Annotated in this window: 39 protein-coding genes and 5 pseudogenes; 19 read left to right on the plus strand and 25 right to left on the minus strand. The window is 58.8% G+C overall.

The window, feature by feature from the left end; all coding sequences use genetic code 11:
• Positions 1 to 132 (plus strand): annotated as a pseudogene (locus CK226_RS32475) (IS481 family transposase); the annotation flags it as partial.
• A gap of 161 nt (positions 133 to 293) precedes the next feature.
• Here CK226_RS32475 and CK226_RS32480 read toward each other — a convergent pair.
• Positions 294 to 566, minus strand: a complete 273-nt coding sequence (locus CK226_RS32480) for a hypothetical protein (protein ID WP_199489650.1) — start codon at positions 564 to 566, stop codon at positions 294 to 296.
• A 1,173-nt stretch (positions 567 to 1,739) separates the two neighbouring features.
• On the opposite strand from CK226_RS32480, the gene CK226_RS32485 reads away from it, so the two are divergent.
• On the plus strand, positions 1,740 to 2,273 hold the full coding sequence (locus tag CK226_RS32485) for a peroxiredoxin (protein ID WP_063169380.1): 534 nt from the start codon (positions 1,740 to 1,742) through the stop codon (positions 2,271 to 2,273).
• A 68-nt stretch (positions 2,274 to 2,341) separates the two neighbouring features.
• Positions 2,342 to 3,775, plus strand: a complete 1,434-nt coding sequence (gene rpoN, locus CK226_RS32490; RefSeq protein WP_063169381.1) for an RNA polymerase factor sigma-54 — start codon at positions 2,342 to 2,344, stop codon at positions 3,773 to 3,775.
• Here the strand turns inward: rpoN and CK226_RS32495 are convergent.
• The 6 genes and pseudogenes from CK226_RS32495 to CK226_RS32515 form a co-directional block, all read right to left on the minus strand.
• Positions 3,772 to 4,398, minus strand: a complete 627-nt coding sequence (locus tag CK226_RS32495) for a nitrogen fixation protein NifQ (RefSeq protein WP_063169382.1) — start codon at positions 4,396 to 4,398, stop codon at positions 3,772 to 3,774. The two genes, rpoN and CK226_RS32495, sit on opposite strands and share 4 nt — an antisense overlap.
• Complete coding sequence (locus CK226_RS32500) at positions 4,385 to 5,437, minus strand: LLM class flavin-dependent oxidoreductase (RefSeq protein WP_063169383.1); 1,053 nt, start codon at positions 5,435 to 5,437, stop codon at positions 4,385 to 4,387. Before CK226_RS32500 ends, CK226_RS32495 begins: the two co-directional genes overlap by 14 nt.
• 138 nt (positions 5,438 to 5,575) lie before the next feature.
• Complete coding sequence (locus CK226_RS32505) at positions 5,576 to 7,177, minus strand: SDR family oxidoreductase (protein ID WP_063169384.1); 1,602 nt, start codon at positions 7,175 to 7,177, stop codon at positions 5,576 to 5,578.
• Positions 7,178 to 7,325: 148 nt separating this feature from the next.
• Positions 7,326 to 7,913 (minus strand): nuclear transport factor 2 family protein, encoded by a 588-nt coding sequence (locus CK226_RS32510; protein WP_050580531.1) that lies wholly within the window; start codon positions 7,911 to 7,913, stop codon positions 7,326 to 7,328.
• 138 nt (positions 7,914 to 8,051) lie between these two features.
• Positions 8,052 to 8,213: pseudogene (locus tag CK226_RS35860) on the minus strand (ferredoxin); the annotation flags it as partial.
• The gene (locus CK226_RS32515) at positions 8,204 to 9,382 is read right to left on the minus strand and encodes a cytochrome P450 (protein WP_063169385.1); all 1,179 of its coding nucleotides are present in this window, start codon (positions 9,380 to 9,382) and stop codon (positions 8,204 to 8,206) included. The gene CK226_RS32515 and the pseudogene CK226_RS35860, both read right to left, overlap by 10 nt.
• A 1,487-nt stretch (positions 9,383 to 10,869) precedes the next feature.
• On the opposite strand from CK226_RS32515, the gene CK226_RS32520 reads away from it, so the two are divergent.
• On the plus strand, positions 10,870 to 12,102 hold the full coding sequence (locus CK226_RS32520) for an MFS transporter (RefSeq protein WP_063169386.1): 1,233 nt from the start codon (positions 10,870 to 10,872) through the stop codon (positions 12,100 to 12,102).
• 156 nt (positions 12,103 to 12,258) lie between these two features.
• On the opposite strand, the gene CK226_RS32525 is transcribed toward CK226_RS32520, so the two are convergent.
• Together CK226_RS32525 and CK226_RS34635 are read right to left on the minus strand one after the other, a co-directional pair.
• Positions 12,259 to 13,395, minus strand: a complete 1,137-nt coding sequence (locus CK226_RS32525; RefSeq protein ID WP_082826587.1) for a ChuX/HutX family heme-like substrate-binding protein — start codon at positions 13,393 to 13,395, stop codon at positions 12,259 to 12,261.
• Between the two features lie 51 nt (positions 13,396 to 13,446).
• Entirely contained in the window at positions 13,447 to 13,770 is a 324-nt protein-coding gene (locus tag CK226_RS34635; protein WP_126066777.1) for a hypothetical protein, read from the minus strand.
• Positions 13,771 to 13,980: 210 nt separating this feature from the next.
• Here CK226_RS34635 and CK226_RS32530 point away from each other — a divergent pair, with 210 nt between their 5' ends.
• From CK226_RS32530 to CK226_RS32595, 14 genes and pseudogenes are all read left to right on the plus strand, one after another.
• A complete protein-coding gene (locus CK226_RS32530) occupies positions 13,981 to 14,301 on the plus strand; it encodes an iron-sulfur cluster assembly accessory protein (protein ID WP_029356570.1) in 321 nt (106 codons plus the stop codon).
• Between the two features lie 347 nt (positions 14,302 to 14,648).
• On the plus strand, positions 14,649 to 15,860 hold the full coding sequence (gene nifS / locus CK226_RS32535; protein ID WP_063169388.1) for a cysteine desulfurase NifS: 1,212 nt from the start codon (positions 14,649 to 14,651) through the stop codon (positions 15,858 to 15,860).
• A 179-nt stretch (positions 15,861 to 16,039) separates the two neighbouring features.
• Positions 16,040 to 16,417 carry a nitrogenase stabilizing/protective protein NifW gene (gene nifW, locus CK226_RS32540; protein ID WP_063169389.1) on the plus strand — a complete coding sequence of 126 codons (378 nt, stop codon included), beginning with the start codon at positions 16,040 to 16,042 and terminating at the stop codon, positions 16,415 to 16,417.
• A 188-nt stretch (positions 16,418 to 16,605) separates the two neighbouring features.
• Entirely contained in the window at positions 16,606 to 17,457 is an 852-nt protein-coding gene (locus CK226_RS32545; protein WP_063169390.1) for an electron transfer flavoprotein subunit beta/FixA family protein, read from the plus strand.
• A 16-nt stretch (positions 17,458 to 17,473) separates the two neighbouring features.
• Positions 17,474 to 18,583, plus strand: a complete 1,110-nt coding sequence (locus CK226_RS32550; protein ID WP_024505237.1) for an electron transfer flavoprotein subunit alpha/FixB family protein — start codon at positions 17,474 to 17,476, stop codon at positions 18,581 to 18,583.
• 10 nt (positions 18,584 to 18,593) lie between these two features.
• Positions 18,594 to 19,898, plus strand: coding sequence for an FAD-binding protein (locus tag CK226_RS32555; RefSeq protein WP_063169391.1), 1,305 nt, complete (start codon positions 18,594 to 18,596; stop codon positions 19,896 to 19,898).
• Positions 19,899 to 19,910: 12 nt separating this feature from the next.
• Positions 19,911 to 20,210: a ferredoxin family protein gene (locus CK226_RS32560; protein WP_024505235.1), complete on the plus strand. Its 300-nt coding sequence runs from the start codon at positions 19,911 to 19,913 to the stop codon at positions 20,208 to 20,210.
• Between the two features lie 255 nt (positions 20,211 to 20,465).
• Positions 20,466 to 21,182, plus strand: a complete 717-nt coding sequence (locus tag CK226_RS32565) for an alpha/beta fold hydrolase (protein WP_063169392.1) — start codon at positions 20,466 to 20,468, stop codon at positions 21,180 to 21,182.
• A gap of 691 nt (positions 21,183 to 21,873) precedes the next feature.
• Positions 21,874 to 21,960, plus strand: a pseudogene (locus CK226_RS34645) (helix-turn-helix domain-containing protein); the annotation flags it as partial.
• Positions 21,961 to 22,233: 273 nt separating this feature from the next.
• Positions 22,234 to 23,715: a nitrogenase cofactor biosynthesis protein NifB gene (nifB, locus tag CK226_RS32575; RefSeq protein WP_063169393.1), complete on the plus strand. Its 1,482-nt coding sequence runs from the start codon at positions 22,234 to 22,236 to the stop codon at positions 23,713 to 23,715.
• Positions 23,716 to 23,744: 29 nt separating this feature from the next.
• Entirely contained in the window at positions 23,745 to 23,939 is a 195-nt protein-coding gene (locus CK226_RS32580; RefSeq protein WP_024505232.1) for a 4Fe-4S binding protein, read from the plus strand.
• 85 nt (positions 23,940 to 24,024) lie between these two features.
• A complete protein-coding gene (locus CK226_RS32585; protein WP_024505231.1) occupies positions 24,025 to 24,345 on the plus strand; it encodes a nitrogen fixation protein NifZ in 321 nt (106 codons plus the stop codon).
• Positions 24,342 to 24,554 carry a putative nitrogen fixation protein NifT gene (nifT, locus tag CK226_RS32590; RefSeq protein WP_024505230.1) on the plus strand — a complete coding sequence of 71 codons (213 nt, stop codon included), beginning with the start codon at positions 24,342 to 24,344 and terminating at the stop codon, positions 24,552 to 24,554. Before CK226_RS32585 ends, nifT begins: the two co-directional genes overlap by 4 nt.
• Positions 24,555 to 24,588: 34 nt before the next feature.
• Positions 24,589 to 25,482, plus strand: a complete 894-nt coding sequence (locus tag CK226_RS32595) for an SIR2 family protein (protein ID WP_024505229.1) — start codon at positions 24,589 to 24,591, stop codon at positions 25,480 to 25,482.
• Positions 25,483 to 25,789: 307 nt separating this feature from the next.
• Here CK226_RS32595 and CK226_RS32600 read toward each other — a convergent pair whose 3' ends face one another.
• The 5 genes and pseudogenes from CK226_RS32600 to CK226_RS34650 all read right to left on the minus strand — a co-directional run bounded on the left by CK226_RS32600 (position 25,790) and on the right by CK226_RS34650 (position 32,569).
• Entirely contained in the window at positions 25,790 to 26,356 is a 567-nt protein-coding gene (locus CK226_RS32600; RefSeq protein ID WP_024505228.1) for a sugar O-acetyltransferase, read from the minus strand.
• 464 nt (positions 26,357 to 26,820) lie between these two features.
• Positions 26,821 to 27,864: pseudogene (gene nifA / locus CK226_RS32605) on the minus strand (nif-specific transcriptional activator NifA); the annotation flags it as partial.
• A gap of 772 nt (positions 27,865 to 28,636) precedes the next feature.
• On the minus strand, positions 28,637 to 29,845 hold the full coding sequence (locus CK226_RS32610; RefSeq protein WP_095794006.1) for a beta-ketoacyl-[acyl-carrier-protein] synthase family protein: 1,209 nt from the start codon (positions 29,843 to 29,845) through the stop codon (positions 28,637 to 28,639).
• Positions 29,846 to 30,127: an acyl carrier protein gene (locus CK226_RS32615; protein WP_029356603.1), complete on the minus strand. Its 282-nt coding sequence runs from the start codon at positions 30,125 to 30,127 to the stop codon at positions 29,846 to 29,848.
• A 1,218-nt stretch (positions 30,128 to 31,345) separates the two neighbouring features.
• Positions 31,346 to 32,569, minus strand: a pseudogene (locus tag CK226_RS34650) (IS110 family transposase).
• Positions 32,570 to 33,270: 701 nt separating this feature from the next.
• Between CK226_RS34650 and CK226_RS32630 the strand changes: the two are divergent.
• Complete coding sequence (locus CK226_RS32630) at positions 33,271 to 34,188, plus strand: LysR family transcriptional regulator (RefSeq protein ID WP_063170390.1); 918 nt, start codon at positions 33,271 to 33,273, stop codon at positions 34,186 to 34,188.
• Between the two features lie 48 nt (positions 34,189 to 34,236).
• Here the strand turns inward: CK226_RS32630 and CK226_RS32635 are convergent, their stop codons facing one another.
• The 11 genes from CK226_RS32635 to CK226_RS32685 all read right to left on the minus strand — a co-directional run bounded on the left by CK226_RS32635 (position 34,237) and on the right by CK226_RS32685 (position 46,162).
• Positions 34,237 to 35,040 carry a TIM barrel protein gene (locus tag CK226_RS32635; RefSeq protein WP_063169395.1) on the minus strand — a complete coding sequence of 268 codons (804 nt, stop codon included), beginning with the start codon at positions 35,038 to 35,040 and terminating at the stop codon, positions 34,237 to 34,239.
• A 164-nt stretch (positions 35,041 to 35,204) separates the two neighbouring features.
• Positions 35,205 to 36,266 (minus strand): LacI family DNA-binding transcriptional regulator, encoded by a 1,062-nt coding sequence (locus CK226_RS32640; RefSeq protein WP_051695606.1) that lies wholly within the window; start codon positions 36,264 to 36,266, stop codon positions 35,205 to 35,207.
• 275 nt (positions 36,267 to 36,541) lie between these two features.
• Positions 36,542 to 37,825 carry a dicarboxylate/amino acid:cation symporter gene (locus tag CK226_RS32645; RefSeq protein WP_210326678.1) on the minus strand — a complete coding sequence of 428 codons (1,284 nt, stop codon included), beginning with the start codon at positions 37,823 to 37,825 and terminating at the stop codon, positions 36,542 to 36,544.
• Positions 37,826 to 38,217: 392 nt separating this feature from the next.
• Positions 38,218 to 38,979: a sulfotransferase domain-containing protein gene (locus CK226_RS32650; RefSeq protein WP_063169397.1), complete on the minus strand. Its 762-nt coding sequence runs from the start codon at positions 38,977 to 38,979 to the stop codon at positions 38,218 to 38,220.
• Between the two features lie 283 nt (positions 38,980 to 39,262).
• Positions 39,263 to 40,051: an ABC transporter permease gene (locus CK226_RS32655; protein ID WP_063169398.1), complete on the minus strand. Its 789-nt coding sequence runs from the start codon at positions 40,049 to 40,051 to the stop codon at positions 39,263 to 39,265.
• A gap of 3 nt (positions 40,052 to 40,054) precedes the next feature.
• Complete coding sequence (gene nodI / locus CK226_RS32660; RefSeq protein ID WP_024505873.1) at positions 40,055 to 40,969, minus strand: nodulation factor ABC transporter ATP-binding protein NodI; 915 nt, start codon at positions 40,967 to 40,969, stop codon at positions 40,055 to 40,057.
• Positions 40,970 to 41,230: 261 nt separating this feature from the next.
• Complete coding sequence (gene nodC / locus CK226_RS32665; RefSeq protein WP_063169399.1) at positions 41,231 to 42,556, minus strand: chitooligosaccharide synthase NodC; 1,326 nt, start codon at positions 42,554 to 42,556, stop codon at positions 41,231 to 41,233.
• 15 nt (positions 42,557 to 42,571) lie between these two features.
• Positions 42,572 to 43,231: a chitooligosaccharide deacetylase NodB gene (gene nodB / locus CK226_RS32670; protein WP_063169400.1), complete on the minus strand. Its 660-nt coding sequence runs from the start codon at positions 43,229 to 43,231 to the stop codon at positions 42,572 to 42,574.
• On the minus strand, positions 43,228 to 43,818 hold the full coding sequence (locus CK226_RS32675; RefSeq protein ID WP_063169401.1) for a NodA family N-acyltransferase: 591 nt from the start codon (positions 43,816 to 43,818) through the stop codon (positions 43,228 to 43,230). Before CK226_RS32675 ends, nodB begins: the two co-directional genes overlap by 4 nt.
• Positions 43,819 to 44,671: 853 nt before the next feature.
• Complete coding sequence (locus tag CK226_RS32680) at positions 44,672 to 45,880, minus strand: beta-ketoacyl-[acyl-carrier-protein] synthase family protein (protein ID WP_063169402.1); 1,209 nt, start codon at positions 45,878 to 45,880, stop codon at positions 44,672 to 44,674.
• Positions 45,881 to 46,162: an acyl carrier protein gene (locus CK226_RS32685; protein ID WP_029356603.1), complete on the minus strand. Its 282-nt coding sequence runs from the start codon at positions 46,160 to 46,162 to the stop codon at positions 45,881 to 45,883. It abuts the gene before it with no gap.
• Positions 46,163 to 46,722 lie beyond the last annotated feature (560 nt).

The raw sequence follows: 46,722 nt of genomic DNA on the forward strand, positions 1-46,722 counted from the left end.
CATCGTGCCGCCGAACTGCCTGTCTGGCTGCACAGATACAATTGGCATCGTCCACATGGCAGCCTAAAGTCAAAAACGCCTATCAGTCGCCTCGCCCTGATCGAGGACAACCTGTTGAAGCTCCACAACTAGGTCGTCCAGCATCACAGTGAACCGCGTACGTAGTATTTTGTCGTAGGCGGCATTCTGGATAGCCGGATACGGGCTCTTCACCCGCTGCACCACCGATTGCGGGATGATGTCGCGAGAAACATTCACGGATTTCGTGAAAAAAGTGTACCCGCCGAAGAGCCCTACTCGCGGGGGCGGTGCAGCACCACCTCGGTGTCACTGCTCGTGTTCATGCGATGGACTAGGCCGGCCAGCTGTTGACGCAGCTCGCGGTAGTTGTAAGTCTCACCCGTGTAGACGAGCACCAAGTCAGGTCGGCCATCCCCCTGGAGCATCCTCGGCTGGCGGCCGCCCTGGATATCGATGATTGCCAGGCGGTGGTGTCCCAGCGCCGCAGGCCCGCCGATCCAAGTCCCCTCGTCGTCCGGACCGTGGTTCGCTATGGTGGCCGTCATATCGGCAAGCTCCCTTCGCGCATCGGGACCTCCGAGGTCTCGATTGAAGTCGATCCATTCACAGATGCCGCACAGGTTATGTCGCCGCATTTGGGCGAAGCAGATATAAGGCCAGTGGGAAACCATCGAGGCAAAGTGACGGATCTAGCCCAGCTACGATCCGCATCCGACATTGTCGGACATCGGACAGCACCGCGATTCGCTGCATAGGAAGCCTGGAGTCGCGATTTCCCCTGGGGGAATCAGCGCATGAAAGGAGAGCTGGGTCGTGTCTGCCGAAATGAGAAATTGCTCCCCCTTATTGCATCACCGAGGAATGTTACCCAGCGCGATAGACGGACATGCCCTATCTCCCCCCGTTGCAGCTGAGGGAGATAGGGGCCAGCTCTTCATTCAACCCTCATGGAGGATGATCAGCCCAGCCATTTCCATGCGCCGGCCTTCACAAGCCGTGCACCATTCAGGTTCTTTTCCTTGAAGCGCGACGATCCTTGTCAGACGTCGCAACACTTGCTGCCGAGAGCACGAGCTCTTCCTCGAGCATGCCTTGATCTGCGCCTCGAACGGCTCGCACATGCTGGGTTTCAACGACTTCGCAGAGGTTGATATTCTGCAGTGACTTCGTCTCGCTGCTGCACGGCATTGACGCTGGGAGCCATGCTCGCGTGGCGCAATTGTGCTGAAGCCGGTGCCCACGGCAACGTTTCTTAACCCGCCCCAGATCCTGGCGTTTGGCTATTTCCGACATTCGTGTCCGGCTTCGGACAAAGGCCGGGTTTGCCGAACGGAGTCGCACCCAATTTCCAGTGCTGCTTGAGCAATAATATCGACCGGCATTACTGCACAACACGAAAGTTGCTGCAAAAACCGAAGTGAACCCAAGGCATCGGGTCAATTGGCATGGCGCTTGCGACTCGGTCGATAGAACGCAGTCAAAATCACGGTTGCAGACCATGCCTACCTCTCAAAGCTCGATAAAGCACGCGAGCAAAATTCCCCGTCTCCGCGGAAGCTCGTCGCCGTTAAACGTGCCTGCTCGGGGGCGGTCTTGCACAAGACCGGTCCGAGGCAACCACGCCAAGGCGCGAGGCTGCCGGAACTGTCGACCGAAGTCGATGCCGCTTCAGTTTAACCGAAAAATGCACCGTACCACTTTGGCCTGGAAGCAAATCAATGACCTATAGAAAGAACGTTCCTCTCGTGACCTTTCGCACGCGTGTTCGCGATGAGTCGATCGGGGGGCCAAATCCTTATCAGTGGGAGAACAAGACCTCCGACGATTATTTCGGGGGCAAGCGCATCATCCTGTTCTCGCTGCCTGGCGCCTTCACCCCGACCTGCTCGACCTTCCAACTGCCCGATTTCGAAAAACTCTATGATCAATTTCTGGAACTGCGAATTGACGCGATCTACTGCGTCTCGGTCAACGATGCTTTCGTCATGAATGCGTGGGGAAAGTCCTTGGGGCTGCAGAAGATCGAGCTGATCCCAGACGGGTCGGGCGAGTTCACGCGCAAAATGGGCATGCTGGTCGCGAAGGACAATCTGGGCTTTGGCATGCGCTCCTGGCGATACGCCGCTCTGATCGACGATGGCGTGGTGGAGCAGTGGTTCGAGGAGGAAGGCTTCTGTGACAACTGCGAGACGGACCCCTATGGCGTTTCATCCCCGCAAAACGTTCTCGACAAATTGAAGGCGGCGGCATGACCCAGAAGTGGAAAGTCTCACACAACCCAAGCACACACTAGAGCCTCCTCGGCAGATCACGGTTCAACATGCATCTCTCAGCAAGCCTGCTTCAACGCCAGAAGCAACGTATGGTCTTATCGCCTCAAGCCATTGAAGCTATTCGCTTGCTGCGATTGACGCATACTGAACTCCATCAGCTCGTGCAGCAGGCACTCGAGAAGAACCCCGTTTTGAAGCCTGACCCGTTTGACGACGATTCGCCGCTGCCAGGGGTGGATCAGCGGAGCAGTCAAAGCAGAAGCGAAATCGGCGAATCGCCCATTGGCGGGCCGTCTGGCGGGCGCGGGCAATGGAAGTCGCAACGCAGTAGCGGCAACGATCGACCTGCCGTCGAGGAGTTTACCGCCCACACCGAAACATTGCACGACCATGTCGCCCGCCAGGTCGCCCTCAACCCGTTCACCCCCCAGGAGCGGCTGATTGCCGGACAGCTCGCCGCTCATCTGGAGGACACTGGCTATCTTCAGGTAAACCTTTTCGATCTGGCCAGGACGTTAAACGTTCGGCAAGCTGATGTGGAACGGGTCATCGGAATCTTGCAGCAATTTGATCCGCCGGGCATTTTTGCGCGAACTCTCAGCGAATGCCTGGAGATTCAGCTGCGCCAGCAAGACCGGTTCGACCCGGCTATGGCAGCTTTGGTCGCCAATCTCGAGATGCTTGCACGGGGGGATTTTCAGGGATTGAAGCAGCGTTGCGGAGTCGACGAGGAGGATCTCCTCGACATGAGGAACGAAATCCGCGCGCTCGATCCCAAGCCTGGAGACCGGTTCCAGTCCGGGACGCCGGAAACCATCGTACCGGACGTCTGGGTAATGCCCAAGTCCGAAGGTGGATGGCGGGTGGAGCTTGATCCGGCCACGCTGCCCAAAGTGTTGATCAACCACACCTATGTCGCCGAAATCTCGCAGCTGACCAAGCAAAATCCGGAAGGCAAAGCGTTTCTCGACAATTGCCAGGAAAAAGGGAACTGGCTGATCAGCAGTCTCAAGCAGCGCGCTAAGACGATCCTTAAGGTTGCGACCGAAATCGTGCGCCAGCAGGATGCCTTTTTTACACACGGCGCCGCCCATCTGCGGCCTCTCTGTCTCAAAAATGTCGCTGACGAGATCGGCATGCACGAGTCGACGGTAAGCCGGGTGACTTCGAACAGGTACATGTTGACTCCGCGCGGGGTGTTCGAGCTGAAGTATTTTTTCGCTGCGCCAATCGCATCCTGCGAGGGCGGCGATGCGCACTCCGCCAAAGCTGTCTGCCATCGGATCAAGGCAATCATAGCCGAAGAATCGCTCGACAAGGTACATTCCGACGAAGACATCGTTGCTCAACTCAAGGAGACCGGCATCGATGTCGCTCGCCGTACCGTCACCAAATATCGCGAGGCGATGAACATCCCTTCCTCCATACGACGGCGCCGCGATAAGCGTTTGTCCGCAGCTGCGATCAAGCGAAGTGACTAACCGACATTCGTGGTCGGCGAGAGGCGACTCTCAACTTCCTCCGGGCCGAAGCAGCTTTCGAAGTCATGGCATTCCCCGCAACTGGGTGCTGTGCATGACGAAAAGCCTTCGGCCTCACACAGCTTGCGGTAAAAGTACTTTTTCCATTTCATGTTTTCTGTGTTGCCTGCCGCCAGCGCGGGAAAATGTCTGGCAAGCAGGCGGCTGAGCTCAGCGCGATTTGAGAGGCCAAGATCCCGCCAAAGATGGTCCATGCGCATCGCACGCCGGGCGATGATCTTGGCCAAGCGGGCGCTCGCCGGGTCGGCCGGCGCAGCATGCGCTAGCAGCAGCCGGCGTAGCAGTTCCTCTTCCAGTTCCGGCTCGGGCTCGCTCAACTCCTCCAAAGCGAATACGCTGCTGGAGGTAGACGGGAAAGTTGCGGCCAAGACATCACGCAATTCGACAGACGAAAGGCCTGTCCCCTCCGTCGCCAACACCTCGCCCGCCTGGACCTCCTCAAGCGAACGTGAATGTACGCAGGGCAGCACATGCTGATCGAAGCTCCTCCCTAGCTCGGACCCACGCCATTGCGCGCTGGATAGGCAGCCATCATCGTAACGGCCGGCTTCAGCTTCCGGCATGACAAAGCGCCTTGTTGACCGCAGGGATGATCTTGTCGCCCCAGAGCTCGATCTGGCGCAGCATCGTCTTTTGGTCGAAGTCGCCCAATTGAGTCTGAACTGCGATCTGGTCCGGTTTCAAGATATCGATCTCTTCCAGCAGGCGATCAATCACGCGATTTACGCTGCCAATCGGCAAATTTTTGCGCATGGTCTCGAAGGACAGATCCTGCTGGGTCGGTGTCTCCTGCAGCAGGTAGCCATCGTGGCTCTGTTGGCGACGCTGATGCAGGGCTTCAGAAAGCCGGCGCTGGAAGCGGGCATTGTCGAGATAGCTGTTGATCTCCAACTCGTCGTGGCTGGCATAGCAGCAGCGCAGCAGCGATATCTTGACGTCGGTGACGTTCTTTTCCTCGGATGCCGCCGCCCTCTCGACTGATTCACGCAGTGTGGTCAAAGTCTCTAAGCCGTCGTGGAAGGCTGTGACAAAAAAATTGTGCCCCTCGCGGTAGGCCCGAGCCATCCGTGCGGCTCCGCCAGCGATCCAGATAGGCGGCGTCGGCTGCTGGACTGTGCGGACCGAAATCGCTGTTGGGGGGATCTTCTCATACTGGCCGTCGTGTTCGAAGACGTTTTGGTTGAGGCCCTTGAGAATGATGTCCAGGTATTCCGAAAAGACGGCCGGCGCCTCATCGATGTCCACGCCGAACCGTTCGAACTCGAACTGCTGGTATCCCAAGCCTACGCCGAGCTCGAGACGGCCGTTCGCAACGATGTCGGCGAAGCCGATCTCGGACAGCAGGCGCTGCGGTTGGTAAAGCGGCAGCACGCAGACGGCAGTGCCCAGGCGAATCGTGCTTGTCAAGCCGCCGCAGTGCGCCACCATCATCAGCGGGGATGGTATGAGGCTGTAATTGTTGAAGTGGTGCTCAGCAAACCACGCGGTGTTGAACCCAGCCTGCTCCGAAGCGACGGCCTGTTCGATGGAGTTGCGGATGACGCTTTCTGAGGATTGGTGATAGCCACGCTGGGCGGCCAGAATGAAAGTGGCAAATTCCATGATTTCTCCTCGTTATAGACACGTCAGCCGACCGGGAATGTGCTCGGCATGCGCATGCTTGGATCTCAAGCACCTCAGGTGCGTCGTGGAGCCGAGGCTTCATAATGCTCGGCCGGTCGCCCTGCGAAGGCCTGGCAATTAACCTGCGGCCTCCGCAAAACATTCGTCATAGAGCTCGCTGGCGTTTCCCGCATCACCGAACGAGGTCCAGCCGCCGTCCACGTAGAGGATCGAGCCGTTGATGTATGAGGCGTCAGACGAAGCAAGGAAGAACGATGCATCTGCGACGTCTTCTGGCCGTCCCATCCTGCCCATGGGGATGCGTCGTCCGATTGCTGTCAGGTCGATGCGGCCGGCTTTGGCCAACTGAGCAAGTGCGGGCGTGCGGATGTGGCCAGGAGCGACGGTGGCTGTCCGAATTCCGACCGGCCCGAGTTCGGCCGCCATGCAACGGGTCAGCATATCCATCCCCGCCTTGGAGGCGCCGTAGGCATGGCGCGGCGCGAACGGCAGAAAGCTGTCGATCGACCCGAGATTGAGGATCACGCCGCCCGGGCGCATAGCCTTGATCGCTTCGCGCGCGCAGGTGAAGGCGCCGGTAAGGTTGACATCCAGGACGTGTTCGAGCTGTTTCGACAGTTGCTCGATCGCAGGCACAATCCTGTCGGCGGTATCAGCACTATTGACCAGAACATCGATATACCCGAAGCGTCCCCTCAGTTCTTCGAACATCGACACCACATCGCTCTCGACGGCCACGTCCAGCGATTTCGCCAGATGCTTGCCGGGGAGCGATGTAGCCAGCTCTGCCGCTGCAGTGCCATCTTTATCAGCAATCACGACGGTGTCGCCGTTCGCGGCAAAGCGGCGAGCGACGGCCGCGCCAATGCTTTTTGCGCCACCGGTGACGAGCACGATTCGCGCATCTGTGCATTCGGCCGGACAGGAGAGCTCGGCTTGGAGCGCACCATCCACCGGCGGGTGAGCATCCCCCGGCTGGTTGAATGACATCCAGCCTCCGTCGACTGCCAGCACCGAGCCGGTGATGTAGCGCGCCTGCGTGCTGCTCAGAAAACGCACGACCCTGGCGATCTCGTCGGGGCGAGCCAAGCGCCCCATCGGCACGCGGCGGCGTATCGCCGCGAGGTCCATTTTGCCAGCGCGTGCCAGTTCTGTGACCATTGGGGTGCGGACGGAGCCCGGCGCCACCGCCGTGACGCGGATTCCTCGCATAGCCCACTCGCATGCAAGGGACTTTGTCAACGAGATCACGCCAGCTTTCGAGGCTGCGTAGGCGTTGCGCCTGGGATTGCCGACCACGCCCGCCATCGAAGCCACATTGACGATCGCACCGCCCGGCTTCATGCGCCGCGCCGCTTCCCGGGCCATAACGAATGGCCCAATAAGGTTCACTGTCACGCCGCGTCGGAAGGTATCGACAGCGGTGTCGATGATCCTATCCATCGTGGGTCCAACCGCCGCATTGTTGATGAGGACATCGATTTGCGCGAACCGTGCTTCGACCTGGCCGAAAAGTGAGAGCATGTCCTTCTCTCGCGACACATCGCACTCCAGACCGACGTGCGGCGACCCGAGATCCCGAGCCAGTTCAACCACACCACTGCCCGGAAGGTCCACCGCAACTACAGTGTCTCCGTCCGCGGCAAGGATATCGACCAGGGCACGGCCGATCCCGCCCGCAGCGCCTGTGATGATTACGGTGCGTGCTGCCAGTTTCACGAGAGCTTCTCCACGATGACCGCTTGTGATCTCAGCCCATCAACCTTGGGCGGAATGAAGGGCCGAGCCAAATCGTTGCAGTGACCGCCAGTCGCGGCCCCACACAGATGTCGTTCCCGTAGGGCGCTCATCCTCCATTCCTACCCACTTATGCAGCTCCCAGTTGGGGACCCTCGACGCCATCTTGGTCGGTGGGGATGTGACCCTTGAGCAACTGGTAGATGGGATCGTCTGGATGTGGTGCTCCAATCGGCTGTCGCCGGCCGAACCTATCTGCCTCAAGAATCGCTGGCGGGATTTGCTCCTCAACCCAATCGTAGACGACTGTCCGTTCCGCAATTCGCCACTCGTCCTGCCTCTTCTGAAACAGATCGCAGTAACGGCCGCAAAGCAGCGTCTGACGTATTTCTTGGTCTGTATCCGGTCCGCGTTGCAGCGCGGTGAAATAGCTCTCGACCGCGGCCTCTGCTGAACTGATGAAGTCGATCAGGCTGTTCGTGATTTGATGGATGTTACGGTGCCCCGGCAGACCGAGAGCAAATTGGATGAAGTCCTCTGCCGGTCCGCAATAGGGACCGTGCCTGTCATACGCTTCGGGCCAGTATGCGCTACGCAGCGCCGCCTCATCGGCGCGGTCTATCCCGCGGCAGTACCGATACAGGCAGTTGCGGATCGCCTCTCGGTCACGCAGTTCGGTAATTTTCGCGTGGTCGACAGGGTCTGTCGCGAATTGTATGATTGTTTTGTCCTTCCCGATGCCAGTCTGCACTTTGCGTGTGTCTCTCTCTACAACTGAGTTAGCGGGGGGCTCGTCAACTTCCAGAGCTTGTTCGGGGCAGGCTCGTACCCCTTTTGAGGCAAGCAGTTGCTCCCCATCGGCAACATCAATATCACCGGGCAAGATGTAGCCGGCGTCATCAAGCTTGAAGACTCTCGGCGCCCGCGCCCAGCAGCGCGCATGACCCTGGCATCTGGCTTTATGTACGACGACACGCATAGCGAACTCCAATGTCGTTGGCTGAAACTTCAGGACCATTCCAGGATCAGATTCTCGATCCCGAACACATGGCCGCCGAAGGTGATAGGTTCAGTCCCTGTCTTGATCCGAAAGGCTGGGATGCGCGCCAGCCACTCCTCCAGGCCAATGACAATCTCCCGCCGGGCAAGGTGTGAGCCAAGACAACGATGGGGACCATAGCCAAAGGCAGCGTGCCGGTTGTCCTCGCGCGCCAGATCGATCTCATTCGGGCATTCGAATTCCGCCGGGTCACGATTGGCAATCATCGTGGCACAGGAAACATAATCTCCCTTGCGGATCGGCGCGCCTTTGAAGTCGACATCCTTCGTTGCCACTCGGATCATCTGAATGGTCGAATAGGCGCGCAGCAATTCTTCCGCAGCGACGGCAATCCGGTCAGGTTCGCTTCGTAGCAATTCCTGATCTTTGGGGTTGCGCGCGAGATGGGCCAAGTCGAAGCATATGGCTGCTGAGACCGTGTCGAGTCCCGCGACGAACACAAGCACGCCGATGCCACGGACTTCTTCGTCACTGAGCAGACGACCCTCGACCTTTGCCTTCACGATGAAGGTCATGAAATCATCGACCGGCTCCTTGCGGCGCTCGGTGGCAAGTTCGTCGATGAAGGCCACGATCGTCCGGGCTGCGGGTGGTCGTTGCTCCTTATCGCCGTGGAGCAGATCTCTAGCCCAGCCGACAAATGTTTCTAGTCCGTTGTCCGAAAGCCCAATAAAGCGAAGGAAGATATTGACCGCGAACGGAACTGCAAAATCCTTCATGATGTCGCAGCTCGTGCCTGATGCGGCGATCCTGTCGATCAGCTTGATCGCTCGTTCCCGGACAGCCGGCTCCAATGCCATTACCCGCTTTGGCGAAAGCAGCGGATTGAGCAGTGAGCGAAAAACACCGTGGAATGGCGGATCGAGCTCAAGCGGGATCATCGGCCAGCTCTCGCCGAGCACAGAGGCGAAGATGCTGCGATGGCTGGAAAACGTTTCGGTGTCCTGCAGCACCCGGCGCTGGTCGCTCGCGCGAGTGATGACCCAGGTACCCCGACCGTCGCGCGTGTTGCTGGTTGAATAAAAGATCGGAGGCCCGGCATGAACGCAAGCAACCGCTGCATGCGGATCCCCGTTAGCCGTCGGCAACATGCCGGGCGACGTAAACAGGTTGAAGTCCCTCACCATTTCGGGCGGGACATGATCTGGAACCGGCCGCGATTTAACCGCGCCAGAATCGAGAGACCGTTCATGAGATGCTGTCGGCATTTGCATGCAATCGTCGGTGCAAGCTCCGTGCCGAATTCGTCTTTCGATAATCCTTGCCGTTTGCTGGGCAACAGGTGGCGCCTGCGCTGACTTGCTGGTCGGGATTGCAACATTCTTGTCCAGCGTCGGACACAGAATGTAGAATGCTAGACAGCGACTTGGAGCAACTCAACTGGTGGGATCGCTAGCCGATCATGTGCCCGGGGAGCATCCAGTTCGAAAGCTTGCGCTAAGCGGCTTGGTGACTTGGCCGAGGTCACCAGGTGGAAACGACCAACACTTGGGGTGAGCCTAGTGGCGCTCCCCTCGATGATGTCTGGCGGGGTGGTTAGCCGCCTCCGTAGGACAAGATCAGTCTACACGAATGGACTATAGCCTCTCCTCGCATGCCTCATTGGCCGTCCTTCAGAGCCGGCCACACGAGCTTTTGTCTTTCAGCAGGGCGTTTTTCTCGCCAGCTACAGAGCCACACCGACGCCATTAATGAGCGTCCAGTCGACGGGTTGGATGGCCCTGTCCATCTTGCCCAGCACCTTGGCTTAGCATTTGCCGGTGCGGCGGAAGCCTTCAAGACGCAGTTCTTGACCTTCTCCAGATCAGCCTCGGATGGATATCGGCAAGGGTTCAGCTCGTCCTTTTGAACTTGCGCATCTTCGTGTTGGCCAACCCCAGGCCGCCCGACATATTTGCGGTCTATCCGGCACCTCAACTTCGAACAACCTTGCGGCAAGCTCTTGGGATAGCCCACGCTCGTGCCTCCACCACCCGCTCAGCAGAGCCAGATTTGTCGTTGATGGCACGGAACTTGCGGAGTCATTCGCAGATGCGTCACGGACCGAGAGTGTCGTCCCATGAATTCGATCACCAAAAAGGCCGCCCGACGTTGCTGGGACCGCCTGCAATTACCTTATCCCAGAATTGGGAGCAACGGCTTCAAAAGGGATAACTCATCACCTCAATTTTGTCGATCGCGCGGCCATCGAACCGCAGCCATCGATCAGACTTCCGCCTCGTTGCACTCATTGCGACCGCCTTGGTGCTTGCGACAACCGCTCAATTCTGGCTGCCAGGATAACCACATATGGCGACGGAACTTCCTGCTTCAAAGCAATATAGAGATCGTCGATCATCCCCCCATCAAGGCCTCGATCGAGGACACCGCGTTCGGCTTGCTTGGTTCGCAGTGAACAGACCGCACTTCGACGAATGCGATCGATGCGACCGCGCCGAGAACTCTCCCGCATTGTCGACGGTTGGGTCCGTCGGCCCTCCGATGAGGCCTCGGATGCGTCGGGCTCCGAGGCCTCGACTGATGCCGACTGGCCGCCGCCGGAAGGTCTCGCGGCTTTGATCCCCGGCGATGTAGCCACCCCTGCTGCAACAGCTCCTAGCCGGAGAACTCATTCATGACCGAATCGGCGACAGATTTAGTGGACGCGGCTTTGTTCGACCGAGATCGGCTTGACCCAGAAAGTCCCTATCAACGTTCTGGCCCTGCATGGGGTGCCATCATTTCGCTTTCCTTCGGCACCTTCGGGCTTGTGACGGCAGAGTTTCTGCCCGCCAGCGTTCTGACACCGCTCGCGCATGATCTCCGTATCACCACGGGCACGGCTGGACAGGCGCTAACAGCGGCCGCAATCGTCGCGGCGATCTCGGCACCGATAATCGCCATCGTGACAAAGCGTCTGGACCGCAGGGTCGTCATCTGGGCGATGACGCTCCTGCTGATCCTGTCGAACGTTCTGGCGGAGGTTGCGGGGTCGCTGCCGGTTTTGCTGGCGGCACGCGTCGTCCTTGGCATATCGCTTGGTGGTTTTTGGTCAATTTCGGCAGCGTTGGCGATGCGGCTGGTTCCAAGTCACCTCATGCCGCGCGCCATGTCGGTCATCCTCACCGGCGTTTCTGTCGCCTCCGTCTGCGCGGCTCCAATCGGCGCTTATGTCGGTGACATTTGGGGATGGCGAGCCTCGTTCAAGGTCGCCGCAATCGTGAGTGCCGTTGCGCTGCTCGTGCAACTCGTAACCATTCCGCCACTGCCTCCGATCGAAGTGCGCAGATTCCGCAGTCCGCTGGATGTCGCGAAGAATCCGGCGATGAAGGTTGCGGTGCTAGTCGTGCTATTGGTCGCTTCCGGCCATTTTGCCAGCTTCGCCTACATCCGCGCCTTTCTCGAGAGCGTTCCTGCGCTCGACAAGAAGTCAATCCCGCTCGTGTTCCTTGCTTTTGGCACGGCCGGCGTCTTCGGCAATTTAGCCGGCGCATTCCTCACCAAACACAGTCTCAAGGCGGTCGCGGCCCTGCCGCCCCTGCTCATTGCCGTAGCCGCTGTCTCGCTCCTGACCATGAGAGCATCGGCCTTGACCTCGGCAATTGCAGTTGCCGTATGGGGCTTTGCTTTTGGCGCGGTCCCGGTCGGATTGCAGACATGGATGGTGCTACGCGCCGCTCCGAAACAGGCCGAGAGCGCTGGTGTACTGATGGTCATAACCTTCCAAGTGGCCATCGCAGCCGGCACAACTTGCGGTGGCCTATTGGTGGATCACACGGGTATTGCCAGTGTCTTTGTCTACAGCGCGGTTGCCACGTTCCTCGCTGTCTTGACAGTATTTTTGCTCGGCCCGAACCGCAAAACCTGACCGCCTGGTGGGGAGTGACGGTCGGCGGCGTTCACGCTATTGTCACCTCTGAGCTCGGCCCAAAGGCCGCGGCTTCGTCGTAACCATGCGGTCGATGGGGCAGCGCCAAATTGCTTCCTGCTCATCGCGTTGCGATAATACAGCGCGCTTATTGCGTCATCGTGTCCCCGGTCTCGGCTTCAATGCCCGGCTACTGGCTGCGGAGGCAGATGGGCGCCGGCGTCCCACCGACGACGATCGGTCTTTTCTCATGTAGCTGTCGGGGAAACGAGGCAGGTTTTCCGCCAGAACCCGCCAGTCGTCGCGCTCGCGTTCGCCTTCCTTGCGCGCACCGAACAACTGGATGATGATCTTGCCGTCGGACCCATATGCTTCGAGCGAGGTGACGTGACTGTCATTGGTCGGCTTGCGCACGGCCCAAACCTCACGGATTTGGTGGGTCCTGAGATGCAGCCGGAACGTTTCGTCCAGCACATGGATGCACGGCCCGATCTGCTTGACCGACTTGATTAAGCCGGAATGGGTCTGGATAGAACCTCGGTTGCCGACGAAGCACATGATCGGCAATTCGTCTTCGGCCGCACGCTGGAGCACGGCGCCAACTGCGGCATTGTCGAGCAGCCAAGCGTAATCCTGGCCGACCATGCGCAAAGCCTGGCAGCGGCTGAGCTTGAGCGTCTTTAGAAGGTTGACGTCAGTCAGCCGGCTCCAGTACTCGCGTAGGTCGTCCACCGTGCCGGCCCAGTCCGCAGTCCTCGCGCCCAGGTCGGCTACTCTCGCCTTAAGCGACATGGTCGGCTCCTGGTTGGCGGATACGAGCTCGGCCACCAGCTTTCGATAGGCATGAAGGTTGGAGACCGGCCTGAGATGCACCTTATGCACTGCTGCGCCGGCGGCGTCGAAGAATTGCAAACTGCGCTGGATTCCGCCGCGATGGCGCCTTTCAACAGCGAAACCATACCTCCAAGCCTGCGGGAAGACGCGAAGGTCGAATTCGTCACCAAGGACCATGGCGTGATTGTTGCCGGTTATCACTCTGTTGAAGACGCCAATCTTTTCGTGCACGGCACCTTGATTGCGGGTCAGCGCCGTCACTTCGCCCACGAATTCGAGGCCCGTCAGAAGGTGATTGACGCGCGGGTCGATGCGTGCCGCGCCGAAACCGCAATGGGCCGCGACCAGTTCCGCTTCCGAAATGGCCAATTGGGCGGCGAAATCACGCGCGGGAATGTTCGGACAGACTTCCCACGCACGCCGGATTTCGTTGGGCGACCGCTTCTTGCGCTGATCCATGTTTTTACCCCTGCCCCGTTCTTCTTTTGACGATCGATCGAAAAACGGGCCTCAGGGATGTGCACGGCGGACGCGATCGATCGTCAGGCACATGCCAGTCGAATCCTGTCTCCGGGCGGTCAGCGGCCAATCGCCGGTAGCGAGCGATTGTTGGGTGGTCGGCGCCAATCGGCCGATCGAGCATTCGGGTACCACCGGCGGTGCTGCTTTCCCACCAAGGCGGGTCTGATGGATCATATTGCTTTCCTTCGTTCTTCGATTGCGAGGGCAACCCAAAGGTGAATCGGCCGGCAATTTTGCCGCCGCAACGAAGGCTTCACAAAAATCGTGCCAGTTGCTCCGCGGCAAGCTCTGAACATCTTTGGCTCTGTTCATTGCTTTACGCGTGAGTGCATCGCGAACTCAGGCGCCCTTCCTGTGACGCGGACGCGACAAACCCGACAGTAAGTGTCGGTTGTCGGACGTCTCCCCAGCAATCGAGCATAAGAGACGTCGGGATGTCCTACGGTTTTTGACACGTCTTCCCTTTGGCACGGTCCATGCGAGATGATCCACGAAAACGCCGGACCGAGGAGAAATCGAGCCATGATTACGCTCACCGACAACGCTGTTGCCGCCATCAAGGCCGCTCTTTACCGCGCCAGCGAGCCGGCGGAAGGATTTCGCATCATGGTCCATGCCGGCGGCTGCGCCGGCTTCCAATACTCAATGGGCCTGGAGAGCGTCTCACGTGAGGGCGATGCGATCATCGAGCGAGATGGGCTCAAGGTGTTCATGGATAGAGGCTCCCAACCCCATGCCGCCGGCATGACCGTGGACTTCGTCACTGGGCTCGAAACATCCGGCTTTGTTTTCGATAACCCCAATGCGCGTGAGACGTGCGGCTGCGGCAAGTCCTGCAAATGATTGCGAGGGAACAGGCTATGTTCGACTATAGCGACGCCAAGGAATACTGCGTCGAACCGGTAACCGCCGGCGCTCTGGAACCGGCCGACACGCACTGTCGGCCCGGAACAATTGCGTTCGGTGATGCACCAAATCGCGATCATCGATCGTTGCCGTGGGCAAGCAAACAAAATTGCCCGAAACAGCTGAATTCCCGGCGGATGCCGCCACCAAAGGGCAATGTCGACAGCGACCGGTCAGCCAAGCCATCGCTCCCCCGGCCGCCCACCTTACCAGATACGATATGCGCCAGAGGTTCAATGGCCCGACTACCCTTGAATCATTTCAGCAGTTGAAGGATCACTCCCATGAACCCTGTCTATCTCGACAACAACGCAACGACGCGGGTTGATCCTGCAGTCGTTGGAGCGATGTTGCCTTTCTTTACGGAGCAATTTGGCAATCATTCGTCCATGCACGCCTATGGCGCATCGGTTGCTGAAGCCGTGAGAAAGGCGAGGCAACAGTTGCAAGCCCTCATCGGCGCGGGATTCGAGGACGAGATCATCTTCACCTCGGGCGGGACTGAAAGCGACAGTACAGCCATCCTTTCGGCGCTGGAGGTGATGCCCGACCGAACGGAAATAGTGACTTCCGCGGTTGAACATCCGGCCGTTCTGAAGTTGTGCGCGCACCTTGAGAAGACGCGCGGCGTCAAGGTGCACATTATCCCAGTCGATCACTACGGCCGGCTCGACCTGGACGCCTACAGAACCGCCCTCACCCCACAAGTGGCAATCGTCTCGATAATGTGGGCGAACAATGAGACCGGTACGATCTTTCCCGTGGTTAAGCTTGCCGATCTAGCCAGGGAAGTCGGCGCGCTTTTCCACACTGATGCAGTGCAGGCGGTCGGAAGGCTTCCGATTGAGCTGAAATCGACCGCGATCGACATGCTGTCGCTCTCCGCCCACAAGCTGCATGGTCCAAAGGGGATAGGCGCGCTTTATGTAAGACGTGGCGTGCGCTTCTCCTCCATGATCAAGGGTGGGCACCAAGAGCGCGACCGGCGTGCAGGCACTGAAAACACACCCGGCATAGTCGGACTGGGCATGGCGGCCGAACTCGCCTTGAAATTCATGGACGAGACAAAACGAATAAAATGGTTGCGCGACCGCCTTGAGAACGGGATCATCCAGCGCATCCCAAACACATCCATCAACGGCGATCCGCAAGAGCGATTGCCAAACACTGCAAACATTGGATTCGAAGGTATCGAAGGCGATGCAATTCCAATTGTCCTGAGCCGGCTGGGAATCGCCTGTTCCGCCGGGTCCGCCTGTGCCTCTGGCTCACTGGAACCGAGCCATGTTCTGATCGCTATGAACGCGGCATGTGGGGCAGTCCGCTTCTCCTTGTCGCGTGACAACGGCGAAGATGACGTAGACCGCGTGCTTGAGGTCCTGCCTGCGATCACCGAGAAGCTACGGGCCGTTCCCAGTGCTGGACTGTGCGGGCGAGGTGCAGAACAGCTTCATTCCGGCCCGGGTCCGAGCGGCACAATAGCCGACGAGCCGTGAGGTCTTCCTCAACGTGACGACCCTGCGCAAGGAGAGCAGTTAAACTCGGGGTCGCCTTCACCACTTCAGAAAAGCTTGAGATCGCCAAGTCTCTTGCCCAGCCGCCGTGCCAGAGGTCGGCACGCCGTCAGCAATGTCACCAATGCATCGACACCACAATTTCGCGCCGGGAGAATACAATGAACTGCTCCGCTGATAGCCGCCCGATCGATCGCACCGATATCCTAGCGCGACTGAAGGGCCTGTCGGCCGCGGAGGACTTCTTCGCCTGCCTTGACGTCTCCTACGACCCGAAAGTGATGAATGTCTCGCGGCTCCATATCATGAAGCGCGTGGGCCAATACCTTGCCGAAGAAGATTTCTCCGGTCTGCCTAACCAGGTAATCGCCGCGCGGGTGCGCGCCAAGCTGGAACGCGCCTACGAAGATTTCGCGACTTCCTCGCCGCTCACGCAACGTGTGTTCAAGGTGCTAAGGGACCACGATCCAAACATATGTCCCGCACCTGGCCGCGCCTTCGTCCCGCTCGACTCTGCACTGAAGCGGTTCGGAAAGTAATGAGCCCGACACGGCTGCGACGCGACAATGTCGAGAAGTCGACAAATCCAGTCCTCATGACGCCTCCTCGGAAGCAAACGAAGCCACCTTCTGGAATAGAGGCAGGAAGACGACTTGGCATGAACGATGCAGGCAATGAGGTGAACCGCCAAGCACGAATCCGGACTGGGAGCTTAGAGAAACCGCCAATGCATATCGTAGTCTGCATCAAGCAGGTGCCGGATTCGGCACAGATCCGCGTGCACCCGGTGACGAACACGATCATGCGTCAGGGTGTTCCGACCATCATCAATCCTTACGACCTGTTCGCCCTCGAAGAAGCGCTCAAACTGCGCGACGTTCATGGTGGCGAGGTTACTGTGCTCACAATGGGTCCGCCCATGGCGGAGGACTCGCTGCGAAAGGCGCTCGGTTACGGTGCTGACCGAGCAGTTCTCTTGACGGACCGCTATTTTGCCGGATCCGATACGCTGGCGACTTCCTTTGCTCTTTCGCAAGCAATCGCAAAAATTGGGGAGACTTTCGGCAGGCCGGACATCGTCTTCACCGGCAAGCAGACGATTGACGGCGATACCGCCCAGGTCGGACCGGGCATAGCCAAGCGCCTAGATTTATCGCAACTTACCTATGTCGCGAAGATTGCCTCCATCGATCTCGATACGCGAGAGATCGAAGTCGCTCGTCGCGCCGAAGGCGGCACCCAGTTGCTGAAGAGCAGACTCCCTTGCCTCATTACCATGCTGGAAGACACCAACGAAATCCGCCGGGGCTCGCTCCAGCAGGCTCTGTGCGCGGCGCGCAGCCAAGTCGTGAAGTGGACTGCAGCCGACGCCGGCATTGACGATCTCACCCGGTGCGGTCTGCGTGGCTCGCCTACAGTCGTCAAGCGTGTTTTCGCCCCCACCGCACGGGCAGAAAGGGCGGCGCAGATCGACACCGCGGAAAGGGGCTTGCAGGACATAGCCGATGAACTCATCGCCGATATCTTAACCCGCCGGCCGGCGCTGGAACATGAGCTGGCCTTCAACAGCGGCACGTGACGGCCAGGAGCAGAAAATGTCGACCGCAAGCCAAACTACCCCTCGCATTGCCCCCGGCCGTGCCGGTGTAAAGAAAGAACTTCCCGACCGTTTCAAAGACTACCGGCACGTGTGGGTCTTCCTCGAGCTCGAACGCGGCAATGTGCATCCTGTATCATTCGAACTGCTGGGCGAAGGCCGCAAATTAGCCGACAAGCTTGAAGTCCAGCTCGCGGGCGTCGTGCTGGGACCGCCGGGCGAGATGGTCGAGGACGCTGTTGCCGAGGCCTTCGCTTACGGGGCGGATCTTGTCTACATCGTCGATGCGCCGCCGCTCGCCGACTACCGGAACGAGCCGTTCGCCAAGGCGCTCACGGATCTGGTCAATACCCATAAACCCGAAATCCTCCTTCTCGGCGCGACCACACTGGGCAGGGATCTTGCAGGCTCGGTAGCGACGACCCTGCAGACGGGGCTCACGGCCGACTGCACCGAACTTGATGTAGATTCCGACGGTTCACTCGCCGCGACCCGTCCGACTTTTGGTGGCTCATTGTTGTGTACGATCTATACACTAAATTACCGGCCGCAAATGGCGACGGTGCGACCAAGGGTCATGCCTATGCCGCAACGGGTGGATAAGCCGGTCGGGCGTGTCATGCGGCACAAGCTGTCGCTCGTTGAGGACGATATCGTCACCAAAGTCCTCGGCTTCCTACCGGATAACCAGTCGGCAATGGCAAATCTTGCCTATGCGGATGTCGTGGTTGCGGGAGGCCTCGGTCTCGGAGCGGCGGAGAACCTTCAGCTTGTGAAGAATCTTGCCCGAGCGATCGGCGCCGAGCATGGCTGTTCGCGCCCCTTGGTCCAGAAGGGCTGGATGCCGGCTGATCGACAGATTGGACAAACTGGCAAGACCATTCGACCGAAGCTTTACATCGCGGCCGGAATTTCCGGCGCCATCCAGCACCGAGTTGGGGTCGAGGGGGCCGATCTCATCGTCGCGATCAACACCGATCCGAACGCGCCGATTTTCGAGTTCGCCCACCTCGGGATCGTCACGGATGCAATCCGCTTCCTGCCCGCACTGACGGAAGCCTTCACCCGGCGGCTGTCGCCGCACAGTCGAGACAAGCTTGCGAGTTGAGGGAGAGGACATGATTGAACAATTCGATGCCATTGTGGTCGGAGCCGGCATGTCTGGAAACGCAGCTGCTTACACTTTGGCAAGCCAGGGGCTGAAGGTCCTGCAGTTGGAGCGCGGGGAATATCCGGGCTCTAAGAACGTCCAGGGTGCCATAATGTACGCGAACATGCTGGAGAAGATCATCCCGGACTTCCGGGATGATGCGCCCCTCGAGCGGCACCTGGTCGAACAGCGACTTTGGGTGATGGACGACACGTCTCACACCGGAATTCATTACCGGTCGGACGACTTCAATGAGGCGAAACCCAACCGCTACACGATCATCCGCGCCCAGTTCGACAAATGGTTTTCCCGCAAGGTGCGCGAGGCTGGCGCGACGGTCCTGTGTGAGACGACCGCGACGGAACTCGTCCGTGATGGCAATGGCAAGGTGATCGGCGTCCGCACAGACCGGGCTGGCGGAGTGGTCTTCGCGAATGTGGTCGTTCTCGCAGAAGGGGTGTCGGGATTGCTTGGCACTCGCGCAGGCCTGCGCGAGATGCCGAAGCCGGAGACCGTGGCGATTGCCGTCAAGGAAATGCATTTCTTGCCCGAAGAGGTCATTGGCCAGCGGTTCGGGGTGAAGGGCGATGAAGGCTGCGTAATCGAGGCCGTGGGCACGATCTCTCGCAGCATGGCCGGGCTCGGCTTCCTTTACACCAATAAGGAGTCGATTTCACTCGGCATCGGCTGCCTGGTCTCGGATTTCGCCGCGACGATGGAGAGCCCGTCCGCCCTCCTGGATGCGATGAAAAACCATCCTTCGATCCGGCCGCTGATCGCTGGCTCGGAGGTGAAAGAATATGCCGCCCATCTTATCCCCGAAGGTGGTTACAGGGCCATTCCGCAGCTATTCGGCGACGGTTGGGTCATCGTCGGCGACGCAGCGCAACTGAACAATGCCATTCACCGTGAGGGTTCGAACCTTGCCATGACCTCGGGTCGTGTCGCGGCTGAGGCGATCATCAAAGTCAAAAGCCGCAACGGTCCTATGACCAAAGCGAACCTTGCGCTCTACAAGACGATGCTGGATGACTCCTTTGTGATCAAGGATCTTAAGAAATACAAGGACATGCCAGCCTTACTCCACACCAATTCCAGCAACTTTTTTGACAGCTATCCGCGGTTGATGTCGCATGCCGCTCAGACCTTCATGCGTGTCGACGGCACGCCGAAGATCGAGAAGGAAAAGAACACCACGGCCGCCTTCATCAACGCGCGCTCGCGCTGGGGGTTGGTCAGCGACGCGGTCCGCCTGGCATTGGCATGGCGCTGAAGAGGGTACAAGATGACGATCGCAGTGACGAAGGTTCGTGTCGAGGACAAACTTTACCAGAACCGCTATCTGGTCGATTCCGGCCGCCCCCATATCATAGTGCGACCGCACGACAAGCCAAGCGCGAACTTGCTTGCGTTGACCTACGTCTGTCCGGCGAAATGCTATGAGTTGAATGACAAGGGTCAAGTCGAGATCACCGCCGACGGCTGCATGGAATGCGGCACCTGCCGGATATTGTGCGAGAAAGGCGGCGACATCGAGTGGAACTATCCGCGCGGCGGCTTTGGTGTCCTGTTCAAGTTCGGATGATCAGCCGGTGCCAAGAGCATGCCGGCAGCGAGCAACTGCGGCACACCATGAGCCTCTCCATCCACTTGCAAAGAGCTAGTGAATATTGGGTTTCGCAATTCAAGTTTCCTCGACTTGGTAGGGGTATCCTCAGGCCACGGGGCGCCTGTGCCGGACTTACCACCGGTAACGTGGTCGAGCCCCTTTGGACAATGTCCGGCCATCGTGCCGGATGGCAGCCACAACGGCCGGTGAGCAAATGGAACGGCACAATCCATGATAAAGACGTATGTGCTAGTGCATGGTGCCTGGCATGGCGGATGGTGTTGGCGGGACGTCGCCGCCAATCTTCGCAAGATGGGATGCCACGTGACCACGCCTACCCAGACAGGTGTCGGCGAACGCGCACGTTTGCTGTGCAAGGACATCACGCCCGACACATTCGTGACCGACATCGTCAACCACATTGTAACGGAAGAGCTGAGCGATGTGATCCTTGTCGGTCACAGTCTAGGCGGCATCAGCATCACCGGCGCCGCCGACCGGATACCCGACCATATCAGCCATCTCGTTTATCTCGACGGCGCCATCGTCGAGAGCGGTCAAAGTGTATTCAGCACCATGCCCCCCGACATCGTCGCCGCCCGTCGAAAATTGGTTGCGGAGGAAGGACGGGGTATCTTCATGCCGACTCCGCCGCCAACAGCATTCGGCACTCCCGAGGGACACTCGCTCACGGACTGGGTGCGGCGCCGGATAACACCGCATCCGGCAGGCACCTACGAAAGCGGACTTAAGCTCGAGCACCCGCTCGGCAACGGCAGACCCCGAACCTATGTCGTCTGCACTAATCCACTCCACCCGCCGATGGCGGGAGCGCGAGAATGGGTCGCGAAGCAGGATGGCTGGGCGTGGCAGGAACTCGCCACTGGCCACGACGCAATGATCCTCGCGCCGACGGAAGTTGCTCTCCTTCTTAGCGCTGTCGGCTGAGGAACCAAGTAGGGGGAGCGGCGGCCGATTCTCAGGCCGTGGCCTTGAGCTCTGGTGCAAGGATGTAGGCCCAACGGGTCGTTCCGGTGGCGCCACCGAAACCACTAGGCGGGAGTGGCCTGTCCTGCCGACGTCGCAAGCTTGCGAGCGTTCCGCCGCGGCCGCAGCCCGTAGCGCCGGGCAACCTCCGAGATCACCGCGTCGGCTCCAGGGTCTCGGAGATGACTCCGTGCCTTGTCGTCCATCGACCAATGCCGCCGACCAACAGCGCCGTTGATCACCCTCGAAAACGCCGAGGCTGCCGCTCAGGGTCAATCGTAAGTTCAAGTTCAGACACAAGCCGATCTCCGATCCACCTCAGAATCGGCAGGCCCACAGATCGCGGGTCCTCCTGGAAGGACACAGCGCTTACCCTTGAAATATGGAGAACCATGGCTTTGCGCCGTCGGCAGTTGAGCTGATCTCGCAATGCTATTTCCCCGGCAACGTCCGCGAGCCGGAGAACTGCGTGCTTGGCGTTCTCCTCTGGAAGGAACCAATCTTTCGGAACGTGGCAATGTCATCGACGAGCTCTCACGGGCCAGCACGATGCCGGTTCGGCGCATCGGCGCCCGCCTGAACACGAGATGGCCACTTGCGATTCTAACGATACGGCCGGACGGGGGCTGGGACCGCGGCGGACGAAGCGTGACGGCTGATCGACACAATGGAGAAGGCCGGCTGGGTTCAGGCTAATGCGGCTCGAATTCTCGGCCTCAAGCTGCGACAAGTCGGCTAGGCGATACGCCGGCATAGTATCGAGGTGAAGGAACTTCTAAGAGCCTGATGAGCCAATCGTCAGGCCAGTGGTCTTGCGCGCCCTGTGCGCGACAAGGAGTGCTTCGTGCTTCTGAACGGATTTGGACTTGCACTGTCGCAAGCAGGACAAAATTGTGTCGCGCCGGCCTGACACAATGCGATATCGACCCGAATAGTGAACTGAAGCCGCTTTTTTCAGTTGGTATGGCTCTTGCACCTTGAACCGCGACGTTACCAGCAACGGAGCCGTTTGATGTCCTCACCGACAGTTTCGATTGAGGGGCCGACTAGCACGACATCCGAGGGTCTTCTGGCAGCCGCGAAATCCGGTGGCTGCGCATCGTCTTCCTACGGCTCGTCGCCGACCAGCCCGGGCGAAGAGGATCCGGCTATTTGGGAAAGGATCAAGGATCACCCCTGCTTTTCGGAGGAAGCGCATCATTATTTCGCGCGTATGCATGTGGCGGTCGCGCCGGCTTGCAATGTCCAGTGCAACTATTGCAATCGCAAATACGATTGCGCCAACGAGAGCCGGCCTGGTGTTGTGTCTGAGAAGTTGACGCCCGACCAAGCGCTACGCAAGGTCATCGCCGTTGCCAACAAAGTTCCGCAGCTTTCGGTTCTTGGCATCGCTGGGCCGGGGGATGCCTGTTACGATTGGGAGAAAACGAAGGCAACGTTCGACCGCGTCATCAGGGAAATCCCCGACATAAAGCTGTGCGTCTCCACTAATGGGCTCGTGCTGCCGGACCATGTCGCCGAGCTTGCCGAAATGAATGTTGATCACGTGACGATCACCATCAACATGGTCGACCCGGAAGTCGGCGCGAAGATCTATCCATGGATCTTTTATGAAAATCGCCGCTACTTCGGCATCGAAGCCGCTCGAATCTTGCACGCGCGGCAGATGCTGGGCCTGGAGATGCTGAGCGCGCGCGGCATCCTCACCAAAATCAACTCGGTGATGATTCCTGGAGTGAACGACCAGCACCTGTTTGAGGTGAACAAAATGGTCAGGGAGCGGGGCGCGTTTCTGCACAACGTGATGCCTCTGATTTCGGACCCGGCGCACGGTACCCACTACGGACTCATCGGGCAGCGCGGCCCAACGGCAACGGAGATGATGGCTCTTCAGGATCGACTTGAAGGTGGCGCCAAGTTGATGCGCCACTGCCGGCAGTGCCGGGCAGATGCTGTCGGCCTGCTCGGTGAAGATCGTGGCCAGGAATTCACGCTGGACGGTATTCCCGACGATGTCGCCTACGATGCTGGCAAGCGTCAGGCCTATCGGCAGGTGGTCGCACACGAGCGCCGTGATCATGAGGCGGCGAGGAGCGAGGCCATCGGTATGGTCAAGGCAACAGACTCCGAAAAGTCGCTTCTGGTTGCGGTGGCCACTAAGGGAGGTGGACGGGTCAACGAACACTTCGGCCACGCGAAGGAATTCCAGGTTTATGAAGTCTCGCCTAGAGGGATCAGCTTGGTCGGGCATCGGAAGGTCGAGCGGTATTGCCTCGGAGGCGGGGGCGAAGACGCCATCCTCGAGGGCGTCATCGCAGCGCTCGAAGGCATACACATAGTGCTATGCGCCAAGATCGGAAATCGCCCGAAGGAACAACTCTCGCGAGTTGGACTGCGCGTAACCGACGCCTATGGCCATGACTACATCGAGACCGCAGTCAGCGCACTTTACGCGGCAGAGTTTGGGATCAGACCACTAGCGGCGACGGCCTGAGCCGTCTCGTCCGATAACCAGGAGTTAGAATGGCTTTAAAGATCATCGCATCCCAATGTACCCAATGCGGGGCCTGCGAGTTCGAATGTCCTTCGGAAGCGATCAAGTTCAAGGGCGACGCCTATGTGATCGATCCAAACAAGTGCACCGAATGCAAGGAGGCCTTCGATACGCAGCAATGCGTGTCGGTCTGTCCGGTACCGAAAACCTGCGTTCCCGCTTGATTCCTACCGAAACGGTCGGGTTCGCCGCACGACGACGCCTGCAACCCGCGACCACAACAAAAGCCTCGAGAAAGGAATGGACAGCATGTGGTCCAGACGCGAACAGGAGGTCGAAATCGGCAGACCGCCACGGTTCATGCAGGGTGAGCGGGTCCGTGCGATACGCCACATAAAAAACGACGGCACCTATCCCGGCAAGGAGATCGGCGAAAACCTCGTGCGGAAGGGCGACGAAGGCTACGTGCGCGACATTGGAACCTTTCTCCAGCAATTCTTCATCTATGCGGTCGAATGGATCGATCGTGGCACGGTCGTCGGCATGCGAGCGCGCGAACTCATTAGCCTCGACAAAGTCGAGGTTCCCTGCGGAGCTGAAGGCATTTCCAACGGGGGAACAGCCGGATGAAAGTAATGATTCGCAGGACCGCTACTGGCTTGTCGGCTTATGTCCCCAAGAAGGATCTCGAAGAGCCGATCACCGAGATTGAGAACGCTGACTTATGGGGCGGGACCGTGACGCTCAGGAACGGTTGGCGGCTCATGCTGCCCGACCTTCCGCGCGACACGCGTTTGCCGATCACCGTCGAGGCGATGAAGATTTCCGACGGGGCCTGATGCCGGTGGGTTCAGTGGCGGAGAGGAAACGCGTATGAACACGATGCTGAGCTGGGACCATCTCGTCGTCGTCCGGGGCAGTTTTGCCAAAAAACTGATTGACCTGCTGAACGGCGCTCTCAAGGCCGATCGAGTGATCCCCTATCTCGGTCCTGGTCTTCTGCAGCTTAACCCACCGGAATCCCCTGTACCTTGCACCCCTGAAGATGTCGCCGCGGCCCTCAACAAGCGGGCGCCTGCCCCTTCCAGGATTCGCACCAATATGTGGTCGGTCGCGCAGTTTATCGAGCAGCGCCGACATCGTCGGACTCTCCAAGCGTGGATGGCGGAGATATTCGCAGCCCCCGCCGAGCCGACCGTTCTTCACGCCTGGCTCGCAACCCTTCAACTGTCTGTCATCATCGACAGCTGGTACGATGGCGCCATGCGAGCAGCCCTTGCAGAGGCCGGCCAAACAGACGTTGTCGAGATACAAGGAACGACGCGCGCGACCGGAATCGGTAACATCTGGACGAGAACTTACGATTTGTCAGGAACAGAACTCGAGGCCGAACAAGTGGCTAGGACGGTGCTCTATGCGCCGCACGGCAGCGTCAGGCCGGCGGCAAACTTCCTCGTGGCTGATTCCGATTACGTCGAAGTCCTAACCGAAATTGATATCCAGACGCCGATCCCGGACGCGGTGAAGCAACGGCGCGTCAACCGGGGTTTTTTCTTCGTGGGCTGCCGCTTCAACGATCAGATGCTGCGCACATATGCCAGACAGCTGATGAAGCGCTCCACTGGCCCACATTTTGCGGTGATCGATTCGGCTACGCTGACCAGAAACGAACGTCGTTTCCTTGCCGAAGGCGCAATCACGGTCATCGACATGCCGATCCGCAACGCCGCGGCTCGCCTCGTCGGGGTCGATGCTAGCCAGGATTAATGGCCGGCGATTGCTGGTGAGTCGCTGCTTGCCTCCAAGGGCGAAAACTCAGTTGGGAATACATTCGTGAGCAGTAATGCTAGTGGCAGCACAACGTAGGCTCTGAATTCGTTGGGCCATGTGAAAGGGTCCGCTGCTGCGGGACGTGAGCACGTTGCGGCGGCATTACGCACATGATCTTGTGACCCCCGTGGCAAAAGAACTGAAGCGCCCGAGTCGCGACAACATATGCAGCGCTCAATGGCTTCGACAAAAATTCGGCACAGTTTCGACAGTTCGCATGCACCTCCAGGGTCAACGAGGTTGATTATGCCTGTTTATGTGGGTCGGCCACGCGAGCAGGAATTCCCACTACCTTTGCCCCGGCGGGAACATCTCGTGTGACCACGCAGCCAGCGCCTACCACTGCATTATCACCAATCGTGACGCCAGGCAGAATGATTGCTCCACCGCCGATCCAGACACGGCTGCCAATGTGAACAGGACGCCCGACCTGCAGGCCGGCCTGCCGCTGCTCGGCATCATGTGGATGATCGGCGGTATAAATCTGCACAGCAGGCCCAATTGCCGTTCCTTGCCCGATTTTGACCTCTACCACGTCAAGAATAACGCAGTTGAAGTTGATGTAGGCATTGGCTCCAATGCGGATATTGAATCCGTAGTCGCAAAAAAAGGGCGGACGGATGACCGTTCCGCGCCCAACCTCTCCCAGCCGCTCGGACAAAAGCTCATGCCAATGCCCCGTGGTCTGCCCCAGCGTATCATTGTACCGCTTGAGCCAAGCCCCGGTTGCCAACAGGTCAGCTTGGATCTCCGGATCCGCCGCATTGTAAAACTCGCCTGCGAGCATCTTTTCTTTTTGGCTACGCATCATAGTCTCCCGTCAGGTCGTGTCCCGTACAGTGATGCAGGAACGCACATCAAACTGCCTCGGCAACTTTGTAACTCGATCTTGCCGGGCGCGCGGTCGGTCACGAGCCGGGGCGACAGTTTCGTCTCGACCAACTTCCAAGAATTTGGATATCGGAGATCAACCGGTCGCAGGGGCCAATACCTGACGAAGTCGGCAACTGTCCAGCGGTCGAACTCACTTTCATGCCCATCTCAGATTGCGTGATATCGAGCGGTAAGCCATCAGCTAATGTATCGACCAGGTCCCGCCAGAGGATTACTCCTTTTTAGTTTGTCAGTCGCAGAGCCCCAGTACGACTGGTGGTAGAAAGCACACGGCCGGAATCTTGGCAGCGCTGTTCACACCCACTTCGTAAGCCTGGCCGATGGGCTCGGCGCCAGAGCACCAATGCTTGACCTGCTCCAGCTCTTGCTCGGCGGGTTGTTTCAGAGACGCTTGATCTCGATACCGCGTTTTCTCAGCACGTAGCCGATCTGGCGCGGGGTCAAACCGAGCAGGCGCGCCGCCTTTGCCTGCACCCAGCCACACTTTTCCATGGCAGCAATGACCGTATCGGCATCGGGCACCCTACCACGAGTCGTGGCAGGGCCTATCGGCGCTTGCCCGTCGCCGACGGGCGGGGCGGCACAGGCGGCGGAAGGCTCGATCGTAGTCGACTTCTCTGACGTCGGCTGTCCGTTCTTCCACAGCGCCGCGGCCAAGCACTGATCCGCGTAACAGGCAAAGTCAGTTCTGAGGATTGATGGACCCGTCGCCAGAACTGCCGTCCGTTGAACGCAGTTTTCGAGCTCTCGGATGTTACCTGGAAATTCGCAGTTCATTAGCACCTCAATCGCTTCGGGAGCGAAGGTCAGCGTGTGATCATTCTCAGTATTGAAATTCTTGAGAAACTGAGCGGCCAAGAGCGGAATATCACCTCGCCTTTCGCGCAATGCCGGCACGCGTAAAGTGACGACGTTGATGCGATAATAGAGGTCTTGCCGGAACTCCTTGCGTTGAACTGCCGTTTCCAAGTCCCTGTTCGTTGCGGCAATCACGCGAACATCAACTTTAATGGTGTGGTTGCTGCCGACGCGCTCAAACTCCTGCTCCTGCAGGACACGCAGCAGCTTAGCCTGGAACGAACCTGATATTTCGCCAATCTCGTCCAGAAACAATGTGCCTTTGTCGGCAGCCTCAAAGCGCCCCTTGCGCAAACTGCTCGCGTCGGTGAAGGCACCCTTCTCATGACCGAACAAGTCAGATTCCAGAAGCGTCTCGGTGAGCGCCGCGCAATTGACCTTGATGAAGGGCTGCTTGGCGCGAGGCGAGAGCTCGTGAATGGCTTTGGCAACCAGCTCCTTGCCGGTTCCGGATTCACCTCGCAACAGGACCGTAGTCTTCGCCTTGGCCACCTTGACAAGGTGCTCACGCAGCTTGCGCAGCGCCTGACTATCGCCAAGCATCTCCTTGCTGATCTTTTTACGTTCCATTTGGCAGCCCATCCCACTCCGCCACCCGCCGGTAGAACTGCACTGGACGGTGAGCTGTGTTGTATTTCGCCATCATCATTCTCGATCTCACCTTTGTTGCTTCGAAATTTCCGGCGCGCGGACCCCCTCGGCAAATGGCAATGGCGCCTGAGCATCGTTGTCTTTCACCAGGACGAGCGTCTTCTCCTCCGTGCGGGCGCCCGCAATATGCGCGCTTGTTTGCGCAGGCCTTTACTCGACCGGTCGCCGTTCTGTCCGGCTTCTGCCGCACCGCAGCCTGCAAACCCATCCTTGACAAGAAAGGAGGGGAGTCAATCGAGCTCTCCTTGCATTCGTGCAAGGAAAATTGTCAGTTTGATAGAATTCTATCAAAACGGCAGAAACGCCCCGCCCCCAATTTGGCTGTACCTGCGGCGTTCAGCTTACGTGACGACATGTGCGGACTTGTCCCAATTGCCGTCCGAGTTGTGCGGGAAACAGTAGCCGCTGCGCTGTTCGCTTCAACCGCGTGATGCCGCTGACAGTAGAGGCGGCGGCTCGTCGAGCGAGGCTTCATTGTTCGGCTACTAAAGCGGCTGTGCTTTGGTGGGAGTTGGTTTCGCCCAAGTTCTGGGCCTGGGGGCGTCTAGCCCGTTTCGCCGCACAGGCTCCTCCCACATCGTCGAGGCCGAGAAGGAGGGACCCCACAGCCCTCCCTGTATCACAATGCCCCGCCCCTCAAGCAGCTAGATACGACAGGTGACCTCGAATGAGGCGTCTTGCATGGCTTCTACACCTGCCTGAATGCCAGAACTGCGTTCGTACCGCCCATGGCGAAGGCGTTGCTCATGGCGACGCGCACCTTGCGCTCGCGCGGCACATTGGGTGTGATGTCGAGGTCGCAAGCGGGATCTGGCTCGCGATAGTTGGCGGTCGGCGGCACGACGTCCTCTTGGATTGCCATCACGCAGGCGATCATTTCAAGCGCGCTCGCTGCGCCGAGGCAATGCGCGTGCGTGGACTTGGTGGAAGAGATGGACATCGAATAAGCGTGGTTTCCAAACACACGCTTGATCGCCGCCGTTTCAGTCTGATCATTGCTCTTGGTACCGGTGCCGTGCGCGTTGAGATAGTCGACGTCCTCGGCATTCAGCCCGGCATCGGCAAGGCAGGCGCGCATCGCCGACGCTGGCCCCTCGACAGATGGCGCGGCAATGTGGAAGGCATCGGCGGAAAGGCCGACGCCGGCGATCTCGGCAAGAATTGTGGCACCACGCCTCGTGGCATGCTCGTAGCTTTCCAGCACGGCCATGCCCGCACCCTCGCCCAGCACCAGGCCCTTCCTATCGGCGGAGAAGGGCCGGCAGGTATCGGGTGAAAGCACGCGCATTGCTTCCCATGCTTTCAGCACGCCCCATGCGAAGGGTGCGTCGCTGCCTCCGGAAACCATTACGTCGGCCCGGCCCAGCTTGATCTGGTCCACCGCCGAGGCGATCGCATGGTTGGCCGAGGCACATGCGGAGGTCACCCCGAAGACCGGCCCGCGCAAGCCGAGGCTCAAGCTAAGATGGACGGAAGCGGCGCTGGGCATCACCTTTACTCCAGTGAAGAGTTCAGCACGGATTGCGCTACCCAAAAGCAGTGAGCGGTAAGTTTGTTCTGTTGCGTACGAACCGGTAAATCCGACGCCCACTGTCGCGCCGAAGCGATGGGCATTCCCCTCGTCGCAGGAAAGTCCGGCCTGCCGCATGGCTTCGCGCGCTGCAAGCACGGCGAGCAAGCTGAAGCGGTCCATGGAGATGAGATGCCCCCGGTTGATGTCGTGCTGGGGCAGCGCCTTGATCTCAGCGCCGGTCATGCCCTCCAGGTCATGAAGCTCGGAATTGGCGATCGGGCCGATGGCGGAGCGGCCTTCGCGCATCTCTTTCCACATAGAGGCGGCGTCGGTGCCCAGTCCGCACAGGCCGCCCACTCCGGTGATAACGACGCGCCTGTCCATTCAAGCCTCCTTCGCAAGCAAGCCGCGGACGGCTTCCACGACGTCGCCGACATTCTTGAGATTGGACCAGGCATCGGCCGTGTTCATGTCGATCTTGATGCCGTAGGCCTGCTCCACATCCCAGAGGACGTCCGCCAAACCCAGCGAATCGAACCCGAGCGCGTCCAGTTCCGTGGCGATTGTTATCTCGCCGACGAATGACGCAGGCATTCCCTCACCGCTCTCCGACTCGGCGCGTTTCTTGATCAGGGCAATGACGTCCGTTGCGAATTGATCGGCCATTCTGTTTCCTGTCTTTCTTTCCCGCGTTTCGACCTGGACGCGGCTCAGTTCCTGAGGCGCGCCGCGTCGCGAAAGCCATCACGCTTGGGCAACTGACAAAGCCCAATGCTCATAAAGCCGGATCAGGTCCGGCCGGTGTGTGGCGTAGGTGCAGTATGACGATGTGAGCCGCTACACGTGCGCGTCTCCCGGTCTGTCCATAGGCTCGGAAGAAGTCGGACAGTTTGACATGGCCGGTCAGTTGCAACTCCCTTTCCCAGCACTCCACTGCCCGGTAGAGCGCATGAAAAATCTCCTTTCGGGCGGTTTCTTAAGACGCTCGCCACGCCATGAGGCAGTGGGGGCATCGGTGTCCATCAGGTGCTTCTGCCCATGCAGGATTCCAGAACATTGATGAAATCGTTTGTTTCGATGAAAGGCATCCACACTTTGGATGGTTGACCACGCTTTTCAAAGATCGTGAACTACATCTCCTCGTTGTGCTCGACGCACTCCGGACAAGTAACCTCATGGGCGCGGCATGCAGGATTAACCGAGCCCAGCCGGTCATGAGTGCGGCCGGCGCTCGGCTGCTCGATTTATTTGCGCGATAAGCTCGCGACCATGTCCGCGGAGGTATTCAAACTTAACGCTGCGTCCGGGAGCTCTTGCCCTCCAGTTTGCGACGCTCCCCCGCCCATCCAGTGATCGTTTATTTCGTCGGATAGTTTGACCCGGCTCTACCGAATCGCCGCTTCAGGATCATTCTTTCCGATTTCGTCACGCTCGTATTTCTGCCGCGTCCTACACCGATTGGGCGCGAACAAAACTGAGCGCCTTGGAACCCGAACCCGTGCGTCGTGACCGGGAGCATCCGGGGCGAACTCATCCGCTCGGGGGCATCGCATCACCGGACGGCGACAGGCACGGTCGACCGGCATCTCGGCATCGGCTGGGAATTCGTCCATGGTCTGCATTGGCGACGACGCTTCCTGAGGCCACGTAGCCCTTATGCCAAGCTGGGCGCCCGGGTCGAGCGCGTAATGACGACAATTGCTTCGCTGCAGGTCAAACGCTTTCCGGGCCACCTGCAAAGTCTTCACCCGGCCGTACAGCGCCCAAGACCACTGATGTGATCGACAAGAGCCTTTTTGATAAATCTGCGCTATTCTCCTGTCGCGCACGGACGACCGCGTGGCGAAGAGCAGGGTCCGAGATGAGAGCCCTGCCGCGCAGCTTCTATCGTCGCGCCTCGTTTGCGGCATCCGTGCCTACCCTCTTCGGACCTCGTGGGTTCCAACCGGCGACGAGGCGTGCATAGGCGCCCTCGGCCTGCTCCACCCAGCGGCGCTCTTCTTCCCGGTGGCTCTTTATGTTGTAGGCGTGCGCTCCCTTTTGGCCGCGCACAGCCTTGCTCCCGGCCTTGAGTTCCACATCGCGCAAGCTTCTTGGCATGCAGGGAGGGTCGAGCCCACGCGTAACTCTCGCCCTTCTCAACAGATGACAGATCACGACAGAGAGTTTGCGTGCGGTTGCCACGGCCGCGACATGCTGTCCGCGCCGGGCTCGCACGCCGCAGGGAGAAGGCTCGCAACGGTCCGGGAGCACGAGCGGCCGCCCAGGCCGCCTCGACGAGCATGCCGCGCGCATGACCACGGCCCTGCTTGGTGATCCGCCCATGGTAGGCCGGACCTGGCCGGACTGCTGGACGCTTGGGTTCAACCCGAGATAGGTCACGAGCTTCTGCGGATCGTCGAAGCGCGACACGTCGCCGATCGCCGCCCTTCATCGCCAGCGCGACGGTGATGTCGACGCCGGGAATGGTCATCAGCCGCTTCACGCCTTCATCCTCGAGAGCCGAGCGGACAAGATCGCGTTCGATGACCTGGAGGTCTTCGCCCAATCGGTCGAACTCGCGCAGATGCCCATCGATCGCGAGGCGCTCGTCCTGCGGTACGACCTGCTCGATTAACCAGGTCCGACCCTTGGCGCCGCACAGGTCAGCATGCGGGCAGGACGGATCAGGTGGCTATGAAGGATCGACTGGATGACGCTCTTCAATCGAGATCTCTGTCGGACAATCTGATTGCGCCGTGTCACCTGTCGACGCAGAGCCTGCGTCGGCTCGTCCGCAATCCAGACTTCTGGCAAGAAGCCGCTGGCATAGAGCTGCGCAAGAACGTCGGCGTCGATCGTCGTTTTGATCTTGGCATAGGCAACGATAAACACCTGTTTCGGCTTGGCGATCCCCACCTTCTTCACATGCGGCGCAACCACAGCTGCAGCGGACGTCGCGTTGCCGGTGGCCTCGATCACCCCGACATCGTTCGGCGACAGCTTCGCGGCGAACGCCGCCAGCAGATCGCGCCGCATGTCGACGCGGCCGAGTCGCCTGAGCCTGCCCTCCTCCCATGCCACTGCTTCGGCGAAGGCGCGGTGAATATCCAGTCCGATGATAAGCATGCCCGTTCCTCCTTCTTGGCTCGGTCAAAGACGGGAGCTGGCGGGCAACACGACATCTACTGATCCGCGCTCGCAGCGCATCCGGGAAAGTCGCGAGGGGCGGCCATGTAACGAGCTCGGGCTCTCAGCCCACGGTCTATTGACGGCCTGCCTGCACCTTTGTGCTCCCGGTGCCCCACGTCCCGGATGGGCTCACCATAAGGGCGTTCCAAAACAAGAACAGCAGGACGAGAAGGCACCACAGATCACATACCGGATAGCGGCAAGGCCAAGCGCTTCGTTCAGATAGGCTTGCGCCAATGGGCTTAGGCCGAGCCTACAACAGCTCTCAAAAACGCTGCCGGACTGCTGCATTGGCTCGCCGATACAATTGGCACAGGCCTCACGGCAGCTTAGGATCAAACCGCCCATCAGTCGCCTCGGACTGGAAAGGTGCACCCTATTAGGTTCCACGCCTAGCTAGGTCGGGGCCGCCGAAGACGCTGGTTGATAGACCGGCGCCATCGGCCCGGCGTTTCAAACTGCCAATCTCTGACCTGCACAGTACGAACGATTGCTCGCTTCGGCAGATCACGCGGCTCATATGTCGGACCTTAACGTCATCCATCATAAACTTTTTGCGACAAAAGATTGCAAGAATGCTAAATTGTTAAAGTCGTTTGTTTCGGTTAAAGGCATCCATCCCATGGATGGCTGATGACATGCGTTTCAAAGGACTTGATCTAAATCTCCTCGTTGTGCTCGACGCACTCCTGACGGAGCGTAATCTCTCGGCGGCGGCACGCAGGATTAACCTGAGTCAGCCCGCCATGAGTGCGGCCGTCGCCCGACTGCGCGATTATTTCCGCGATGAACTGTTTACGATAAGAGGTCGCGAAAGATTTCTAACCCCGCGTGCGGCAGCATTTGCCCCCGCAGTTCGCGACGCTCTCCAGCACATCCAGTGCTCGATTATTTCTTCGGATCCGTTTGACCCAGCTCGAGCCGATCGCCTCTTCAGGATCATTCTTTCCGATTTCGTCACGCTCGTGTTTTTCGAAAAGCTTGTGGAGCGTATTTCACGGGAAGCCCCCGCCGTCAGCTTCGAACTGCTGCCTGTCGACGATAGCCCCGATGAGCTTCTCCGGCGCGGTGACGTCGATTTTCTAATTCTACCGGATATGTTCACGTCGAGTGTGCATTCAAGCGTTGCGCTGTTTGACGAGAAGCTCGTGTGCGTAGGCTGTCCCACAAACAAGCAGCTGCCACAGCAGCTTACATTCGAGAGATACATGTCGATGAGGCACGTCGCGGTCAGGTTCGGGCGTACGATGAAGCCGTCTATCGAGGAATGGTTTTTGCTTGAGCATGGCCTTAAGAGACGTGTCGAGGTCGCCGTGCAGGGCTTCAGCATGATTCCACCTATGGTGTCCGGCACAGCTCGTATAGCGACCATGCCCTTACGGCTGGTCAGGCATTTCGAAAAAACGTTCCCCCTGCGGGTTATCGAACTTCCGCTGCCATTTCCCACATTCACCGAGACCCTCCAATGGCCGGCCCTCCACAATAGCGATCCGGCAAGCATCTGGATGCGGGAGATAATGATACAGGAGGCATCTCGGATGGCTGCCCCGCTGTGAACCCACGGAAAATTCAGGCGCACCTATAGTCACTACTCCTGTCACCATCTACTTTGACGACAATAGCCCTCGCCGGATAAAGTCGATGCTGGCGGCAAGTGCGCCTGCGAGATCGTCCAGAGAATGGACTTCCTCGACCAGCTCGAATGAGAAAGGTCCCGCGTAGCCGCCATCCAGCAGCGCCTGAATCTGGCTGCCATTGTCGGAACCTGCAAGAAAGCGATCGGGGTAAATCCAGAAGGTCGGGTCGTTTACGCTTGAAATGTGCACCAGGCCGGTAAGCTCGCAGAACAGGCATGTCTCCCCGGCCAGGGTGTGGTGGAACGTGTCGTGCACGAGGCGAAAGACGGACTGGCCATCAACCGCGGCAACGGCCTCGGCCGCTTCCTTCTTTGATCGAAGCGAGCAGGTTCGGAAACCCAGCGGCTCGATGAGACCGATCAGACCCCGCGACTGGAGGATTGGCTTGATCTCGTTTAGAGCGAAACGAAGATTGTCCTGGCGCTCGCTATTGGTGGGCCACGAGCTGCGGTTGGCCGGCACCAACACGAGCGTCTCCGCCCCGCACGCCGTCGCATAATCGGCGAGGTTGCTTGCCTCGGCCTGACGCGTTGGAGTCCAGTCGTTGAACCGCTGCAAGGCGTTGACAGAGATGATCGTGACGCCCGCTTCGGTAGCGGCCAACCGAACGTCCGCAGCCGGAATGCCGCGTGCGACAGGATTGCTGAAATGAGGGTAACGGATTTGGACGTCGGTCAGGCCTTGGTCACGGGCAAGCGCGAAAAGCGCACTGACGTCAAGGCGGGGCGCCGCCATGTGATCGAGTGCAAAGCGGGGCGATACCTGGCGCATTGCTTGACTTTCCTTCCATGAAGCGCGGCTGCCATTTCGGCATCCGGCTTCTTTCAAGACGGAACCACGCCGGTTCACAGATCGGACAGAGACGGCCGAGTCAATCGAGCTTTCCTTTCATCGGTGAAAGGAAAATGGGCGCTCATGATAGAAATCCATCAAGGTCAAATATTTTCCGGAAGATAAATGTCGAACGGCAGAAATGTCTGCCCCGGGCTCTCCGCGACGCCGGCTTTGATGGCCCGCTCCATTGCCATTATCAGCTCCTGGCAAAGTCGGCGCATTGGCGTGCCGACCGCCATCGTCAAGATGTCATCCGCAAGCGCCCCACGTGACTGCGGCGTCATTTCACTCACGATCGCGACGAGATCCTGACCGCTCCCCTCTTCTCGGAGCGCGGAAATTGCCCCCTCTATCCCCCCGCCGGCCATATAGAAGCCGACGAGCTCTGGTTCCCGCTGCATAAGATCCAGCAATTTTTCGTAAGTGAGCTGCCGTTCATCAAGGTTCACGAGCGCATCAAGCACCTCGAATTTTGGCGCGTTCTCACGAAAATACGCACGAAAGGCCGTTTCCCGCGTCGCATGCGCCTGGAAGCGATGGCTTCCGACAAACACCGCCACCTTGCCGGGCCGTTTTGCGGCCTTGGAAAACACCCAAGCGGCAGTCCGTCCGACCTTGCTGTTGTTGAGGCCGATGTAGCCCTCGCGCACGCCATCGGCGAAGTCGGATAGCAGCGAAAATACCGGGATACCTTTCGCCTTGAGCTCCTCGACTGATGCTGTGATTTTCGGGTGATCGGCCGCCACCATGGCGATCGCCTGGCAGCGGCTCCCAAGGTCCTTAAGAAGCGGGAGCAGGTCACGCGGCAAATGTGACTGCGCGAACTCGATGATCGGAAGGCCGTGGAAGGATTTAGCCATACTGACCGACTCTTCGATCTTGCGAGCGAAATCTTGGTAGAAATCGTGGGTAGGTTTTCTCAAGATGAAGCCCAGCTTGTAGTGCGGCAGGTGCTGCTGCAAGCGCTGTTTGATGAGACCGGCAGCATGATAGCCGATCGCGTGCGCGGCCGCATGGACCCGCTGGGCGGTCTCCTCTCGCACCGGAAGGCGGACGTTCAGAACCCGATCGACTGTTGCTACGCTGACTCCGGCTTCGCGGGCGAGATCGGCTATTGTGACGCGCTTTCCCCTAGCGATTCTGATCGGCCGGTCCTCCATCATCCGGTGCGCTCCCGCGACGGCTTGGGGCGGCAAGCTGAAATAGTTCCCCCACCCCGCGGATAGCGCATTCGACGAACAGCGCTCCATGCGCACCCAGATGAGTCTCCGTGAACCGTTCGTTTGCTTAGGGGCTTCATGGTGTTGTATTACTCACTGCGTTAGTACTCTATTTCCAGCGCTCTTTGGAGGCTGGCAATTCGACTGTTGTGTCAAGGCCGCTACTTACACGTCGCGCTGTTGCGATCTTGCTTGCGGGGAGCCAGTTTGATGTAACCCTAACCGCGGAAAGCGGTTTCCATCCGTGACTGGTCCAATTCGCCTTCCCAGCGAGCGACAACGAGCGATGCCACCGCATTACCGACTAAATTCGTCAGCGCGCGGCATTCCGACATGAAGCGGTCCACGCCAAGAATTAGAGCCATTCCGGCAACGGGAACACTCGGCACGACAGAGAGAGTAGCGGCCAATGTGATGAAGCCGGCGCCGGTGACGCCTGCCGCACCCTTCGAGGAAAGCATCGCAATTAGCAGCAGGAGGATCTGATCGGCAATTGACAAATCTGTGTTCGTCGCCTGGGCGATGAAGAGGGCGGCGATCGTCATGTAGATATTGGTACCGTCCAGATTGAATGAGTATCCAGTAGGGATGACGAGACTTACGACCGAACGGGCGGCGCCGGCCTTCTCCATCTTCTCCATTAGCGAGGGCAGCGCGGCCTCCGAGGAGGACGTTGCCAGGACAAGCAGCAGCTCGTCCTTGATGTAGCGGACGAGAGAAAAGATCGAGAAGCCGTTGTAGCGGCAGACCGCGCCGAGAACCCCGAACACGAAGAGGAAGGCGGTAAGATAGAACGTCGCGACCAGTATCGCGAGGTTGGCCACCGAACCGATTCCGTATTTGCCGATCGTAAAGGCCATTGCGCCGAAGGCGCCGATGGGTGCAGCCTTCATCAGAATGCCGACGAGCTTAAAAATGGGGGCGGTAAGCGCCTGGAGAAAGGTAACGACCGGCCTGCTCGTCTCTCCGGTCATCGCCAAAGCAATGCCGAACAGGACCGAGAAGAACAGGACTTGCAGGATGTCGCCTTCCGCGAAGGCACTGGCAATCGTTGACGGGATGATGTTCATCAGGAAGCTGGTCACGGACTGCTCGTGAGCCGTGGCCACATAGCCCTTAACGGCTTGGACATCGAGCGAGGCCGGATCGATGTTGAGGCCGGCGCCAGGTTGAACGATATTCGCGACAATCAGTCCGACAACGAGTGCAAGTGTCGAGAAGGTGAGGAAATAAACCATCGCCTTGGCGGCAACTCGGCCGACCTTCTGCAGATCGCTCATGCCGGCAATGCCGGTCGCAATTGTCAGGAAGATGACAGGTGCGATAATCATCTTGACGACTTTGATGAAGGCATCGCCGAGCGGCTTCAGGCTCTGGCCGGTTTCCGGATAGAGGTAGCCAATTGCGGCTCCCAGGACTATGGCGGCAAGCACCTGCACGTAGGTCCGGGCAAAATGGGGCTTGCGGGGCGCTGCGATCGCGCGGGGGACTCTTGGAACCAACACCGTTTCTCTCTCCCTGACCGGATCGGGGTGGGGGCTCCTCCTTCTCCCATGCTGCGCTCCGGTCGAGCGCTGCTGTCATCTCGGAGCAAGCGCCGTGCCAACTGGAGGCCTGTCCCGTCCAGCGAGATTGGTGCGGGTTGCGCACTGGAACCCTCCACCTTTGCCGGAATTTGCACTCAAGGCTCGCCAAAGATCGCGTCTGAAGAAGTGCTTCGCCAGAGAGGGAATTGACCAGGTCGCCTTGCGGCCGTGTCTTTGATGTCTGCCGCAGATCGACTGCCGGCCGATATCTCTGTCGTCTTGGTGACTTTGGTTTGTCAGTTTTGCGACGGAATGCGCGCAAACTGCAGGATATCCTACACGCCCATCAGAGCACGCGGTACAAGCGATTAAGCGTAGGAGCGCATTGAATCTCCGAGGTCAAAAAATCTTGAATAAGGTCCCCGTGCGAAGTGAATCCGCAACTCGTCAAAGTTCTCCACCGTTTGATCCAGCGGTCGCGTTTCCTGGCGCTGCAGGATGGCGTTATCTGATGGCTCAAGCGCTGGAACGCCCAGGAAATCCCAAACCGCTCCCAGGCATTGGGCAGGTTCGTGAAGTAGGCTCTCGTATTCCATTACAAGCAGGTTGGTCGACGTGAAGGAGTCCATAACGCGAGCGTGAAAATCGTCGGCGGCTTTGAAATAAGCCTCACAGTCGGCGATTGACAACCTGACGCTCGGTGGCCGAGCGGTATCGTTGTCCCAGCTGAACTTCAGCCAGTGACCGCTTTCCCTGGCCTGCACAAAGGATCGGAGCGATTCCAATACGTTTCGGCGAACAACAAGGATGACCTTGAGTGCTGGCCAACGAGCCAGTTCCGCAAAGAATGCGGGACGCTCGCGAAACTGAGGTTCATTGATCTTGCATCCAAGATGCGTCACATTCTTGTAGTCGCGCATAGGGCAGCGCACATAGGCAAGCTCAAGAAGCTCGCGATCCGTGCCTAGCAGGCGATCAGTGCTGGGCCAATTGGGATCATATTCGTTTAGCAACTCACCGTTACTCAAAACGGTCGGATGCTCGTTTAGCAATTCTTCTAAATAGTGTGTTCCGGTCCTTGGCATAGCAAGGATCACAAAAGGCTCAAGAGTTGCTTCGTTGTGGGTCATTGCATGTGTATCCAACTAAATAATGGCCGCGACGGTCTGTGGACGCGCACAAGAAGCTTGGCTGCTATCGATTGAACGCTCCGGGTGGGTCCGCGCCTCACCATCCAGCCTGTTCTTCGAGGTGTGGTCGCGAAGCTGGGCGGGTGCCTGCAGCGGCTGGGTGGCGCCCGGCTTCGGCGTTGTACCACTCGCGATTCCTAGCATACGCATGCCTCCGGGCCGCTGTGGGCAGTTTGCATCCGGCATTGCGGACCTCCTTCTGGTTAATGGGTGTAAGCAAGCGTCAACGCATTAGTCGTCGATGAAACAGTCCAGCCGACAGAAAAAAAGGCAATACAGCGAACATGCAAAGTGCGCCTATATGCAGCCCTACATTGTCGCCCAGGCGGCCGAGCATCACCGGACGGATTAGCTCGATAGAATTCGCCAGGGGCGAGAAGGCCGCAATCTGCTGAAACACTCCTGGCAATTGGCCGACTGGAAAAACCGCGCCCGAAAGGAACAGCATGGGTGTGATGACAAGCGTCTGATAGAAAATAAAATAGTGATAACTGGGCGCGAGCGCGATGACGAGCATGGCCAGGCTCGCAAAGGCGAATCCGGTGAGAGCGACGACCGGTAGCACGTAGAGAACCGACGTCCACGCGGCATAACCTAGCGCGGCCGCAACAATCGCAATTGTCGTACCGGCCAGAAAAGCCTTTGTGGCTGCCCAGGTCAATTCACCGAGAACGATGTCGCCGAGGGTAAGTTGTGTGTGCAGGATTGCTTCCCAAGTGCCCTGATCGCGCATTCGACCGAAAACCGCGTAAATTGTTTCGAAGGTTGATGCTGTCATCGCGCTCGTCGCAACCATGCCGGCTGCCAGAAAGGCGATGTAGGATGCACCTTCGATGCGGCCTACCAACAGTCCAAGGCCAGTGCCGAGCCCGAAAAGGTAAATCATCGGATCAGCAAGGGTGCCGAGCATTGAAGCAAATGCCACCTTCTTCCATGCCAGATGATTGCGGCGCCACACCGCCATCCAGTTCCAGGCGTTGGCGGGTAGAGCGGCCGCAAAACGTTCACCCATTGCTCACTTCTCCATCTCACGTCCGGTTAACCGCAAGAAAACGTCCTCCAGACTGGGTGGACGCTCTAGAATACGCAGACCCGCTCGACCGCGAAGCTGGATGCGCACATCCTCCGGCTCAGGCGCATAGCAAAAGAGCGTCTCGCCGCTTACCTCGACACGCTGAACGTACGGTCTGATCAGCGAAATCAGCTCCTGTGGATTACCGCCGAAGATCTCGATCACGTTGCACCCAATGTACTCGTCGATCAGCGCATGAGGACTGCCCTCGGCGATCTTGCGTCCCCGCTCGAGAACACACAGCCGATCACAAAGCCGCTCAGCCTCTTCCATGAAATGGGTGGTCAAAATGATCGTTTTTCCGCTCGCCAGCAGGAAACGAAGTCGCTCCCAGATCAGATGGCGGGCATGCGGGTCGAGGCCGGTCGTGGGCTCATCCATCACAAGCAACTGGGGGTCGTTGATCAGAGCACGTGCCAGCGTCAGGCGCCGCTTCATCCCGCCGGATAGCAGGCCGACACGTGAATCCGCCTTGCTCTCAAGGCGAGCGAACTCGAGCAGCCGTGGGATGACGGCGTTGATCTCTCTTGTACTCATGCCGAAGTAGCGCCCGAACACCAACAGGTTCTCACGTACCGTAAATTCCAGGTCGAGATTGTCGAACTGCGGGACCACGCCTATGCCCTTGCGGGCCAAGCGGCTGCGTGCCGGCACTGGTAGACCGAGGACTGTTATATCACCCGCGTCAGGCCGGGTCATACCGAGGAGCATACGCGCAATCGTGCTCTTGCCTGCGCCGTTAGGCCCCAGCAGACCGAAGCACTCTCCCGATGCAACGGTGAAGGACAGCCCGTCCACAACGAGCTTGTTTCCGAATAATTTGGTTACGCCGGTAAGGTCGATTGCTACATTGGACATGCGTCTATCTCAAGCGGAATGAGTCCGATTGGCCACCGGCAGCTTACTTGCGAATTCTGGTTCAGAGCAGGCCACCGCCTTGAGATGACACCTTTGGAAAGTCGCGGCCGGAGCGACGTGTGTATCGCTTCCGCCAAAGAATAACGTCAAGATGCCACGTGTCGCTTCCACATAGTCCCCGTTCTGACCATAGGTAACTCGACAAGCTTCACCCCGTGTCGACTGACACAACTTACTCGGTCACTCGGCGCTGCAAGGCCGTCAGACTTCACTAGCTGTGAGCGAAAGATCTGCAGTATGAAGTGACTCCGCAATTCCAGAATTGCCCGCAGCATTTGCTCCGCCAAGCGGCATCGCGCTTGTGATTTCCTTTGTGCTGCTGTTGGGCAGGGGAACACTTTTACGCGACAGCCAATCGCTATTGCTCAATGTACACAGGGCGTAAGCCTTCAAGGGGATCAACAGGAATATCCTGATTAACGCGTGCATTGAATAGCCGATGAATCGAAGCTGCCGAGTGCGGAAAGATAACACCGTAGATCTGATTATGGTCATCGTGACAATAGCCAGCACCGTCCACCAATTTACTGTATGTGAAAATAGTAACTCACCGAGCGCCGTTACTACCGCGATGCCGAGCAACAATGGGCCGAGATTCTCTCCCATCACATCCAAAGTTAGATAGCGATCCAGGCCACGCAGTAGACCTCGCGCAAGCATCGTGTCCCGGAAAGTGCTTCGTGCCCAGCGGAGTTGTTGGCGCAAATAAGGTCCCATCTTGTCCGGAACGACTGTCGCCGCGACGGCACCTGGAACGTACTCGGTTCGAAAGCCTGCTTTCAGCATGAGGATCGTAAGATGACGGTCTTCACCGAAGTCGCTTGGTTTCCCCCTGAACAGCTGCGTCTCGTATTGATCCAGCAGAGAAAGGAGACAAGACCGGCGGTACATTGCACATGGGCCGCAGCAGCACATGACCGCACCAAAGCGACCTTGCGCCGCGCGCTCCTCATTGCAAGCCAGCCAGTATTCCATATCGATCAATCGGGTCAACCAAGTGTCGCTGCGGTTGTATGCCGTCAGCTGGCCCATGGCCGCTCCGACCATGGAATCCCGCATTTTTACTGCAAGCTTCGTGATGACGTCGGACGCAAGTGTCGTGTCAGAGTCGACGCTGAGCACGAAATCTCCAGATGAGCGGCGGATGGCGGCGATCTGCGCCTTGCGTTTGCCAACATTTTCGCGGAGCAGAATGAAATTGAATCTCGGGTCGCCCTCGTAGGCGTGATGTACCGGGATGACGGCATTACGATTTCCAGAACCGTCGTCAACCAGATAGACCTGAAATGTTCCGGAGTAATCTTGATTTGCAATGGAAGCTAAACACGCCGCGAGTGTGCGCGGGTCCTCATTGTAGCAGGGGATAATGACATCCACGCTCGGCCAACGGTCGGATCCGAACAAGCTTTCCGACGGCGGCGTAACATTTTCCGGTTGGGAGTAGACCGCTTGCATGCCTCTGTAAACAGTCGAGAGCACCGCATAAGACGAAACGGCAACAGTACTGGCTGTGGTGAGAAGGTCCATAGGATCTCTGTTTGTTCAGGGATGTTGAGGAAGTGATCGGATTACAAATCCGCGGCCGTGCAATTCTGGAATTAGGCGTGACAACGCTGTCACCGTCTGGTCGCGCAGACTGGCTTGATTGCCTGGTTGCAATTCGTCGGGAGCGCACCCGTCGTGCAACAGCACGATTGCGCCCGGCCGGATATCGGCGAGCACTCTGTCGACGATGGCGTCAACGCCGGGGCGAGACCAGTCGCGTGGATCAATGGACCAATGGACGGGCGCCAATGCCTCACCCGCTAATGCAGCGATTACTTCTTCGGTCCAGATGCCATAGGGTGCACGAAAGTACCGAACCATGGCCTGCGGGCAAGCCATCCCTATGACTCTGTTTGCCTCAACTATCTGGCAGTCGACTTCGACGGACCCGCATTTAGCTAGGTCCGGATGAGTCATCGTGTGGTTGGCTATACCGTGGCCGTCTGTAATAATTCGGCGAACGAGTTCCGGCTCGTCGGCCGCGTAGGCCCCAACAACGAAGAAGGTCGCCGGCACCTGATGTTGCGCCAGCACATTGAGTATCTGCGGTGTGAAAAATGAATTGGGACCGTCGTCAAACGTCAGATAGACGCTGCGCTCTGCAATGCGATCGGCATTGTCACTCTGCCCTTCGCATATGTAGTCCAGAGGCTTCATAGTTCCGGACCGTTCCGGTCGATCAGGGTACCAGACGGCCACTCGTCCATCGAGCGTCCGATCGGCGAAACCAACACGAGTACGTCTTCCAGGCGCGTGGGCGGCAGGTCGGGATGCACATCTGGACGGGTCGACCGTACGCGAACGCCCGACACAATGTTCGCGAGGCCGGCTCTGCAGAATCTTTCGACATGGTTTCGCAGCGCGTGCCGAACCGTGCCGAAAGCGAATGGAACACCCAACTGATGGAGCACTGGGTACGCCACGCGCATCGAAAAACCGATTCCGAGCCCTTCAAGATCCGGACGAACCGCGTACAGGCCCAATTCAGCGACGATCAAGTCGACCTCGCCAACTTTGATGAAGCGCCGCAGCATGCCGATGTGAGCCGCTACCCCATGCGCGTCGTAGCCGATTGCGCGGAATTCCGGCCTCGCGCCGGCCCAACTGCGGCCGCCTTCGAATGGCTCCGCGTTGAAGGCGCCAGTCCGTCCATAGGTCTTTCGAAAAAAGTCGGAGAGTTCGACATGGTCGGCCAGTTGCAGCTCATTTTCCCAGCACAACTTCCACTCGACATTCGGACGCATGGAAGACCTCACCTTGTAGCTGTCTGGTTGAGATAAATGTCCAAGCATTGATTAAATAATTGGCGTCGCGCCAACGGGGCGTAACTTGTGGGGACCGCCGAAAGACCAAGCCGCAATGCAGATGCGACTGACTTTGTACGCCCCGCACACCAGATGATGCTCCTCAGATCCAACGCAACCATCGGAACTACCTATCTTTCCAACTTGAAGCGCTTCTATGGGACCTGCAGCAAAAACGGTAAAATCCTTTGTTTAGATGAAAGGTATCCACGCTTTGGATAACTGGGCGAATGCGTTCCATATGGCTGGTCAATTATCGTCGTCACGCTCGAGGCACTTCTGACGAAGCGCAAAGCTCACGCCCGCGGCACGCGCGGCCGTTGCCGGGCCGCGCGATTATCTCCGTAAGAGCCGAGTGGAGCTCAGACACGACGATTGATCAGAATCTGATTCGCGGGTTCAGTATCTCTTTCGTGTATCCAGCTCTGGGCTGTCCTTTGGCGGGAGTTAGGTTCGCCCAGGTTCTGAGCCTGGGGCGTTGGCCCGTTCGCCGCGCAGGCTCCTTCGCACATCGTCGAGGCCGAGAAAGAGGGGCCACACAGCTCCCCCTGTACTTTCCACCACCCGACACCAGCGCTCACCCAGGGCGCCGGCCTTGCTCACCTCAACGGATAGCGCACTCGCGCCGCTTCACGATTAAAAGAATTCTACAAGCAAGATGCCTGTTTGATCGAGAGACGTCCGCTGCCAATTCCCGCATCGCAGAGGCAGCCAATAGCGCTCGCTTTACATAGTGGTCCGGCAAGCAGCTAGATACGACAGGTGACCTCAAATGAGGCGTCTTGCATGGCTTCTACACCTGCCTGAATGCCAGAACTGCGTTCGTACCGCCCATGGCGAAGGCGTTGCTCATGGCGACGCGCACCTTGCGCTCCCGCGGCACATTGGGTGTGATGTCGAGGTCGCAAGCGGGATCTGGCTCGCGATAGTTGGCGGTCGGCGGCACGACGTCCTCTTGGATTGCCATCACGCAGGCGATCATTTCAAGCGCGCTCGCTGCGCCGAGGCAATGCGCGTGCGTGGACTTGGTGGAAGAGATGGACATCGAATAAGCGTGGTTTCCAAACACACGCTTGATCGCCGCCGTTTCAGTCTGATCATTGCTCTTGGTACCGGTGCCGTGCGCGTTGAGGTAGTCGACGTCCTCGGCATTCAGCCCGGCATCGGCAAGGCAGGCGCGCATCGCCGACGCTGGCCCCTCGACAGATGGCGCGGCAATGTGGAAGGCATCGGCGGAAAGGCCGACGCCGGCGATCTCGGCAAGAATTGTGGCACCACGCCTCGTGGCATGCTCGTAGCTTTCCAGCACGGCCATGCCCGCACCCTCGCCCAGCACCAGGCCCTTCCTATCGGCGGAGAAGGGCCGGCAGGTATCGGGTGAAAGCACGCGCATTGCTTCCCATGCTTTCAGCACGCCCCATGCGAAGGGTGCGTCGCTGCCCCCGGAAACCATTACGTCGGCCCGGCCCAGCTTGATCTGGTCCACCGCCGAGGCGATCGCATGGTTGGCCGAGGCACATGCGGAGGTCACCCCGAAGACCGGCCCGCGCAAGCCGAGGCTCAAGCTAAGATGGACGGAAGCGGCGCTGGGCATCACCTTTACTCCAGTGAAGAGTTCAGCACGGATTGCGCTACCCAAAAGCAGTGAGCGGTAAGTTTGTTCTGTTGCGTACGAACCGGTAAATCCGACGCCCACTGTCGCGCCGAAGCGATGGGCATTCCCCTCGTCGCAGGAAAGTCCGGCCTGCCGCATGGCTTCGCGCGCTGCAAGCACGGCGAGCAAGCTGAAGCGGTCCATGGAGATGAGATGCCCCCGGTTGATGTCGTGCTGGGGCAGCGCCTTGATCTCAGCGCCGGTCATGCCCTCCAGGTCATGAAGCTCGGAATTGGCGATCGGGCCGATGGCGGAGCGGCCTTCGCGCATCTCTTTCCACATAGAGGCGGCCTCGGTGCCCAGTCCGCACAGGCCGCCCACTCCGGTGATAACGACGCGCCTGTCCATTCAAGCCTCCTTCGCAAGCAAGCCGCGGACGGCTTCCACGACGTCGCCGACATTCTTGAGATTGGACCAGGCATCGGCCGTGTTCATGTCGATCTTGATGCCGTAGGCCTGCTCCACATCCCAGAGGACGTCCGCCAAACCCAGCGAATCGAACCCGAGCGCGTCCAGTTCCGTGGCGATTGTTATCTCGCCGACGAATGACGCAGGCATTCCCTCACCGCTCTCCGACTCGGCGCGTTTCTTGATCAGGGCAATGACGTCCGTTGCGAATTGATCGGCCATTCTGTTTCCTGTCTTTCTTTCCCGCGTTTCGACCTGGACGCGGCTCAGTTCCTGAGGCGCGCCGCGTCGCGAAAGCCATCACGCTTGGGCAACTGACAAAACCCAATGCTCATAAAGCCGGATCAGGTCCGGCCGGTGTGTGGCGTAGGTGCAGTATGACGATGTGAGCCGCTACACGTGCGCGTCTCCCGGTCTGTCCATAGGCTCGGAAGAAGTCGGACAGTTTGACATGGCCGGTCAGTTGCAACTCCCTTTCCCAGCACTCCACTGCCCGGTAGAGCGCATGAAAAATCTCCTTTCGGGCGGTTTCTTAAGACGCTCGCCACGCCATGAGGCAGTGGGGGCATCGGTGTCCATCAGGTGCTTCTGCCCATGCAGGATTCCAGAACATTGATGAAATCGTTTGTTTCGATGAAAGGCATCCACACTTTGGATGGTTGACCACGCTTTTCAAAGATCGTGAACTACATCTCCTCGTTGTGCTCGACGCACTCCGGACAAGTAACCTCATGGGCGCGGCATGCAGGATTAACCGAGCCCAGCCGGTCATGAGTGCGGCC

The organism is Mesorhizobium sp. WSM4311, assembly GCF_002295115.1.
Lineage (GTDB): Bacteria > Pseudomonadota > Alphaproteobacteria > Rhizobiales > Rhizobiaceae > Mesorhizobium.

What these genes read in the sequence shown, in the direction of transcription:
- CK226_RS32480 (WP_199489650.1), bottom strand. Translation starts at nt 566, where the DNA reads ATGACGGCCACCATAGCGAACCACGGTCCGGACGACGAGGGGACTTGG.
- CK226_RS32485 (WP_063169380.1), top strand. Translation starts at nt 1,740, where the DNA reads ATGACCTATAGAAAGAACGTTCCTCTCGTGACCTTTCGCACGCGTGTT.
- rpoN (WP_063169381.1), top strand. Translation starts at nt 2,342, where the DNA reads ATGCATCTCTCAGCAAGCCTGCTTCAACGCCAGAAGCAACGTATGGTC.
- CK226_RS32495 (WP_063169382.1), bottom strand. Translation starts at nt 4,398, where the DNA reads ATGCCGGAAGCTGAAGCCGGCCGTTACGATGATGGCTGCCTATCCAGC.
- CK226_RS32500 (WP_063169383.1), bottom strand. Translation starts at nt 5,437, where the DNA reads ATGGAATTTGCCACTTTCATTCTGGCCGCCCAGCGTGGCTATCACCAA.
- CK226_RS32515 (WP_063169385.1), bottom strand. Translation starts at nt 9,382, where the DNA reads ATGGTGAGGGACTTCAACCTGTTTACGTCGCCCGGCATGTTGCCGACG.
- CK226_RS32520 (WP_063169386.1), top strand. Translation starts at nt 10,870, where the DNA reads ATGACCGAATCGGCGACAGATTTAGTGGACGCGGCTTTGTTCGACCGA.
- CK226_RS32525 (WP_082826587.1), bottom strand. Translation starts at nt 13,395, where the DNA reads ATGGATCAGCGCAAGAAGCGGTCGCCCAACGAAATCCGGCGTGCGTGG.
- CK226_RS34635 (WP_126066777.1), bottom strand. Translation starts at nt 13,770, where the DNA reads ATGAACAGAGCCAAAGATGTTCAGAGCTTGCCGCGGAGCAACTGGCAC.
- CK226_RS32530 (WP_029356570.1), top strand. Translation starts at nt 13,981, where the DNA reads ATGATTACGCTCACCGACAACGCTGTTGCCGCCATCAAGGCCGCTCTT.
- nifS (WP_063169388.1), top strand. Translation starts at nt 14,649, where the DNA reads ATGAACCCTGTCTATCTCGACAACAACGCAACGACGCGGGTTGATCCT.
- nifW (WP_063169389.1), top strand. Translation starts at nt 16,040, where the DNA reads ATGAACTGCTCCGCTGATAGCCGCCCGATCGATCGCACCGATATCCTA.
- CK226_RS32545 (WP_063169390.1), top strand. Translation starts at nt 16,606, where the DNA reads ATGCATATCGTAGTCTGCATCAAGCAGGTGCCGGATTCGGCACAGATC.
- CK226_RS32550 (WP_024505237.1), top strand. Translation starts at nt 17,474, where the DNA reads ATGTCGACCGCAAGCCAAACTACCCCTCGCATTGCCCCCGGCCGTGCC.
- CK226_RS32555 (WP_063169391.1), top strand. Translation starts at nt 18,594, where the DNA reads ATGATTGAACAATTCGATGCCATTGTGGTCGGAGCCGGCATGTCTGGA.
- CK226_RS32560 (WP_024505235.1), top strand. Translation starts at nt 19,911, where the DNA reads ATGACGATCGCAGTGACGAAGGTTCGTGTCGAGGACAAACTTTACCAG.
- CK226_RS32565 (WP_063169392.1), top strand. Translation starts at nt 20,466, where the DNA reads ATGATAAAGACGTATGTGCTAGTGCATGGTGCCTGGCATGGCGGATGG.
- nifB (WP_063169393.1), top strand. Translation starts at nt 22,234, where the DNA reads ATGTCCTCACCGACAGTTTCGATTGAGGGGCCGACTAGCACGACATCC.
- CK226_RS32580 (WP_024505232.1), top strand. Translation starts at nt 23,745, where the DNA reads ATGGCTTTAAAGATCATCGCATCCCAATGTACCCAATGCGGGGCCTGC.
- CK226_RS32585 (WP_024505231.1), top strand. Translation starts at nt 24,025, where the DNA reads ATGTGGTCCAGACGCGAACAGGAGGTCGAAATCGGCAGACCGCCACGG.
- nifT (WP_024505230.1), top strand. Translation starts at nt 24,342, where the DNA reads ATGAAAGTAATGATTCGCAGGACCGCTACTGGCTTGTCGGCTTATGTC.
- CK226_RS32595 (WP_024505229.1), top strand. Translation starts at nt 24,589, where the DNA reads ATGAACACGATGCTGAGCTGGGACCATCTCGTCGTCGTCCGGGGCAGT.
- CK226_RS32600 (WP_024505228.1), bottom strand. Translation starts at nt 26,356, where the DNA reads ATGATGCGTAGCCAAAAAGAAAAGATGCTCGCAGGCGAGTTTTACAAT.
- CK226_RS32610 (WP_095794006.1), bottom strand. Translation starts at nt 29,845, where the DNA reads ATGGACAGGCGCGTCGTTATCACCGGAGTGGGCGGCCTGTGCGGACTG.
- CK226_RS32615 (WP_029356603.1), bottom strand. Translation starts at nt 30,127, where the DNA reads ATGGCCGATCAATTCGCAACGGACGTCATTGCCCTGATCAAGAAACGC.
- CK226_RS32630 (WP_063170390.1), top strand. Translation starts at nt 33,271, where the DNA reads ATGCGTTTCAAAGGACTTGATCTAAATCTCCTCGTTGTGCTCGACGCA.
- CK226_RS32635 (WP_063169395.1), bottom strand. Translation starts at nt 35,040, where the DNA reads ATGCGCCAGGTATCGCCCCGCTTTGCACTCGATCACATGGCGGCGCCC.
- CK226_RS32640 (WP_051695606.1), bottom strand. Translation starts at nt 36,266, where the DNA reads ATGATGGAGGACCGGCCGATCAGAATCGCTAGGGGAAAGCGCGTCACA.
- CK226_RS32650 (WP_063169397.1), bottom strand. Translation starts at nt 38,979, where the DNA reads ATGACCCACAACGAAGCAACTCTTGAGCCTTTTGTGATCCTTGCTATG.
- CK226_RS32655 (WP_063169398.1), bottom strand. Translation starts at nt 40,051, where the DNA reads ATGGGTGAACGTTTTGCGGCCGCTCTACCCGCCAACGCCTGGAACTGG.
- nodI (WP_024505873.1), bottom strand. Translation starts at nt 40,969, where the DNA reads ATGTCCAATGTAGCAATCGACCTTACCGGCGTAACCAAATTATTCGGA.
- nodC (WP_063169399.1), bottom strand. Translation starts at nt 42,556, where the DNA reads ATGGACCTTCTCACCACAGCCAGTACTGTTGCCGTTTCGTCTTATGCG.
- nodB (WP_063169400.1), bottom strand. Translation starts at nt 43,231, where the DNA reads ATGAAGCCTCTGGACTACATATGCGAAGGGCAGAGTGACAATGCCGAT.
- CK226_RS32675 (WP_063169401.1), bottom strand. Translation starts at nt 43,818, where the DNA reads ATGCGTCCGAATGTCGAGTGGAAGTTGTGCTGGGAAAATGAGCTGCAA.
- CK226_RS32680 (WP_063169402.1), bottom strand. Translation starts at nt 45,880, where the DNA reads ATGGACAGGCGCGTCGTTATCACCGGAGTGGGCGGCCTGTGCGGACTG.
- CK226_RS32685 (WP_029356603.1), bottom strand. Translation starts at nt 46,162, where the DNA reads ATGGCCGATCAATTCGCAACGGACGTCATTGCCCTGATCAAGAAACGC.